At 50.3% G+C, this 55,553-nt stretch carries 45 protein-coding genes and 1 tRNA gene (1 of these 46 cut by a window edge); 36 read left to right on the top strand and 10 right to left on the bottom strand.

Annotated elements, in window-relative coordinates; translation table 11 throughout:
- Positions 1-170: 170 nt before the first annotated feature.
- Together BZG81_RS03575 and BZG81_RS03570 are read right to left on the bottom strand one after the other, a co-directional pair.
- A complete protein-coding gene (locus BZG81_RS03575) occupies positions 171-869 on the bottom strand; it encodes a DUF3379 family protein (RefSeq protein ID WP_077576262.1) in 699 nt (232 codons plus the stop codon).
- A complete protein-coding gene (locus BZG81_RS03570) occupies positions 856-1,371 on the bottom strand; it encodes a sigma-70 family RNA polymerase sigma factor (protein ID WP_077460328.1) in 516 nt (171 codons plus the stop codon). Before BZG81_RS03570 ends, BZG81_RS03575 begins: the two co-directional genes overlap by 14 nt.
- A 481-nt stretch (positions 1,372-1,852) precedes the next feature.
- Between BZG81_RS03570 and fadI the strand changes: the two genes are divergently transcribed.
- Positions 1,853-3,163, top strand: a complete 1,311-nt coding sequence (gene fadI / locus BZG81_RS03565; protein ID WP_077460329.1) for an acetyl-CoA C-acyltransferase FadI — start codon at positions 1,853-1,855, stop codon at positions 3,161-3,163.
- Positions 3,163-5,301 (top strand): fatty acid oxidation complex subunit alpha FadJ, encoded by a 2,139-nt coding sequence (gene fadJ / locus BZG81_RS03560; RefSeq protein WP_077676744.1) that lies wholly within the window; start codon positions 3,163-3,165, stop codon positions 5,299-5,301. The genes fadI and fadJ overlap by 1 nt, the downstream gene beginning before the upstream one ends.
- 85 nt (positions 5,302-5,386) lie before the next feature.
- On the opposite strand, the gene BZG81_RS03555 is transcribed toward fadJ, so the two are convergent.
- On the bottom strand, positions 5,387-8,164 hold the full coding sequence (locus BZG81_RS03555; RefSeq protein WP_198533621.1) for an insulinase family protein: 2,778 nt from the start codon (positions 8,162-8,164) through the stop codon (positions 5,387-5,389).
- A gap of 142 nt (positions 8,165-8,306) precedes the next feature.
- On the opposite strand from BZG81_RS03555, the gene sixA reads away from it, so the two are divergent.
- Positions 8,307-8,792 (top strand): phosphohistidine phosphatase SixA, encoded by a 486-nt coding sequence (gene sixA, locus BZG81_RS03550; protein WP_077676743.1) that lies wholly within the window; start codon positions 8,307-8,309, stop codon positions 8,790-8,792.
- Here sixA and smrB read toward each other — a convergent pair.
- Positions 8,789-9,319, bottom strand: a complete 531-nt coding sequence (gene smrB / locus BZG81_RS03545) for an endonuclease SmrB (protein WP_021023101.1) — start codon at positions 9,317-9,319, stop codon at positions 8,789-8,791. The two genes, sixA and smrB, sit on opposite strands and share 4 nt — an antisense overlap.
- Positions 9,320-9,440: 121 nt before the next feature.
- Here smrB and prmB point away from each other — a divergent pair, with 121 nt between their 5' ends.
- The 4 genes from prmB to BZG81_RS03525 all read left to right on the top strand — a co-directional run bounded on the left by prmB (position 9,441) and on the right by BZG81_RS03525 (position 12,528).
- Positions 9,441-10,373 carry a 50S ribosomal protein L3 N(5)-glutamine methyltransferase gene (gene prmB, locus BZG81_RS03540; protein WP_077576335.1) on the top strand — a complete coding sequence of 311 codons (933 nt, stop codon included), beginning with the start codon at positions 9,441-9,443 and terminating at the stop codon, positions 10,371-10,373.
- Positions 10,374-10,534: 161 nt separating this feature from the next.
- Positions 10,535-11,596 carry a chorismate synthase gene (gene aroC / locus BZG81_RS03535; RefSeq protein WP_021023103.1) on the top strand — a complete coding sequence of 354 codons (1,062 nt, stop codon included), beginning with the start codon at positions 10,535-10,537 and terminating at the stop codon, positions 11,594-11,596.
- A gap of 97 nt (positions 11,597-11,693) precedes the next feature.
- On the top strand, positions 11,694-12,239 hold the full coding sequence (locus tag BZG81_RS03530; RefSeq protein ID WP_077676742.1) for an elongation factor P hydroxylase: 546 nt from the start codon (positions 11,694-11,696) through the stop codon (positions 12,237-12,239).
- Positions 12,240-12,249: 10 nt separating this feature from the next.
- On the top strand, positions 12,250-12,528 hold the full coding sequence (locus tag BZG81_RS03525; RefSeq protein ID WP_021023105.1) for a YfcL family protein: 279 nt from the start codon (positions 12,250-12,252) through the stop codon (positions 12,526-12,528).
- Positions 12,529-12,673: 145 nt separating this feature from the next.
- Here BZG81_RS03525 and mnmC read toward each other — a convergent pair whose 3' ends face one another.
- The gene (mnmC, locus tag BZG81_RS03520) at positions 12,674-14,674 is read right to left on the bottom strand and encodes a bifunctional tRNA (5-methylaminomethyl-2-thiouridine)(34)-methyltransferase MnmD/FAD-dependent 5-carboxymethylaminomethyl-2-thiouridine(34) oxidoreductase MnmC (RefSeq protein ID WP_077676741.1); all 2,001 of its coding nucleotides are present in this window, start codon (positions 14,672-14,674) and stop codon (positions 12,674-12,676) included.
- Between the two features lie 119 nt (positions 14,675-14,793).
- On the opposite strand from mnmC, the gene fabB reads away from it, so the two are divergent.
- The 10 genes from fabB to purF all read left to right on the top strand — a co-directional run bounded on the left by fabB (position 14,794) and on the right by purF (position 28,844).
- Positions 14,794-16,008: a beta-ketoacyl-ACP synthase I gene (gene fabB / locus BZG81_RS03515; protein ID WP_021023107.1), complete on the top strand. Its 1,215-nt coding sequence runs from the start codon at positions 14,794-14,796 to the stop codon at positions 16,006-16,008.
- A gap of 168 nt (positions 16,009-16,176) precedes the next feature.
- Entirely contained in the window at positions 16,177-17,331 is a 1,155-nt protein-coding gene (locus BZG81_RS03510; RefSeq protein ID WP_077676740.1) for a 4-phosphoerythronate dehydrogenase, read from the top strand.
- Positions 17,328-18,341: an aspartate-semialdehyde dehydrogenase gene (locus tag BZG81_RS03505; protein ID WP_021023109.1), complete on the top strand. Its 1,014-nt coding sequence runs from the start codon at positions 17,328-17,330 to the stop codon at positions 18,339-18,341. Before BZG81_RS03510 ends, BZG81_RS03505 begins: the two co-directional genes overlap by 4 nt.
- 280 nt (positions 18,342-18,621) lie before the next feature.
- Positions 18,622-22,830 carry a FimV/HubP family polar landmark protein gene (locus BZG81_RS03500; protein ID WP_131826424.1) on the top strand — a complete coding sequence of 1,403 codons (4,209 nt, stop codon included), beginning with the start codon at positions 18,622-18,624 and terminating at the stop codon, positions 22,828-22,830.
- Between the two features lie 137 nt (positions 22,831-22,967).
- Positions 22,968-23,804 (top strand): tRNA pseudouridine(38-40) synthase TruA, encoded by an 837-nt coding sequence (truA, locus tag BZG81_RS03495; protein WP_077669323.1) that lies wholly within the window; start codon positions 22,968-22,970, stop codon positions 23,802-23,804.
- A 116-nt stretch (positions 23,805-23,920) separates the two neighbouring features.
- A complete protein-coding gene (gene accD / locus BZG81_RS03490; protein WP_077576274.1) occupies positions 23,921-24,853 on the top strand; it encodes an acetyl-CoA carboxylase, carboxyltransferase subunit beta in 933 nt (310 codons plus the stop codon).
- 65 nt (positions 24,854-24,918) lie between these two features.
- The gene (folC, locus tag BZG81_RS03485) at positions 24,919-26,169 is read left to right on the top strand and encodes a bifunctional tetrahydrofolate synthase/dihydrofolate synthase (RefSeq protein WP_077676738.1); all 1,251 of its coding nucleotides are present in this window, start codon (positions 24,919-24,921) and stop codon (positions 26,167-26,169) included.
- 12 nt (positions 26,170-26,181) lie between these two features.
- Positions 26,182-26,739 (top strand): SPOR domain-containing protein, encoded by a 558-nt coding sequence (locus BZG81_RS03480; protein ID WP_077669321.1) that lies wholly within the window; start codon positions 26,182-26,184, stop codon positions 26,737-26,739.
- A gap of 61 nt (positions 26,740-26,800) precedes the next feature.
- Positions 26,801-27,298, top strand: coding sequence for a CvpA family protein (locus BZG81_RS03475; protein ID WP_021022877.1), 498 nt, complete (start codon positions 26,801-26,803; stop codon positions 27,296-27,298).
- 31 nt (positions 27,299-27,329) lie between these two features.
- Positions 27,330-28,844, top strand: a complete 1,515-nt coding sequence (gene purF, locus BZG81_RS03470; RefSeq protein WP_077576276.1) for an amidophosphoribosyltransferase — start codon at positions 27,330-27,332, stop codon at positions 28,842-28,844.
- A gap of 55 nt (positions 28,845-28,899) precedes the next feature.
- Here the strand turns inward: purF and BZG81_RS03465 are convergent, their stop codons facing one another.
- On the bottom strand, positions 28,900-29,499 hold the full coding sequence (locus BZG81_RS03465) for a Yip1 family protein (RefSeq protein WP_077460340.1): 600 nt from the start codon (positions 29,497-29,499) through the stop codon (positions 28,900-28,902).
- Positions 29,500-30,007: 508 nt separating this feature from the next.
- Here BZG81_RS03465 and BZG81_RS03460 point away from each other — a divergent pair.
- From BZG81_RS03460 to BZG81_RS03450, 3 genes are all read left to right on the top strand, one after another.
- Positions 30,008-31,063: a response regulator gene (locus tag BZG81_RS03460; RefSeq protein ID WP_077576277.1), complete on the top strand. Its 1,056-nt coding sequence runs from the start codon at positions 30,008-30,010 to the stop codon at positions 31,061-31,063.
- A 160-nt stretch (positions 31,064-31,223) separates the two neighbouring features.
- Positions 31,224-31,724, top strand: coding sequence for a transcription/translation regulatory transformer protein RfaH (gene rfaH / locus BZG81_RS03455; RefSeq protein WP_077646337.1), 501 nt, complete (start codon positions 31,224-31,226; stop codon positions 31,722-31,724).
- Between the two features lie 291 nt (positions 31,725-32,015).
- Positions 32,016-33,260 (top strand): response regulator, encoded by a 1,245-nt coding sequence (locus tag BZG81_RS03450; protein ID WP_077676750.1) that lies wholly within the window; start codon positions 32,016-32,018, stop codon positions 33,258-33,260.
- A gap of 2 nt (positions 33,261-33,262) precedes the next feature.
- Here the strand turns inward: BZG81_RS03450 and folD are convergent, their stop codons facing one another.
- Entirely contained in the window at positions 33,263-34,123 is an 861-nt protein-coding gene (gene folD / locus BZG81_RS03445; RefSeq protein WP_077460343.1) for a bifunctional methylenetetrahydrofolate dehydrogenase/methenyltetrahydrofolate cyclohydrolase FolD, read from the bottom strand.
- A 299-nt stretch (positions 34,124-34,422) separates the two neighbouring features.
- Here folD and BZG81_RS03440 point away from each other — a divergent pair.
- The 10 genes from BZG81_RS03440 to BZG81_RS03395 all read left to right on the top strand — a co-directional run bounded on the left by BZG81_RS03440 (position 34,423) and on the right by BZG81_RS03395 (position 46,072).
- Positions 34,423-34,499, top strand: a tRNA-Arg gene (locus BZG81_RS03440).
- Positions 34,500-34,839: 340 nt separating this feature from the next.
- Positions 34,840-36,144, top strand: a complete 1,305-nt coding sequence (gene tig / locus BZG81_RS03435; RefSeq protein WP_077460344.1) for a trigger factor — start codon at positions 34,840-34,842, stop codon at positions 36,142-36,144.
- Positions 36,145-36,421: 277 nt separating this feature from the next.
- Positions 36,422-37,045: an ATP-dependent Clp endopeptidase proteolytic subunit ClpP gene (gene clpP, locus BZG81_RS03430; RefSeq protein ID WP_021022248.1), complete on the top strand. Its 624-nt coding sequence runs from the start codon at positions 36,422-36,424 to the stop codon at positions 37,043-37,045.
- A 144-nt stretch (positions 37,046-37,189) separates the two neighbouring features.
- On the top strand, positions 37,190-38,467 hold the full coding sequence (gene clpX, locus BZG81_RS03425) for an ATP-dependent protease ATP-binding subunit ClpX (protein WP_021022249.1): 1,278 nt from the start codon (positions 37,190-37,192) through the stop codon (positions 38,465-38,467).
- A 138-nt stretch (positions 38,468-38,605) separates the two neighbouring features.
- Positions 38,606-40,978 (top strand): endopeptidase La, encoded by a 2,373-nt coding sequence (gene lon / locus BZG81_RS03420; protein ID WP_077676737.1) that lies wholly within the window; start codon positions 38,606-38,608, stop codon positions 40,976-40,978.
- 186 nt (positions 40,979-41,164) lie between these two features.
- Entirely contained in the window at positions 41,165-41,440 is a 276-nt protein-coding gene (gene hupB / locus BZG81_RS03415; RefSeq protein WP_077460346.1) for a nucleoid-associated protein HU-beta, read from the top strand.
- 169 nt (positions 41,441-41,609) lie between these two features.
- Positions 41,610-43,493, top strand: coding sequence for a peptidylprolyl isomerase (gene ppiD / locus BZG81_RS03410; RefSeq protein WP_077676736.1), 1,884 nt, complete (start codon positions 41,610-41,612; stop codon positions 43,491-43,493).
- A 212-nt stretch (positions 43,494-43,705) separates the two neighbouring features.
- Positions 43,706-44,014 (top strand): ComEA family DNA-binding protein, encoded by a 309-nt coding sequence (locus BZG81_RS03405; protein ID WP_021022253.1) that lies wholly within the window; start codon positions 43,706-43,708, stop codon positions 44,012-44,014.
- A gap of 110 nt (positions 44,015-44,124) precedes the next feature.
- A complete protein-coding gene (yfbR, locus tag BZG81_RS03400; protein WP_021022254.1) occupies positions 44,125-44,727 on the top strand; it encodes a 5'-deoxynucleotidase in 603 nt (200 codons plus the stop codon).
- On the top strand, positions 44,717-46,072 hold the full coding sequence (locus BZG81_RS03395; protein ID WP_021022255.1) for an anti-phage deoxyguanosine triphosphatase: 1,356 nt from the start codon (positions 44,717-44,719) through the stop codon (positions 46,070-46,072). Before yfbR ends, BZG81_RS03395 begins: the two co-directional genes overlap by 11 nt.
- Here BZG81_RS03395 and BZG81_RS03390 read toward each other — a convergent pair.
- Complete coding sequence (locus tag BZG81_RS03390) at positions 46,062-46,691, bottom strand: tRNA-uridine aminocarboxypropyltransferase (protein WP_077676735.1); 630 nt, start codon at positions 46,689-46,691, stop codon at positions 46,062-46,064. The two genes, BZG81_RS03395 and BZG81_RS03390, sit on opposite strands and share 11 nt — an antisense overlap.
- A 76-nt stretch (positions 46,692-46,767) precedes the next feature.
- A complete protein-coding gene (locus tag BZG81_RS03385; protein ID WP_077676734.1) occupies positions 46,768-47,988 on the bottom strand; it encodes a pyridoxal phosphate-dependent aminotransferase in 1,221 nt (406 codons plus the stop codon).
- A 292-nt stretch (positions 47,989-48,280) separates the two neighbouring features.
- On the opposite strand from BZG81_RS03385, the gene BZG81_RS03380 reads away from it, so the two are divergent.
- The 6 genes from BZG81_RS03380 to BZG81_RS03355 are packed head-to-tail and all read left to right on the top strand — an operon-like array spanning position 48,281 to position 55,467.
- The gene (locus tag BZG81_RS03380) at positions 48,281-49,579 is read left to right on the top strand and encodes an isochorismate synthase (RefSeq protein WP_158011825.1); all 1,299 of its coding nucleotides are present in this window, start codon (positions 48,281-48,283) and stop codon (positions 49,577-49,579) included.
- Complete coding sequence (gene menD / locus BZG81_RS03375; protein WP_077676733.1) at positions 49,579-51,348, top strand: 2-succinyl-5-enolpyruvyl-6-hydroxy-3-cyclohexene-1-carboxylic-acid synthase; 1,770 nt, start codon at positions 49,579-49,581, stop codon at positions 51,346-51,348. Before BZG81_RS03380 ends, menD begins: the two co-directional genes overlap by 1 nt.
- On the top strand, positions 51,348-52,130 hold the full coding sequence (gene menH / locus BZG81_RS03370) for a 2-succinyl-6-hydroxy-2,4-cyclohexadiene-1-carboxylate synthase (protein WP_077669316.1): 783 nt from the start codon (positions 51,348-51,350) through the stop codon (positions 52,128-52,130). Before menD ends, menH begins: the two co-directional genes overlap by 1 nt.
- A 60-nt stretch (positions 52,131-52,190) precedes the next feature.
- Positions 52,191-53,057 (top strand): 1,4-dihydroxy-2-naphthoyl-CoA synthase, encoded by an 867-nt coding sequence (menB, locus tag BZG81_RS03365; protein WP_077576286.1) that lies wholly within the window; start codon positions 52,191-52,193, stop codon positions 53,055-53,057.
- Between the two features lie 8 nt (positions 53,058-53,065).
- On the top strand, positions 53,066-54,085 hold the full coding sequence (menC, locus tag BZG81_RS03360; protein WP_077676732.1) for an o-succinylbenzoate synthase: 1,020 nt from the start codon (positions 53,066-53,068) through the stop codon (positions 54,083-54,085).
- Positions 54,082-55,467: an AMP-binding protein gene (locus BZG81_RS03355; protein WP_077676731.1), complete on the top strand. Its 1,386-nt coding sequence runs from the start codon at positions 54,082-54,084 to the stop codon at positions 55,465-55,467. The genes menC and BZG81_RS03355 overlap by 4 nt, the downstream gene beginning before the upstream one ends.
- Here the strand turns inward: BZG81_RS03355 and BZG81_RS03350 are convergent.
- Positions 55,464-55,553, bottom strand: partial view of an MFS transporter gene (locus tag BZG81_RS03350; RefSeq protein ID WP_077676730.1) — the final stretch only. It continues 1,773 nt past the right edge of the window; the window shows 90 of its 1,863 coding nt (coding positions 1,774-1,863); the start codon falls outside the window, past its right edge; it ends in the stop codon at positions 55,464-55,466. The two genes, BZG81_RS03355 and BZG81_RS03350, sit on opposite strands and share 4 nt — an antisense overlap.

Raw genomic sequence — 55,553 nt, 5'->3', positions numbered from 1 at the left:
ATTCGCATCAGGTGAAAGGAAACTCAGCGAACAGCTGTAACGAAAGAGAGGGGAGTTAGCGGGTTGGCTAACGTCGATGATGGGAATCGTCGCTAAAAACAGGCACCTGGTTGTCCAGGAGCCTGTCTGTTAACAGCGTAAGCTGTCGCTGATTAATCCGCAGCTTGATACTAGATTGCAGTGGGCGTGAGTTGTTGCTGTAGCTGCTCAGCCAGTGGAGCGGCCTGGCCGCTGGTCTTGCCCACCACAATGACATTGGCCGATTGTACCGGCAGGCTGACCGAGTGCATTGTGCCATCGCTTTTCTCGGCTGGCGCTTGGCTGGCCGATGGCACCACAAACACCGTATAGGTCTGCCCGCTGGCTCGCATCACCATATGCAGTGCGTGTTGGCCACCAAAGCTGCAATGATTAATATAGGTGATCTCGCCTGGCAACTTACTGAAGGCTTTTCCAAAAGGTTGCAATTTGGCGTTCACTTGCTCAACCGTCGCGGCTTCGTTGATGCCCGCAATAAATGTCTGTTCATGATAGTAGTGATCCAGTGCAGTACGATTTAGATCCGGCGTCGTAATGCCCCAATTTAACTGGCCGAGTGTCAGTCCAAACACAAACGCAATGGATGCTGCCATAGCAAGGTACCCGCGAGTTCGGCGCTCGGGTTGCTCGGTATCGTTGGTTTGTGAAAATAGAATTTTATCGGCTAAGTCCTCAGGCACATCAACGCGAAGCGCTTGGTCTATTTTGCTATCGAGATTGGCGACATCCTCGGCATAGCGTTGATGACGAGGAGAGGCCGCCTTCGATGCCTGTAGCTCGGGATCAGACGGGTCGGCCAAAAGACGGCGTCGAAATTCAAGATCGTCCATACTGTTGCCCTCCTGCCGTTGGATTATCAAGCGCTTCTTTGAGTTGTGCACGGGCCCTAAATAAGCGTGTCATCACGGTGTTTTTATTTAAATCTAACAGTTGCGCAATTTCCTCACCGCTAAAGCCGACAATCACTTGGAGCACCAATGGTTCGCGATATTCCGGGGCGAGGGCGGCAATTTGTCGATGTAACCAGCGCTGCTCCATTGAAGCTTCTTGGCTGGGACGGGTTTTATCTTCCCATTCTCCGTCTTGTATATCGATATGATCGTGCTGTTTGCGCTCAAAACGTCGTGCGTTTTCTCGGCGCAAAATAGTGATCAACCAGGCTTTCGCTGCCTTCTCGTCGTGCAAACTGTCCAAGGATCGCCAGGCACGCAGGCACGTCTCTTGAACTAAGTCTTCGGCGATATGTGGATCTTTGGCCAACCAATAGGCATACCGGTAGAGATCACGGTGCCAAGCGCGTACCAATGCCTCGTAGCGGGCTTGTCGAGTCATGCAGGATGAACCTTTTTTATCGATGCGTCCGTCTATAGACCGAGTGATTTGTCATTTAATTTCAGCTTAGGTGAAAAATCGGCACAAGTTTGATCTGTTTCAATATTGAATCCCTGCAAATCGGTAAAGTTAACCCTGTCGTTATCGGCCATGTGTCGACACTCGTGAGGTTGAGTGAACGGCGTTTCCTTTTTGAATGATATGACTTTCTGTTCGGATCTGGGTGCGGGAAAAGCACTGCACACTTCCCAGATTATCGTTTTGCTTTCCAATCTTTTTTGGGGCTCACGCTAGCGTGTAGCCCCTTTTTTTATGCCGTAGTTTCTTTTCAATCTGCTGTTATTAAATCACTCTCGGTACAGGGTACACGGAACTGTGCGCTTGTTGGCAATCTTACCAATCAATTAAAACGGGTGTTTTAAGCTAGTAACAATTTGGTTACAATCCTGGTCAGACCTGTAGAACATCCTAAGGAGCAGTGATGACGTCTCAGCAACATCTTAAAACCGGCAATGGCGATCGTATTGCCATTGTGTCTGGGCTGCGTACGCCATTTGCGCGCCAATCAACCGCTTTCACTGATGTGCCAGCGGTTGATTTGGGCAAAATGGTGGTACAAGAACTGCTGAACCGCAGCAGTATTTCCCCAAAAGACATTGATCAAGTGGTGTTTGGGCAGGTAGTGCAAATGCCTGAAGCCCCCAACATTGCGCGAGAAATTGTATTGGGTACGGGGATGGACATTCACACCGATGCCTACAGTGTCACCCGTGCCTGTGCGACCAGCTTTCAAGCCGTCGCCAATGTGGCAGAAAGCATGATTGCAGGCAATATCCAAGTGGGAATTGCCGGGGGCGCGGATTCGTCATCGGTCTTGCCGATTGGCGTAAGCAAAAAGCTCGCCCGTACCTTGTTAGATTTAAGCAAAGCGAAAACCATGAGTCAGCGCTTAAAGCTGCTCAGTAAGCTATCGGTTAAAGATTTAGCCCCTGTACCACCGGCCGTCGCCGAATACTCAACCGGCCTCAGCATGGGGCAGACCGCTGAGCAAATGGCGAAGTCACATCAAATTTCACGGGGCGATCAAGACGCACTCGCACTTCGTTCTCATCAGCTTGCCAGTAAAGCGTGGGATGAAGGCTTGCTCAGTGATGAAGTCATGACGGCGTATCCTGAGCCATACAAAGCGTGGATTGGACAAGATAATAACTTGCGTCCCCATTCCACCCTGGAAGATTATGCCAAATTACGCCCTGCATTTGACCGTAAACATGGCTCTGTGACCGCGGCAAACAGTACGCCGCTCACTGATGGTGCGGCGGCAGTACTAATGATGCCAGAAAGCCGTGCTAAAGCGCTTGGACTCGAGGTCTTAGGCTATATACGCTCTTATGCGTTTTCGGCGATTGGTGTGCAAAAAGACATGCTGATGGGGCCTTCGTATGCGACCCCGATGGCGTTAGACCGTGCGGGGATCACGTTGGCGGATCTGACCTTGATTGATATGCACGAAGCGTTTGCCGCGCAAACCCTATCGAATGTGAAAATGTTTGCCTCTGACACCTTTGCCCGAGAGCACCTCAATCGTGATCGCGCTATCGGTGAAATTGATATGGACAAATTCAACGTGCTGGGCGGCTCGCTTGCTTACGGCCACCCCTTTGCTGCTACAGGCGCGCGCATGATCACTCAAACACTGCGTGAGCTGAAACGTCGTGGTGGAGGATTAGCGCTTAACACCGCGTGCGCGGCTGGTGGGCTAGGTGCTGCAATGATCTTGGAGGCAGAATAATGACAACCGATAATACGCAAGCCTTTACGTTAACGATTGCTGATAATCACATTGCTTGGCTGACCATTGATGTGCCTGGCGAGAGTATGAACACCTTGCAAGCGAGTTTTGTCGAGGGCGTTTCAGCGGTGCTGGATCAACTCGAGGGCAACCAGTCGATTAAAGGACTGGTGATTCACTCTGGCAAACCGGACAACTTTGTCGCAGGCGCTGACGTGCGCATGCTAGAGGCGTGTGAAAGTGCCGAACAAGCGAGTGAGATCGCGGGGCAAGGACAAGCCTTATTCTCACGTATTGAAAAACTGCCTTTTCATGTGGTGGCTGCGATTCATGGTCCTTGTTTAGGCGGTGGGTTAGAGTTAGCCCTTGCCTGTCACAGTCGGGTTGCTACTGATTGGGATAAAACGCGACTGGGCTTGCCGGAGGTGCAACTTGGTCTGCTTCCCGGATCGGGCGGTACGCAGCGTTTACCGCGCTTAATAGGCGTCCCCGATGCATTGGACATGATGCTAACCGGTAAGCAGCTTCGGGCGAAGAAAGCGAAAAAACTCGGCGTGATTGATGATTGTGTCCCGAATACGGTTCTGCTTGATGTCGCCGAAGCGTTGGCGCAAAAGTCCAAGCCGAAACGCAGCCGGACATGGCAAAGCTGGATGTTAAGCGGAAATTCGGTAGGGCGTAACCTCGTCTTTGATCAAGCGGGTAAAAAAGCGCGTGCCAAAACGCGGGGTAATTATCCGGCAGCGGATGCTATCTTAGCGGTGGTCAAAAAAGGCCTAGATAAAGGACTAAAAACAGGTTTCGCGGAAGAAGCTCGACAGTTTGGCGAGCTGGTGATGACGCCTGAATCAAAGTCATTACGCAGTCTCTTCTTTGCAACGACCGCGATGAAAAAAGAAAATGGCGCGGACGCTGAGCCAGGTCAGGTTGAACGAGTCGGTGTTCTCGGTGGTGGCTTGATGGGGGCGGGCATCGCCCATGTCTCCGTTGCCAAAGCCGGTTACCCCGTGCGAGTGAAAGATGTCAGTGAAGACGGCATTTTAAACGCGCTTCGCTACAGTTACGCGTTGCTCAACAAAAAGCGGAAGCGTAAACAAATCAGCAAGGCTGAGTTGCAAGCGACCATGATGCAACTGTCTGGTGACACACAAGCCACGACCTTGTCGAATGCTGACGTGGTGGTTGAAGCGGTGTTTGAAGATTTATCGCTAAAACACCGCATGGTGCAAGAGATGGAGTCGATAACAAGTAAAGACGCTATTTTTGCCACCAATACCTCTTCACTGCCTATCCACCAAATTGCCGAAGGCAGCCAGCGGCCAGAGAAGGTTGTTGGCTTGCATTACTTCAGCCCGGTGGAAAAAATGCCTTTAGTCGAGGTAATTCCGCACCAAGGGACCAGTGATAAGACGATATCTACCGTGGTCGAGCTTGCTCGCAAACAGGGGAAAACACCGATTGTGGTGGGTGATAGCGCTGGATTCTATGTGAACCGGATTCTTGCCCCGTACATGAACGAGGCGGCGCGTGTGTTATTGGCTGGCGAAACGATTGAACATATCGATAATGCATTGCTCGACTTTGGTTTCCCGGTCGGTCCTATTACGTTGCTTGACGAAGTGGGTATTGATATTGGGGCTAAAATTGCGCCAATTCTCACCCAGGAGCTGGGTAAGCGCTTTGAAGCGCCAGATGTCTTTGATGTGCTGTTAAATGATGACCGTAAAGGGCGTAAAACCGGTAAAGGCTTTTATCGCTACGATGCCAGTAAAAAAGGCAGCAAAGGTAAGCAGGTTGATAAAAAGATCTATAGCTTATTGAACATTAAACTCAATGCGAGTTTGTCGGGTCATGAAGTGGCCCAGCGTTGCGCGCTAATGATGCTGAATGAGGCGGCACGTTGCCTCGACGAGGGCGTCATTCGCTCGGCACGAGATGGCGATATTGGTGCGATCTTTGGCATTGGCTTCCCGCCATTTTTGGGCGGACCGTTCCGCTACATGGATCATATTGGTATCGAACGTGTGGTGAGCTTGCTCCAAGCGCATCAAAATCGTTACGGTGAACGGTTTGCGCCTTGTGAACGCCTGTTGGCAATGGCGAAAGAAGGCGATGTCTTCTATCCCGATACCGAATAAGCGCGTCGCTTAAAAAAGAGCGAGCGCCAAGCAAAAAAACAGGGCCACAAAGCGCGGCCCTGTTTTTTTATATTTTAACGGTAGGTTAGTCTTCACTGCGCCGACACTGTGCACGGAAAGCCTCAATATCGGTAATAGGGTGAGCGCCGTCTAAGGTGGCATCGTCTTGGTGGTCAATGCCACAGCTGTGCATCACAAGTCTATCGGCGGTTCTTGGTTTTAAGGTATTGACCACAAAGCGTACCATATCAGCGCGTGTGAGCTCAGCCATGGCGTCGGCCACTTGCTCGCGACGTTGATAGTGATAATCTTTGTTGCCAATACTGATCCAGTAACGTTGCGCACGCGCGCGTAAATTATTATCTGGCTCTCGCACCTGGGCGAGTAGGCTCTGTTTGCTGCTCTGCCAACGCGATTCGCTCATCTCCAAGAGCACCATAAAAAACGCATTCAAAAAATCGTCAATCGCCCCCATTAATAACTCAGGGCCTGCCAACGGCGATTGCACGTAAAAAATCAATCCAGGGTGACGATTGAGGGGTAAATTGTTCGCGCCAACCATATAACCAAGTTGTTGTTTAGTCCGTAATTCGTTAAAAAAAGCGGACGACATGAGATGGTTCGCGAGGGTATAGGTCGCCACCGCCTCCGGGTCGGTAGATGCGCTTTGATAATACACCAAGAGCGCGGACTCTGCGTGTCCAAGAGTGCGCTCATAACTGACGGTGCCAACACCGTCGAGCAAGGTCAGCGGTCGCACCGATTCTTGATAGGCTTGCCCTTCTACGCGTAGCGCATCTTTAACGGTGTTGGCCAGTGCTTGCGTATGGTTAAGGTGCCAATTGCCATAGACAAACATATCGACATGGAGGGTGGCGAGCATGGCCTCGACAAACTCAGGTAGATCGCGCAATGTCACCGTCTCTAATGCACTTAAAAGGGCATGATATGGTGGGTTATTGGGTTGCAATAAGCCGGTCATACTGTTGTACAGCTGACTGAGTGGTTTATTTTTCTCGGCATTTTCCCAGCTTCGTTTTAGCTGCGCTTTAATCGTTTCAAAGCGTTCGGGATTAAAACTGCGCTGAGAAAATCGCTGTAAAATCAGCTTGAGTAATAAAGGTTGCTTATCGTTAAAGCCACTGAGGGTTAAGGTCACGCCGCCTTGGTGCGCATACAAATTGTAATTCATGCCCGCAATTTCGGCCTGATACGCTTGCTCATTCAATGCTTCTAATAACATCTCAACGCTAAGCCGGGTCATGACAATATTTTTAACCGTCGCGACCGCATGTGGGCTATCAATGGCAATATAGACATGCCCTTTCGGCACGCGGAAGTGTGGCTCTTGGCCATGCCAGAGACGAAAGCCTGGCAACGTCTCGATTAAGTGCGGGGTGTCACTTTGGTCGGGCTCAACGGGGAGCGGGTGCAGTGCATCGGCAATATAGGGGTTTGGATCCGGTAGGGCGAGCGCTGGCGATATCGAGTCTGTTTTCCATTGTGCGATTTGCTTAGCAGAAAACCGTTTGATGGAATAAGGCGTTTGATACCATTCTGCTTGCTGATCATGGCTAAAGCCTTTTGCCACCAGCATCACTCGAACGTTATCGACGCTCATATGCTGCAACATGGTTTGAATTTGAGTGTGGTCGAAGCCGGCCATCATATAATCCCCATACAAGAGATCGGCCGGTGCGTAATGGTGCATATTCATGACCAACTGACTCACGGTATCAATAGGGCGAAGTGCGTCTTGATAGTGAAAAGCTAACTCTTGCACTTGCCGCTTTTCCTGATAGCGCCAAGCTTGGACACCGTTCTGTCGAATCAATGCGATCGCTTCAAAAACATGGGTGATGATATCGTCGATGTGGCTTAAGCCCAATTCGGTGAGCGCAAAGCCAAGTGTAAACTCGCGAAAGTCTCGCCCACTGATCCCGCCGCCTGCTGAGAGTGTGTTGATATAGCCTTTATTTTTTAATAATGACATCAGGCTACCCGGGCCTTCATAACCGAGCAGATGGGCAATGTAAGATAAAGGCTTGGTACGATATTGATCAGGGCTTTCTGGCACGGAGAAAGTGAGGGTGAGTTTGCGCACCTCTTTAAGCGGCGCAATGGTGACCCATTGATGGCGCTCGGCCTTGGTCACTAGCGGTGCGTCAACGGTAAGCACGGGATAATCATGATTAGCAATCGCGGCAAAATATTGCTGGGCCAGCGCCTCAAGGTCATCGAGCGATTGTGGTCCGGTGAGCGCAACCGTCATCAAATTCGCGCTGTAATTGGCGTGATAAAATGCGATCAAATCATCGCGCACTGATTGATCCGGACGGTCAGCCAATGTTTCTACACTACCGACGGAGAATTTGGCGAACGGATGCTGAGGATTAATGGTTTCTTTGTGAACTTGATAGATACGTCGCACATCATCATTGAGCTTCATGCGATATTCAGCGTCAACTGATTGACGTTCTTTATCCACGGCATCTGCGTCGAAACGCGGTGAAATAAAGAAAGCGCTGAAGCGATCTAAGGCGGGGGCGAACTGATTGGGACGAATATCGAAAAAGAAGGTGGTATTTTCTGTCCCCGTCCAGGCGTTGTTATGGCCACCATGTTGGCTGATAAATCGCTGAAAATCGCCAATCACTGGATAAGACTCAGTGCCTAAAAATAGCATGTGCTCGAGAAAGTGAGCGAGCCCTTGTCGGTCTACCGGATCATGAAAGTGCCCCACATTGACCGACAAGGCCGCGGCGCTGCGATGCGCCTGTGGATCGTTGATCAGTAAAACACGCAATGCATTAGGCAGCGTGATATAACGGTAGTGTTTGTTGTCGTTTGGGCTGACGTACACAAGCAACTCACTTTTAAAGTAAATAAGTTAAGGTTAAGTATGACTACCACTGACCAGAGTCGCAAACCACTTATTTGGTCTTTGGTGTTTTACCTTGGTAGCATGCAGCAAATCTCAGTATAGAAGTGTGGGTATTAACGCGATGAAATTGATCATAATGCGTCATGGCGAAGCACAAGCTTTCGCGGCCAGTGATAGTGAACGCGGATTGACCGCGCATGGCGAGCAACAAAGCCAACAAATGGCAACCTGGCTCCAGCAGCAGCTTAACGGGCAGGCCATTGATAAAGTACTCGTCAGTCCGTATTTACGCGCGCAACAGACATGGCAAGCATGTGCGCCTCTATTGCCTGCCGCTGGCGAAGTACTCACTGAAGAGGGTATTACGCCGTATGGAAACAGCGATCAGGTCCATACGTATCTAAGCGCGATGATAGAGGTAGATAATCCCGGTGTGATTTTTTTGATCTCACATTTACCGCTGGTTGGCTACTTGACCAATGAATGGGTAAAAGAGGGCCAACCGCCAATGTTTGCCACCTCGGCAATGGCGATCATTGACGTTGACACAGCGACGCAACAGGCGTCACTGGCTACCCTGATGTCGCCACGTCAGCTCGGACGCTAACGCTCAGGCACTTCGATTAATACCAAGAGGGCAGCATCGCCACCAAACTCGCGTGGCGCTTGATGAAACGCCATCACGCTGGGATGCTGGGCGAGCCAGAGGGGGATTTTTTCTTTGAGGATGCCTTTACCAATACCGTGCATCACGCTGGCACAGCCGGTCCCCTCTTTGACGCACTCGGCGAGCATCGCCCCGAGCTCTCGCTTTGCCTCGGTTTGGGTCATGCCATGTAAATCTAAATAGATATCGGGCACATAGACGCCACGACGAAGCCGTTTGACTTCGTACTTAGAGACGTCTTGCCGCGCATAGTGCATGGGCCCTGACTCCGTTAAAAGTGGCTCAAACTGATCGGAGAAATAAAAGGCATGGTCGCTACTTTGCCGCTCAAACTGGCGTTGTTTACGTGGTTTGCTCATCTGGCGTTGTGGCGGGTTTATGGTATCCTGCTCCAACTTTTTTGCGCCTTTGACGGCATCACGGAATAGTGCTAACTCCTCTTCCGTCATCGATGGTTTTTTGCTCATAAAAAAACTGTCTCCGAGGTAATAGGCTCATTGTACAATCAGCCAGCTCAAAATGCTGCTTATTGTACTGACCTAGCGTCAAAGGGCGACCCCAAATTGCATGAAGCCGATGGAGGCCAATGTGGATACGATTTTTACTGAAGAAGTGGTCAGTGAGTTACATACGCTGCAAGACATGCTGCGCTGGACAGTCAGTCGTTTCAATGCGGCAGGGTTATTTTACGGCCATGGCACTGACAATGCTTGGGATGAAGCGGTTCAGCTGGTACTCCCGACCTTATATCTTCCTATTGATGTCCCGTCTGAAACCCGTTTTTCTCGCCTAACAACCAGTGAAAAGCATCGTATTGTTGAGCGTGTGATTGCGCGTATTAACGATAAAACGCCGGTCGCGTATTTGACCAATAAGGCCTATTTCTGTGGTTTAGAGTTCTTTGTCGATGAACGGGTGTTGGTGCCTCGCTCTCCGATAGGTGAGCTCATCCAACAAGAGTTTGCCGGTATTTTGCCGCATGCACCGAATCGAATAATGGATCTGTGTACCGGCAGTGGCTGTATTGCGATTGCCTGTGCTTACGCCTTCCCCGATGCCGAGATAGACGCGGTTGATATTTCCACCGATGCGCTCGATGTTGCCGAAATCAATATTCAGGATCACGGCTTGGAAGAGCAAGTGATCCCAATCCGTTCCGATTTGCTTAAAGAAGTGCCACAAGACAAATACGATTTAATTGTGAGCAACCCGCCTTATGTCGATGCAGAAGACATGGACGACTTACCGGATGAGTTCCGTCATGAGCCTGAACTGGGCCTCGCCGCGGGGACGGATGGATTGAAGTTAGTGCGTCGAATGCTTGCCAATGCGCCGGATTATCTTAGCGAAGACGGTGTGTTGATCTGTGAAGTGGGCAACTCCATGGTGCATATGCAAGAGCAGTATGGTCATTTGCCCTTGCATTGGCTTGAATTCGAGCAGGGAGGCCATGGTGTCTTTATGATCACGCGTCGCGATTTAGTCACCTGTGCCGATGAATTTGCCCTTTATCGCGATTAATGCGTGCCTTTGCTCGTGTTACTTAGCCAGCCCTTGTGCTGGCTTTTTTCTATTTAGGAGGCGAGTCAGCGGATTTTTTTGCGTCTTTGGTTGCTTTATGGTTAATTGCTAACAAAGTATGCAAAAACACAACAATGCCCATCAGGCAAACAGAGGAAGGCATGGCAGGCAATACGATTGGACAAATTTTTCGCGTCACCACCTTTGGAGAAAGTCATGGCGTGGCGTTGGGCGCTATTATTGATGGCTGCCCACCGGGGTTAGCGCTGACGGAAGCAGACATGCAACAGGATCTGGATCGTCGCCGGCCGGGCACGTCTAAGTACACCACGCAGCGCCGTGAGCCCGATGCGGTCAAAATTCTCTCTGGTGTGTTTGAGGGCCAAACCACCGGCACATCGATTGGGTTGATGATTGAAAACACGGATCAACGCTCAAAAGATTATTCCAAAATCAAAGATGTGTTTCGTCCAGGCCATGCTGATTTCACCTATCACCATAAATATGGCGTCCGTGATTATCGTGGCGGCGGTCGTTCGTCGGCGCGTGAAACAGCCATGCGCGTGGCAGCCGGTGCGGTGGCTAAAAAGTACCTTGCGCAAGAGCACGGCATTCAAGTGCGCGCTTATCTGGCGCAAATGGGCGAGGTCACCATCGATACCGTAGATTGGGCGCAAGTTGAGCAAAACCCTTTCTTTTGCCCAGATGTGAATAAACTCGAGGAATTGGATGCGCTGATCCGTCAACTGAAAAAAGACGGAGATTCAATCGGTGCCAAGCTCACCGTGGTGGCAGAAAACCTTCCTGTCGGTCTTGGCGAGCCGGTGTTTGACCGTTTAGATGCCGATATTGCCCATGCGTTGATGGGGATTAACGCGGTGAAAGGGGTCGAAATCGGAGATGGGTTTGACGTGGTGAATCAGCGTGGCAGTGAGCATCGTGATGAAATCCACCCGGACGGGTTTGCCTCGAACCATGCGGGAGGCATTCTTGGCGGTATCTCTTCAGGGCAGCCACTGGTCGCGCACTTGGCATTAAAGCCCACCTCTAGCATCACAGTGCCGGGTAAGAGTATTGATGTTCATGGTGACGCTGCCGATGTGGTGACGCGAGGCCGTCATGATCCTTGTGTGGGGATCCGTGCGGTGCCGATTGCCGAAGCCATGGTGGCAATCGTACTGATGGACCATTTGCTCCGTCATCGTGGGCAAGTTGGCCGTTAAAAGCCGGCCCGCCAATTCACACACGCTTCATGTATCTTGTTATTTGTTGACGCTCCCCCCGTCATTTGTTGGCGGGGCATGTTTGTAAATTTCCCCTATGACTCATAACTATCACGATTTAATTCAACTGTTTAACCAAACCTTTCTCGCGACTTTTAACACCGAGCTGTTATTGGGCGGCGATGAGCCTATTTATCTGCCGTCGAATTCAAATCACCCGCATCACCGCGTGATCTTTGCGCGTGGTTTTTTTGCCTCAGCGCTACACGAAATCGCACACTGGACCATTGCCGGTGAGAAACGCCGTCAACTGGAAGATTATGGCTATTGGTATCACCCCGATGGCCGCGATGCTGACACGCAAGCCGCGTTTGAAGCGGTAGAAGTGAAGCCTCAAGCGATTGAGTGGATCCTTGCGGCAAGTTGTGGTTTTCGTTTTCAAGTCAGCTGCGACAACTTAAGTGGTGTAGAGCCCGATCGCCATGCCTTTGCGGGCAAAGTCCGTCAGCAAGTCATTGATTATTTATCTGACGTAGAGGCAAGCCCGGCTTTGCCCGTGCGCGCTAAGCAGTTTTCTGATACCTTGCGAGACTTTTACGGTGTCTCTGCTCTGGGGCCCGATGACTTTACGTTGCCCAGCTAAGGTTAATAAGATGAAAGTTCAAGATTATGAAGCACGCATTTTGGCATTAATCGATGAGATGGTAGACACTGCCTCAGACGATGAATTATTTGCGAGTGGCTATTTACGCGGCCACGTCTCGCTGGCGGCTGCGGATTGTGAGTTAGAGGGCATGGATGAAGTGGCGTCATTAAAAGCGCGCGTGGACACTAGCTTGTCGAAAAATGCGAGTGAACTCTCACCGGGCGATCAACGCTTGGTCGGGGCGCTTTGGGATCTGCTTCAGCAACAAGTCGAAAAATCGGCTTAATACTGCAATACCGCGCTTATTAATAACTGCGCTTTTCAACTCCTGTTCTGCGGTATCCAGTGATTATCAAGCCATCGCCTCGACGATGGCTTGGTTGTTTTTACCCACACTTGCTTGTTTTTACCGGTATATAACTAACCATTCGCTACACCGCTTTACCTTTTAGCAGTTTGCGGACCCACATGCGTCCCGGGTGCAGGGTATCGAGTACTGACTGTGGCAAAGGCAAGGGCTCATCACATAACTGAGCGACGAGGATTTCTGCGGCGAGAGGCGCGGAGGTAAGACCGCGAGAACCAAGCCCCAGAAGGCAATATAGCCCAGGGTAAACAGGGACGGAACCGGCTTTTTCCTTGTCTTTTTGCAGGGTTTGGTAGGCCCAAAGTAGTGCGTCGTAATTACACACATTGCCGATAAATGGCAGGTGGTCGCGACTGGCACAGCGCACACCAACGCGTCCTGTTTCGGCAACAGGTACATGATGCGCCCAATCAGTGTCAATACAGTCGGTTAAGCGCTGCTGGTTTTCAACCTGATCGGCCGATTGAAATTCAAGGTCGGCATTGTTGCGCGCATAGCTTGCGCCTAAGCAATGTTCGCCAGCCTGATTTGCCGGTGTTAAATAGCCCTCAAAACATAACACCGTGTTCAGTGCGCGGAGGTCAGCATTGGTGGGAACATGGCTCACTTGGCCGCGCACGGGGTAAACCGGAATGGGCGCCGTTTGGTCAAAGTTATCCGCTTGGTGCCCATTGGCGATAATCACGTTCTGGTGACACAGCTCACCGTTGGCGGTACTCAGGGTCCAACCATTATCCGTTTGTGTTAACGCATTGATGTGACAATCAAAATGCGCGCTTAGCTGTCCGCGGGTGATAGCGGCACCAATCACGCCTGCGGTAAACTGTTGCGGACTGAGCCAGCCGCCCAGCGGGTAAAACACACCGGCATGCCCAGTTTCTACCCCCACTTTTTCTGTCACTGCGTCTTGGCTTACGCGCATGACCAGTGCCTCAGGAAATGCGCCATGGAGCATTTTTTCGAGCTTAGAGGCGCTTTTCTTGTCATAGCCTAGTTGGGTAACACCACACCAGTCATGTTCAAAGGCAATGCCTTGTTCAGCCTGTTGGCGAATAAACTGCCGAGCAAATAAAAAAGCGGGCGCAAAAAACTGACTCAAGTTGTCGTTGTTGCCATTAAGGAGTGGATAAACCGCTCCTTGCTGATTTCCGGATGCGCCTGCCGCTGGCTGCGGGTCTTGGCAATAAAGCGTGACTTGCTTGCCTCGCTGAAGTAATGCGCTAATCAAGGCTGCACTGGCAATACCACCGCCAATAATGGCAATGTCATCCGCTGTTGCGGCGGATGTGCGCGCATACCAAGGTGGATGGCTGGCAGTGGCTTGGCGAGCAGGCAAAGCGCCCGCTAACATTTCTCGCTTGTGACCAAAGCCTTTTACCTTTTTCATGTCAAAGCCGGCGTCAATCAGTCCACGGCGGACAAAGCCGGCCGCGGTGAAAGTCGCGCAGGTACACTGCTCTCGCGCAAGTCTTGCCATGCCATTAAATAAATCCTGGTTCCACATTTCAGGGTTTTTGCTTGGGGCAAAACCATCTAAATACCAGGCATCAACAATCCCTTTCTGACCTGTTGGTACTTGTGGTAACCAATCTTTAATATCCCCAAACCACAAATCGAGTGTAATCTGACCATCAGCTAATACAATACGTTGACAACCCGCTAACGGTACGGGGTAATGGGCGCGAAGTTGTTCAGCATAGTTTGCAAGCTCTGGCCAAGCTTGATGGGCACGCGCGAGATCTTCTACGGTCAAAGGGTACTTTTCAAAACTGATAAAGTGGAGGTGCGTGACGGTGCTATCAAGGTTAGCATGGCGGAATTGGTCAAAGGCATGCCAGGTGGCGAGAAAGTTTAGCCCGGTCCCAAATCCGGTTTCTGCAATCACAAAGCGTGACTGAGTTGCCGTATGCCAACGTTCGGGTAACTGATTTTGCCCCAGGAACACGTAGCGCGTCTCAGCTAAGCCGTCGTGATTGGAAAAGTAGACGTCGTCGAACTGATCAGCAACAGGCGTACCTGTATCATTCCAGCTGATTTTTGCATGGTCGATTGAGGGAGTGCTCACAAATGCCTCATACACAGGAAAGAGAAGATGGAAATTGTACTGATAGAAAGGAAAGCTGACCACTTATCAGCTTTAAAAACGCTATCATCCACTGCGAAATTAACGTCTAGGAAAGAATCATGAAACGAGCTGTCATTACAGGCATGGGGATTGTTTCCAGTATTGGTAACAACGTCAAAGAAGTGCTGGAGTCGCTCAAAGCGGGGAAATCTGGCATTAACTTCTCTCAGCAGTTTGCAGATATGAAGCTGCGCAGCAACGTTTGGGGGGATCTCAAACTTAACCCAGCCGACCACATTGATCGTAAAAAAATGCGCTTTATGGGGGACGCGGCTGGCTTCGCCTATTTAGCCATGGAGCAGGCGATTGAAGACTCAGGCTTAGCCCCTGAGCAAGTTTCTAATCCGAGAACGGGCCTAGTTGCCGGTTCTGGGGGCGCATCATCGGTCAACCAAGTCACGGCGGTTGATACCTTACGCGAGAAAGGTGTAAAACGCGTCGGCCCTTATATGGTGCCACGTACTATGTCATCCACGGTCTCAGCGTGCTTGGCGACCCCGTTTCAAATTAAAGGGGTCAACTACACCATGAGCTCGGCCTGTGCGACATCGGCACACTGTATTGGCCATGCGCTTGAGCTGATTCAATTGGGTAAACAAGACGTCGTGTTTGCTGGTGGCGGCGAAGAGCTTGATTGGTCACTCACCATGATGTTTGACGCCATGGGCGCACTCTCAACCAAATACAATGATGATCCACAAAAAGCGTCACGTACCTATGATGCCGATCGCGATGGTTTCGTGATTTCTGGCGGCGGCGGTATGCTGGTGGTTGAAGAGCTTGAGCATGCGCTGGCGCGCGGTGCCACCATTTATGGTGAAATTGTCGGCTATGGGGCAACGTCTGACGGCTATGATATGGTCGCGCCATCCGGCGAAGGGGCGGTGCGCTGTATGAACATGGCGATGCAAGATGTTGATGGCGAGGTGGATTATATCAACACCCATGGYACGTCAACGCCAGTGGGTGATGTCAAAGAGCTTGGTGCCATCCAAGAAGTCTTTGGTGGTAAGAGCCCTGCTATTTCCGCGACCAAGTCGATGACAGGCCATGCACTCGGTGCTGCTGGGGCGCATGAAGCCATTTACTCGACGCTAATGCTGGCGCACGGCTTTGTCGCCCCGAGTATCAATGTTGATAACTTGGATCCGGCCGCTGATGGGCTAGATATTGTGACACAACCACGTGAGCAAGCACTCACTCGTGTTATGTCAAACAGCTTCGGATTTGGCGGAACGAACGCCACCTTGGTGATTGAAAAGTATCGCGGCTAATATCGCGCTTATTTTCAGGTTTTCAATGGACCCGGCCACGGCCGGGTTTTTTATTATTGGCCCGACGTGGGGGCATGCTTTTTGGCGGATGTTTTCTTGCAGGTAGGGCGATACAATGGGCGTTATTTTTCAGCGCTCGTACGCGACGTTAAAAACAGGATGCTGACCGTGAAAATAGTTGTAGATGAAAACATGCCCTACGCCCAGGCATTGTTTAGCCAATTAGGTGAAGTCGTTGCCTTACCTGGCCGGGCGATCGGTGCGGAAGATATCCAAGATGCCGACGCTTTGTTGGTGCGCAGTGTCACGCATGTTAACCACGCGTTGATTAAAGGTGCCAAGCAATTACGCTTTGTCGGCTCGGCTACCGCGGGAGAAGATCACCTTGATTTTGATGCACTGCAAGCACAAGGCGTATATGCCACGGCAGCGCCGGGCTGCAACAAAGTTGGGGTCGCGGAATATGTGATCAGTGCCTTATTGGTGTTGGCGCAACAGCAAGCATTTAAATTGACCGACCGAACCGTCGGTATTGTCGGTGTCGGTCACGTTGGGAGTTACTTAGCTGATCGTTTAGCTGCACTGGGCATTAAAACCTTGCTCTGCGATCCGCCGCGTCAGGCGCGTGAGAATCGCGCGGATATGGTGGATATTGATACGCTGATTGCACAATCGGATGTGGTGACCTTTCATACGCCTCTGACGTCGACTGGTGAGCACCCTACTCATCACTTGATGAATCACGCTCGTTTAAATGCACTCGTACCGGGAAGCATTTTGATTAATGCCGCACGCGGCCCGATTGTTGATAATCAAGCGCTTAAGACACGGCTGGCACGAGGCGATATGGATGCAGTTTTGGACGTGTATGAGCATGAGCCCGAGGTCGATCTTGCGTTGGTCGAACGGCTAACCTTTGCAACGCCACATATCGCTGGCTATGGATTGGAAGGAAAAGCGCGCGGTACCACCATGGTGTTTAATGCCTTATGCCAACATTTATCGTTACCACAGCGCGCTGACGCCGCCGATCTATTGCCGACAGCGCCCATTCCTTCTGTGCAACTAGCCGCGCCTTGGCAGCAGACTGATCTTATGGCGTTAACCCAACTTGTTTATGATATCCGTCGCGACGATAGTGATTTTCGCCGAGCGATGACACAAGCAGGGGAGAACAAACCGGCACAGCGTACAGCCTTTGACCAATTACGAAAAAATTACTGGGATCGACGTGAGTACAGTGCGATCACGGTAGCCGGACACGCTGATTTCGGGTTACAGTCGCTGGCTAAGCTGGGCTTTAGTATTGAGGAGCACGCATGACACAAGCATTTGATGTTGCGGTTTTGGGCGCAACAGGTGCGGTAGGCCGTACCATTATCGACATTTTAGAAGAGCGCGATTTTCCTATTGGCACTCTCCACCTGCTTGCCAGCGAGCGCAGTGCCGGTGAAACCATTACCTTCAAAGGCGAAAGTTTGCGTGTGCAAAACGTCGACACCTTTGATTGGACCCAAGTTCAAATTGGCTTGTTTTCGGCAGGCGCGCAAACCTCCGCACATTGGGCGCCTATTGCCGCAGAAGCAGGAGTGGTGGTGATCGATAATACCTCACAATTCCGCTATGATTTCGATGTGCCCTTGGTGGTACCGGAAGTTAATCCAGCCGCGATTGGTGATTTTCGTAACCGCAATATTATTGCAAATCCCAATTGCTCAACGATTCAGATGCTGGTCGCATTAAAACCCATTTACGATGCCGTGGGGATCGAACGTATTAACGTCTCTACCTATCAATCGGTGTCAGGATCTGGAAAGTCGGGTGTCGACGAACTCGCGGGCCAAACGGTGAAACTACTCAATAGCCAAGATGCCGAACCTTCGCTCTATAGCAAACAAATTGCTTTCAATTGCTTGCCTCAGATCGATCAATTTATGGATAACGGCTACACCAAAGAAGAAATGAAGATGGTGTGGGAAACGCAAAAGATTTTCGCTGATGAGATGATTGGGGTTAACCCTACTTGTGTGCGTGTGCCTGTTTTTTATGGCCATGCAGAAGCGGTGCATATCGAATGCCGTCAACCCATTGACGCAACAGAGGCGATGGCAATCCTTAGCCAGCACGAGCATATTGAAGTCTTTGAAGGCGAAGAGTATCCAACCCAAGTCAAAGAAGGGACGGGATCAGACAAGGTGCTTGTGGGACGGGTCCGTAACGACATTAGCCATCCAAATGGTTTAAACCTCTGGGTGGTTGCTGACAATGTGCGTAAGGGTGCCGCGACCAACACGGTTCAAATTGCTGAAGTCTTAGTGCGCGATTATCTTTAATCGACAGCGTGTGACGATGACAAGAGCGTGATGGTCCACGCATCACCATGTCAGTTTGATTGATACCCCATCCGTTGATGGGGTATTTTTTTAGGCATTAAATTTGCACAGATGACGATACGCGAAGTGTGGGCATGCTATCATCGAGGCAAAACTGAGGCAGAGCGCCCACAGTTTGATCGCACAACACACTTTTATATCATCAAACTACAGTTTTTCGCATGGCTTCCGATATAGTTAGATATTTAGTGAGGCCATTTCTGCCATAGGGAGTGCGGGTGTGTCCAACGCACAGCAAAGTGAACAGTCTTCTTCTCAAACGCGATTGACGATAATCTCGCACACAGTGAGGCGGCATCTTCTTGCCGTCGTGGGGTTATTGGCGATCAGTCTCGTCAGTGTGTCTACCTTACCGGTCGAGGCGGCCATTCGTATTCTGGGCCCGCAAGACGAAATGACGACTGAGTCGTCATCCGCACAACAACCGCCTACGGTGCAATCCGCGCAGCAATATGGCCCAACAGGTGCAAACGAAACCTTGTGGTCGATTGCGACGCAAATGCGTCCCAATACACAAGTCAGTGTTTACCAAACATTGGGCGCGATTTTCCGTCTCAATACCGACGCGTTTGCCAATAATAATATCCATCGCTTGCAGCCAGGTAGCACATTAGTGATGCCAACCTTGGAGCAAATCGAACGAGAAAGTACGCAAGATGTCGTAAATCGTCTTGAAATTGATGGCGCACGTAAGCAAGCACAAACGACGACACCATTGAGTGATCAAGTCACCCAGCCTGACGCTCAAGCATCAGAGCAAGTCGAACCCGAGCAAGCTGAACCAGAATCGCAACAAAGCGCCTCAGAAACAGAGCAGGCACAGGACGCTGACGCGAGTGAGCCTGAGACACCACAACCTGAAGTGGTAGAAACGTTGCAATCTCAGCTACAAAACTCAGATCAAGAAATGACCCGCTTGGTTGAGAGTAATCATGTGCTCAAAGTGCGCTTATCCGAAGTTCAGTACGAACTGAATGCGCTGAAAGAAAAAATGAGCAGTGATGACGAGTTGAATCAGGAAATACGTGCTTTCCTAGAACAACAACGTCAGCAGCAGGCGAAACAAGAGACGCAGCCTCCCTCTGCGGTCGACTCTTTATTGGATAATCCACTCCTGCTCGCCATGTTCGCGATCATTCCTGGCGCGTTAATTGCCGGTGGGGTTTTCTTCTTCTTGGCGCGTCGTAAGAAACAAAACGAAGAGCATGACGAGCCCGCCTCACTCGACCATGATGAGCTAGATGATATGCCGGTTATCATGGTGCCCGATCCTGAAGATGAGCAGGAAGGGGAGAGTCACCAAGATCAATCTGACGATGAGTTAGAGATCACTGAGGATGGTCGTAGTGATGAAGACGTGGCATTTGGTGATGACACGGTATTCGGTGATGACACGGACCTTGATGATCTCAATCTTGACGATGAACTGGACGACATGTCTGGTAACGAATCGAGCGTTGCGCCAACCAGTGACGATGCCATTGGACTCGAGGACATGGAGCGTGCGTTAGATGAATTGGCGGATACACCGCCTGCCGATACCGAAACGTCGACCGACAGCGAAAGTGAAACCGACGACGCAGCCCTCCCTGAAGAGGAAATGAGTGCAGACGAGGCGCTTGCAGCAGAGTGGGCGAAAGCGCTAGAAGAAGGTAACGACAGTGATGTAGATGACATTGATGCCTTACTCGCCGGGGAATCGGGTACTGAATCTACGTCGGAGGACCCCTCTGAGTCCACGCGTGAATCAGAAGCAGACGTAGAGAGTGATACTGAGGCGACATCGGATGATAACCCTGAATCAAGCGAAGCGTCGGAAGAGCAAGCACCGAATGATGCATTATTTGACTCAGCCCTTGCCGATGAGCCAGCGTTAGATCTCAGCCAAGAAATTGATTTATCAGATGATGACGACGAAGACAGCGTTTCGCTCGACAACACGACCGAGCTTCTTGATGAGCTTGTCGGTGATGATGATGACGATGATGATAGCTGGTTGAATGATCAAGATGATACGGAGACTGAGTTTGATGAAAGCAGTGATGCTTTACTGGATGAAGTATTAGACAACGATGATCCGCACCTTGAAGACTCTGACGCCTTGTTGGAGGAAGTGTTAGGTGACGACGACGAATCCGATCCACTTGCGGATGAAGATGATCCTGCACTGTGGGAAGAAGCTGAAGACAGCGATCCTAATGAAGCGGAACTCGAAAAACTGCTTTATGAATCAGAGGGTGAACCAGAGCCTGATCCTCGTAAGGCAGAACAGCCCGCAGAGCCCGAGACTGACGACGATGCACAGGGTGACACGGATGAAGCGCCAGCCGATGACACTGCAGAGCCCGAGGCCGAAGCTCAGGATGATACGGATGGAATGTCAGCCGAGGATACCGCGGAACCCGAGGCCGAGGCTCAGAACGATACAGATGAAGCACCCGTCGCCGACGAGTCGCCAGCAGACCAACAGCCGGAACAACCGGAACAAACGGCTGAGCCGGATGACACCGTCGAAGCTGACGCTCCGGACGATACAGATGAAGCACCCGTCGCCGACGAGTCGCTAGCAGACCAACAATCCGAACAAACGGCTGAATCGGATGACGCCGCTGAGGTTGAAGACACACCCGACGCTGAGCCTGAAGAGTCAGTCGATGACACTGCGGAATCCGAGACTGACGATGACGTACAGGATGACACGGACGAAGCGCCAGGCGAGGATACCGCTGAATCCGATGCAAAGGATGACGTGGACGAAGAGCCAATCGCGAATGATCAGCCAGTAGACGCTCAACCCGAAGAAACGGTTGAATCGGATGACGCCGCTGAGGTTGAAGACACACCCGACACTGCACCTGAAGAGTCAGTCGATGACACTGCAGAGCCCGAGACTGACGACGACGCACAGGATGACGTGGACGAAGAGCCAATCGCGAATGATCAGCCAGTAGACGCTCAACCCGAAGAAACGGTTGAATCGGATGACGCCGCTGAGGTTGAAGACACATCCGACACTGCACCTGAAGAGTCAGTCGATGACACTGCAGAGCCCGAGACTGACGACGACGCACAGGATGACGTGGACGAAGAGCCAGCCGATGACACTGCAGAGCCCGAGACTGAGGACGACGCCCAGGATGATACGGACGAAGCGCCAGCCGATGACACTGCAGAGCCCGATAYTGACGACGATGCACAGGACGACGCGGACGAAGCGCCAGCCGATGACACTGCAGAGCTCGATACTGACGACGATGCACAAGATGACGCGGACGAAGCGCCAGCCGATGACACTGCAGAGCTCGATACTGACGACGATGCACAAGATGACGCGGACGAAGCGCCAGCCGATGACACTGCAGAGCCCGATACTGACGACGATGCACAGGATGACGCGGATGAAGCGCCCGTCGCCAACGAGCAGCCTGATCAAGGCGAAAACCTCGATGATATTAAAGAGGAAGATTTACTCGATTTAACCAATCTGCCTGAATATGATGAAGAAGCCGCACTGGCAGATGCAGAACCGGTTGACGAAGAAGAACAAGCTGCACTTGATAGCGTGCCAGAGCCAGAGCCAGAGCCAGAGCCAGAGCCAGAGCCAGAGCCAGAGCCAGAGCCAGAGCCAGAGCCAGAGCCAGAGCCCACCTCAAAAGAGGAACGTGATTACACGTTTGATTCTCTGTCGTTAGACGATTTGGGTGAGTTTGATGAAAACGATGCGCTAGGGGCGGCACTCGATGAACAACGAGAGCTCGAGTCTTATCTCAATGAGCAGCAAGACAACGCGCCAACCTCTGAGGCGCCCGAGCGCGATACACTCAATATCAGTGATCTGGATGACGATGATCACCAGGTCGGTGGTCTGAATATGGAGGCCTTGCTATCGGAATCCGATGACGATGAGCCTCTCGATCTTTCCGCTTTATCCGACGAAGAAGCAGCGGTTTGGCAAGCCGATAATGAGCCAGAGCCAGAAGCCGAAAGTGAAGATTGGAGCCAACAACCCGCCATTGATCCGGCCTCGCTTGAAACCTTTGAACTGGAACAGGCCTTGGATGATGATCTGCTCGGTGAGGGTGATGCTGAAAGTGAGCTTATCGGCGAAGAGCAGGAAGATGACGACTACATTAGTATCGAAGAGCTTATGCGCGATGACGGCTCGACGCCAGATATTGATCCCGATAAGGCAGAGATGAACCTTGACGTAGGGTTGGATGAATTCCCTGATGTGTTAGAAGACATTAGTGCGATTGATGTTGATGGCGACACCGCCAGCACAGAGGCATCGACCAATCTCGACTTGGCGAAAGCTTACTTGGAAATGAATGATATGGATGGCGCGATTTCCTTATTAGAAAAAGTGATTCAGTCAGGCAATAAGGCCTTGCAGCAAGAGGCTCGGCAACTGCTTGAACAACTTAGGTAACACCACAATCAGGTAGCACAGGCTACCTGATTGCTTATTCGGCCTCAGAATAGACAGTCGATGTTAAGACCTGCAACAGGCCGGCTTTATGGGTATAATGCTGCGCCTTGTTGAGCAGTAACTAAAAAGGCACAGGCATGAGATTCGCGTTAGGCATTGAATATGACGGCGCCCAGTTTTACGGTTGGCAAAGGCAACGAGAAGTCACCAGTGTCCAAGAACACTTGGAAAAGGCCTTGTCGACCGTCGCTAATCACCCTGTGGCAGTACAATGTGCGGGGCGTACCGATTCGGGAGTCCACGGCACCGGACAGGTGGTGCATTTTGATAGCGATAGCCAACGGCCATTAAAAGCCTGGACGATGGGAGTGAATGCAAACTTGCTTGATGCGATTGCCGTACGTTGGGCCACGCCTGTTCCAGACGATTTTCATGCGCGATTCAGTGCGACAGCACGCCGCTATCGCTATGTGATATACAACCACTCTTTGCGCCCAGCGATACTGGGTAAAGGTGTCAGTCACTATCATAGCGAGTTGGATGAAACCTTAATGGCGCGAGCGGGTCAGTATTTACTAGGTGAGAATGATTTCTCGTCATTTCGTGCGGCACAATGTCAATCTCACTCGCCATGGCGGAATGTGATGCATTTATCTGTCACGCGTCAGGGGCGGTTTATCGTGATCGATATAAAAGCGAATGCCTTTGTGCATCACATGGTGCGCAATATCGCGGGCAGCCTCATGGCTGTCGGTCGTAAAGAACAGCCGCCAGAGTGGATCGCATGGCTACTGGCACAGAAAGATCGCACCTTGGCGGCCGCGACGGCCAAAGCGGAAGGTTTGTATTTGGTCGAGGTGGATTATCCGGATCAATATGGCTTACCACGCCCGCCGATAGGGCCTTTGTTTTTGCCCGATCAGGTGATGGAATCCGAGAGCATACTCGGCGCAAAGCGTACGGAGACAGAATAGGTAGTACCAGTTTTTTATCCCAAGTCTGGCAGACTTGTGATTTAATTCGGTCTAATTTGTTACGAATCCAAGATGGTTGTCTAATTGTGATAGCCATGACTAAGTAAAGGTTGTCCATGAGCTGGCTAGAGAAAATATTAACCAAAAGTAATATTGGTTCATCACGCAAGGCGTCGATCCCTGAAGGGGTTTGGACCAAGTGTACGTCGTGTGATCAAGTACTTTATCACGCTGATGTCGAACGTAATTTGGAAGTTTGTCCCAAGTGTGACCACCATATGCGTATGCCAGCACGCCGTCGTCTGGATGTTTTTTTGGATCCTGAAGGACGTGAAGAGATTGCCGGTGAACTGGAGCCTAAAGACGTATTAAAATTTCGTGATTCGAAAAAGTATAAAGATCGCCTGTCAGCCGCGCAAAAGTCCAGTGGGGAAAAAGATGCACTCGTGGTCATGAAAGGCAGTGTGCTAGACGTGCCCGTGATTGCTTGTGCGTTTGAATTTAAGTTCATGGGCGGTTCGATGGGCGCAGTCGTCGGCGCACGGTTTGTTAAAGCGGTCGAGCACGCGATCGAAAACCATTGTGGCCTGGTGTGTTTTTCGGCCAGTGGTGGGGCGCGCATGCAAGAAGCCTTGATGTCATTGATGCAAATGGCGAAAACCAGTGCGGCACTTGAGCGTTTATCGCGTCACAACTTGCCATTCATCTCGGTACTCACTGATCCAACTTACGGTGGAGTGACCGCGAGCTTTGCTATGCTCGGAGACATTAATGTCGCAGAACCAAAAGCGATTATCGGTTTTGCTGGCCGTCGCGTCATTGAGCAAACCGTACGCGAGAATCTGCCAGACGATTTCCAAACCAGTGAGTTCTTGCTTGAGCATGGTGCGATCGACATGATTGTTGATCGTCGTGAGATGCGCCAGCGTTTGGCGGGCCTATTGGCGAAGCTGGGTAACATTAAGTCGCCATTAGTCGTCGATGTTGAGCAAGATAAACCTCAACCTCCAGAAGAGCCTGAAGTGGCACCTTCCTCTCAAGAGCAATAATTGACCGTGTTCCATGGCGTTATCCTTGGTATCATTTGCCCATCATCGAGTAACTGACCAAGTCAATGTCTGAACTACAGCATCCAACAGCCACATCCTCAATGGATACGTGGCTGTCTTATCTAGAAAATATCCATACCAGTGCCATCGATCTTGGCCTTGAACGCGTCGCGGCAGTTGCGGAGCACGCCCAATTGACCAAGCCTGCGCCTAAAGTGATTACCGTTGCAGGGACCAATGGCAAGGGGACCACCTGCGCCTTATTAGAGGCAATATTACAGCACGCGGGTTACCGTACGGGGGTTTACAGCTCACCACATCTTATTCATTACAATGAGCGGGTCCGTATCAATGGCGACGTGCTGGCCGATAGTGAGCATACTCAAGCGTTTGAGGTAATTAATCAGGCACGTGGCCAAACCAGTCTGAGCTTTTTTGAATTTGGTACCTTAGCCGCGTTACAGCTATTTAAACAGCATGCGCTTGATGTCGTGATCCTCGAAGTGGGTCTCGGTGGCCGTTTAGATGCCACCAATGTGGTGGATCATGACGTATCAGTGATCACCAGTCTCGCGCTCGACCATTGTGATTGGCTGGGCAATGACATTAATCAGATTGGCTATGAAAAAGCAGGCATATTCCGGAAAGATAAACCGGCGATATGTGGTCAGCCTGCGCCACCTGCGAGTGTTGCCGCGCATGCTGATGCGATTGGCACGCAATTAAATCAGTTAGGTTATCAGTACCACTATGCCATGACAGGCGATACGTGGCGTTGGGCGGCCGGTGCTTTTGAACTGACAGAGCTACCTATTCCGGCTATTCCGCTACAAAATGCGGCAACGGCTTTAATGGCGCTGGGCGTCGCGGACCTCGACATTGCTGATACACACATTACCGAGGGATTAGCGTCTGTCGCGGTTACCGGTCGGATGCAAGTTATTGCTGACGCCCCTTATACGATGTTTGACGTCGCCCATAATCCGCATGCTGCCACTTACCTAGCAAAGAAACTCGCTGAGCAAAAAGCGAGATTGACAGGACGCGTGCATGCCGTGGTGGCGATGTTAGCAGACAAAGATATAGAGGGTACCTTAGCCTGTTTTGATGGCATTGTGGATTGCTGGTACCCCGCTTCTTTAGCCGTACCTCGTGGCGCGTCAGCCGATAAATTGCCGGTGGTGGCATCGATGCAATTCAGCTCACCGAGTGACGCCTATCAACATGCGTTGAGTCAGGCTGAACCTGAGCGAGACTGTGTGGTCGTATTTGGGTCGTTCCATACCGTTGGGCAGGTGATGGAAACGCTTAATTAAAACGGAGTCATTGTGGCCAGTAAGTTACAAAAAAGAGTGGTCGGCACCCTAGTATTAGTCTCTATCGGTGTGATAGTGCTACCTGATGTGCTCGATGGCAAAAAAGAGCATTACCAAGAAAACTATCAAAGCATCCCCCTGCGGGATGACTTTGATGGCACAGTGAGCCAAATGCCGGTTGAAGAACCCGAGGTGATTGAGGTGACAGCGCCCGATACCCAGGTAAACGATACGCGTTCAGCTGACACAAATGCGCAGGCTGAGACGGAAAAAAGTGACCCAACGCCCACGGCATCAAGTACAGCGTCAGTCAACGACGGAGACAGCGCATGGATGATCCGTTTGGGGACCTTCCGTAACCAAGAGAATGCCAGTCGCTTGGTTAAGCAATTACGTGACAAAGGATATCAAGCACATATCTTACCCAGAGACATTCAACCCGGTGACTTAGCGAAAGTGGTCGTCGGGCCACATGTTTCTAAAACCACACTCGAATCGCAACTGACTGATCTGCAATCGCTGACAGGATTGAAAGGACAGTTGCGCAAATTTGACCCACTTACCCAATAAGAAAACGTTTGCGTGAGCATTTTTTCTGTTAGAATGCGCACGTCTCGAGCAAGTGAATACGATGAATTGGATTGATTATCTTATTATTGGCGTCATTGGTTTTTCGGCGTTAGTGAGCGTGATTCGAGGCTTTGTAAAAGAAGCCTTGTCATTAGTGATTTGGTTTGGGGCATTTTTTATTGCCAGCCAATTCTACACGCAGCTAGCGGTGTATTTGACCAATATCCAAGATGCGGTTATCCGTAATGGTAGTGCCATCGCCTTGTTGTTTATTGCCACCTTATTGGTCGGCGCAGTAGTCAATTATGTGATTGCCCAGTTAGTAGAAAAAACGGGATTGTCTGGCACGGATAGAGTGCTTGGTATGGTGTTTGGCAGTGTGCGCGGCGTGTTAATCATCGCGGCGGTGCTTTTCTTTCTCGATGCCTTTACATCGGTCGCCAACAACCAAGCGTGGGGACAATCGCAACTTATTCCTAACTTTGCGGTAGTGATCGAATGGTTCTTCCACTATCTCGAGAACAGTTCCAGTTTCTTACCTGAGATCGCAGGATCTTAGGCTGATATTCGCGTAACAAGGAATCGCTGACATGTGTGGTATTGTTGGAATCGTTGGTAACACTCCGGTCAATCAGTCCATTTACGATGCACTGACTGTGCTTCAACATCGAGGACAAGATGCAGCCGGCATTGTCACTATCGATGACAATCGTTTCCGGCTTCGAAAAGCCAATGGGTTAGTCCAGGATGTGTTCCAACTGAAGCATATGCAGCGCTTGCAAGGCCAGGTTGGAATAGGGCATGTAAGGTATCCAACAGCGGGCAGCTCTAGTGCATCAGAAGCACAGCCTTTCTATGTCAACTCGCCGTATGGGATTACTCTCGCCCACAATGGTAACTTGACCAATGCTGAGGCGTTGCGCCAATCTTTATTTGAAAAAGATCGTCGTCACCTTAATACAACGTCTGACTCTGAAATTCTCCTCAATGTCCTTGCCCATCAACTGTCGACTGCGACTTCTCATCCTCTTACTGTTGATGATATGTTTACCGCGGTGAAAGCGGTCCATCGACAAGTCTCCGGCGCTTATGCCGTTGTGGCAATGGTGATTGGGCATGGCGTTATCGCTTTTCGTGATCCTAAAGGCATTCGCCCGCTTTGTTTAGGGAAGCGCGATACGCAAACAGGTACCGAGTATATGGTTGCGTCTGAAACCGTTGCATTGGATGCCGTGGGTTTCGATTTCGTGCGTGATGTCTCACCCGGAGAGGCGGTTTATATCACCTTAGAGGGACAACTTCATACCTGTCAGTGTGCGGACTCACCGAGTCTTAACCCTTGCATCTTTGAGTTCGTTTACTTTTCTCGTCCCGACTCATTTATCGATAAAGTGTCTGTTTATGGGGCCCGTATTCGTATGGGTCAAAAGCTTGGCGCTAAAATTCAGCGCGAGTGGGAAGACGTGGATATTGATGTCGTCATTCCTATCCCTGAGACATCTTGTGATATCGCGTTAGAAATTGCGCAAGTGCTAGGTAAACCCTACCGCCAAGGCTTTGTTAAAAATCGCTATGTAGGTCGTACGTTTATTATGCCGGGGCAGCAGATGCGTCGAAAATCCGTACGTCGTAAACTCAATGCCATCCGTTCAGAGTTTAAAGACAAGCGCGTACTCTTGGTCGATGATTCGATCGTGCGAGGCACAACCTCAGAGCAGATCATCGAGATGGCACGTGAAGCAGGCGCCAAAGAAGTTTATATGGCCTCCGCGGCCCCCGAAGTGCGCTTCCCCAATGTCTATGGCATTGATATGCCGAGCGCCAACGAGTTGATTGCTCATGGTCGCGAAGTGGATGAAATTGGCCAATTAATTGGTGCCGATGGCTTGGTTTATCAAGATCTGCCTGATCTCGTCGCCGCTGTTGGTGAGGCCAACCCAGCGATTGAGCGCTTCGAAACATCGGTGTTTAGTGGCGAATATGTCACCCAAGATGTGGATCAGGCGTACCTCGAGTATTTACAAAGCTTACGTAGTGATGATGCTAAAACTGTACGAGAGCAGCAACAAGAGCTTGCGAACTTAGAGATACATAACGAAGATTAAATAAATACGCCGCGAGATTATCGCGGCGTATTTGTCTTTTTAGCGAGAGAAGGTCTTAGTGTGTGAAAACAGGCCCCATGCCGACATTCCACAGAATCACGGAGGCGGCAAGGATAGCGACCAACAGGACTAAGCCGCAGGTGACGACGGAGCTTGCATAAATAAAACCGCGCTCTTCAGGGATCTCCATGAGTATCGGCACGCCGGTATACAGCAGATAAACGGAATAAGCGACACCGATCAAGCCGACAATCATGACAAACCATACCACCGGATAGAGCGTTGCAAGCCCGACCATAAAAATCGGCGTCGCCGTGTAAGCGGCCAGCTCAAGGCATTGCGTATAGTTAGGCGCAGAGCCAAATGTTCGACTCATCCACAAGGTTAGGTAGGCAAGGGCAGCAACCCCACCGAGTAACGCTAAATACATAGCACTGGCAATAAAAAGCGCGCTTTGTGGCGTCATGAAAATGGGCTCTCCCGCGCCGATTTGCCAGCCGATATTGACACTCGCGTAGTAGGCACACACAGGTGGGATCAACGCTAACAATAGCGCATGTCCGATGCTACTTGAAACGCCCTCGTGTCGTTCGCCAATTGTTTTCCATTCTTTTTTGGGATGGGTATATAACCCGACTAAGTGACCTAAAATCATAGTAACCCCGCTCGTTATTCCCTAAATATAAACAAAGGTGCAATGGTCGGCGCACGACAGCTGGGTAACGGCTAGCTCGGCTGTGCGAAGACAGATGCCCAAATCTTCTTTCCTTACCTAACGAATAGCTCTTGACATCATAATTGGCAAGTTTTGTGCGCTATAACAACCTTCCTCACGAGGCAAAGGGCGAAGTCGCTCGGAAATAAAGCGAGGAAAATATGCATTATGTGATGATTGTCATGTATTAATTATTGAACATCTCACTTTTAATACAGAGTGGCGTACTCTGGAGTGTTGCTGATTTTTAAGTGTTTTTTATCGTACTCCTTGTTGTACGTTAAGATGCATGTGAGTTTATATTGATAAAATTGTTATTTTAAACAGCTGTTTATTGTTCGCTATCAAATTAAATATCATAAGCAGGCACGGGGTGTCTGAGTTCAGCTACGATTAGTACAGAGCGATTTAAAACAGCCGCTGCTTTGCAGTCAGGGAGGAGAGCGTCGTGTTGCACAGTAAAGATATTTTAATTGTTGAAGATGATCCCGTCTTTAGTCGAATGATTGCCTCGTTTCTTGAAAGAGAAGGTGCGACGGTCCGTGAAGTAGAAAATGGGCTAGAAGGGCTACAAGCATTGAGGCAATCCATCCCTGATTTACTGATCAGCGATCTTTCCATGCCGGTCATGACGGGGCTTGAGTTCGTTGAGGAAGTGAGCCTCGAATACCCGATGCTGCCCATGATTGTGATTTCAGGTACCGGAGGCATGGCCGACGTTGCCCAGGCGCTTCGCTTTGGAGTAAAGGATTTTTTACTCAAGCCCATTGAAGACATCAAATCGGTTAAAAAAGCCATTGAAGCGGTGATTGATGATGCCAACGATGATGTGCATGCCAGTGATGACTTTAGTCAACAGTGGTTTAAAGTGAGTGAAGATGCGGACAAAGGCGCCTCAGAAAGCGAACTAAAATGGCACCTTGATGCGCTACGTCATAATCCTGGCAGTGCGCGAGAGTTGCTGATGGGGTTGATGCCTGATCCAGACTCACAACAAGGCGCGTGGCGTTTGTCATATCACTCGCTGCAATCGGCAGACGCCAACCCTATTGTGCTCGATTATGCTTGGCTGCTCGGCGGGAAAATGGCGTTCTATGTAGTTGACTCAGCGTCAGCTGAAGAAGATGGGACGGCAACGACTTTGATGATTCGGGCCTTTTTTAATGATTTTGTCCGCTCAAGTGATGTGAATGAACGCGGATTCCTGACGCTGGTAAAACGGATTGAAGATGCGATTCGTGCATCGGCTTATACATCACCGGTCCGTGCCATGTTTGGTGTCTTAAACATGGTTGATAGCCAACTTGATATTCTGCCAGCAGGTTTAAAAGCCACGATTGATAGTAGCGGAACCACGAAATTAGTTCGTAGTGAGCATTGGCTAGGTCGCGATGCCTTTAGCAGTGAATTCCAAACTGTGGATATGCAATCAGGCGATGCGCGTGTGTCTTTAAACGAAGTCGGCCTGAATAGCTTTAGCGTTGATATTCAAAAGATTGCCTAATATAGGCCATCAATGATTGTGGTGTCCCGTCATCTCCATATCACCAGTTCAAGCGATGCACGTCCCGCTCTGCTTGCTGGTGATGATTTACATCCGTATACTCACGTCGCTCTGGATGGGTTGTTACCTTACCTTCGATAGATATCAGGGACAGATCGGCATGAAACATTGGTATTTACTTTATTGTAAACGCACGGAACAACAACGTGCGGAACAAAACTTGAAGCGGCAAGGCGTGGACTGTTACTACCCGATAGTCACAGTCGAAAAGTTGCGTCGAGGCAAATACCGGCAAGTTGAAGAACCGCTCTTTCCGAATTACATCTTTGCTTGTTTTGATCCTGAATCGGTTCAATACACGTCTGTTCGCTCTACACGTGGCGTTGTTGATTTTGTTCGCCAAGGTGCGAAGCCGATCCACGTCGATATTCAATTAATTCAACACTTGATGATGATGGAAGACAGTGATGAGCAACGAGAATTACTGTATCAAGGCTTCAAGCCTGGTCAAAAAGTAACCGTTGAGAGTGGCCAATTTGCCGGTGCTGAAGCGATTTTTAAAGAAAAAGACGGCGAAAAACGCTGTATCCTTTTAATCAAAATACTCAACCAACAAACAGAATTACGGATCAATAACTCAGATATAAAAGCGTCATGCTAAGCGACTTACGCGTATTACGGCTATAATCAATAAATAGTTAGCGAAAACAAGAAAACACCTAGTGGACTTAGCTGAGAGAACTATCGAACTGGTGGAGAAAAAAAGACAATTTTTCTGATCTCTAGGCATAGAAGTAAGGGTTAGCGTTATATTTTTAGGATATCTGTCTCAGTGGTGAGACTTTTACGCAACTTTGAGCTTTTCGGTGATATCCCCGTTTATCCTACAGTGCTGTCCGACTCTGGTGTGTGTCAGTTGCGCAAAATTTACTTTAAACGTGGTGCTTTGATCATGGAACATAAAGTCTTGGTCGTGGAAGATAGCCGACCTTTTAGGCGGTTACTCGAAGCTGAGATCCGGAAGGCCGGCTACATTCCCTACATTGCCAGCTCAATTGCTCAAGCGGAGACGATTCTTAATCAAGATACTGACTTCCTGTGTGCCATCCTAGACTATTGTCTGCCGGATGGCCAAGATGGCGAAATCATTGATGTTTGTCTCTCCCTTGATATTAAGGTAATAGTACTCACCGCTATGATGGATGCTCGCACCCGTGAACGTGTGTTGGCAAAAACCGTGATCGACTATATTCCCAAAGACAGCCCATCTTGTGTTTCTTCGATCGCGCCTTTGTTAAGTCGATTGGAAAAGAATAATCAGCATCATGTGTTAGTAGTTGATGACTCCCTTACGGCTCGTCGTTATGTGCGTAGCTTGCTAGAGCGACAGTACTTAAATGTACTCGAAGCGCAAAACGGCCAAGAGGCGTTGGCGATGATTAGGCGTGATAATCGGATTTCATTAGTAATCACAGACTATACGATGCCTGAAATGGACGGTGTCAGTGTTGTCAAAGCATTACGTAAACTGAAAACCGATGGCCAGTTAGCAATTATAGGCTTATCTGGTGAAGAAGATGCAAGTTTGACCGCGCGGTTTTTAAAAGCAGGTGCGAACGACTTTTTGACCAAGCCATTCAATCAAGAAGAGTTTTATTGCCGCCTACACAGTACGCTCAACGCGCTGGACACTGAACGTCGTTTGTTCAACATGGCGAATATTGACTATCTAACGCAGGTATGGAATCGGCGGTATTTTTTCGAGCATCCCCATACACGATCTCAGAAAGGACCTCGCAACTTGGCCTTGATTGATGTAGACCACTTTAAAAAAATCAATGATCAGTTCGGCCATCACATTGGTGATATTGCATTAATCGAGTTAGCCAAAATGATGAAACGATATTTCCCTGAAGGCATAGTCGCACGTTTTGGCGGCGAGGAATTTTGTGTTCTCTATGGCAATGATGAGCAAGGGTTTGAGCGACGGCTTGAAGCGATGCGTGAAGAATTGGCTAATACGACATGGGAACCTTATGATAAGGCGTTTTCTATCACCATTAGTATTGGTATGGTGCATGCAGATGCTAGTATCGATACGCTTATACAGCGTGCCGATAGGTCGTTGTATCAGGCCAAAAAAGATGGGCGAAATCAATGTGTGAAAGCTAATCAAATTGACTTCGCCACCTTGTGATGCTAGCCAACGTCGTGATACTGCTCGCACGCCATGAGTGTGTTTTCAATCAAGGTGGCGACTGTCATAGGGCCGACCCCGCCAGGTACAGGGGTGATATGACTGGCTCTTTCATACGCGACATCGTACTCAATATCCCCGATTAATTTACCGTCATCCATGCGGTTGATGCCCACATCAATCACGATTGCCCCGGGTTTTATCCAATCGCCAGGGATGAACTTAGGTTTACCGACCGCAACCACGAGCACATCGGCTTGTCGAACATGCGTTTCTAAATCTTGGGTAAATCGATGGCAGGTGGTGGTGGTGCAGCCGGCGAGCAACAGCTCCAACGTCATCGGGCGACCGACAATATTGGATGCTCCCACAACCACAGCATGTTTACCACGTAGCGGTACATTATAACGATCGAGAAGAGTAATAATTCCTTTCGGCGTGCACGAGCGTAGTGTCGGCATACGTTGGCACAAGCGGCCCACATTAAAAGGATGAAAACCATCTACATCTTTATCTGGGCGGATTCGTTCCAATACGGACGTGGCATCAATCCCCGCCGGCAACGGCAGTTGAACGAGAATACCATCAATGCAGTCATCGTCATTCAAAGTGTCAATCAACGAGAGGAGCTCATGCTGTGAGCAAGAGGCTGGGAGGTCATAGGAGCGTGATACAAATCCGACTTCGTCACAGACTCGGCGTTTACTCCCCACGTAAACTTGTGATGCAGGGTCCGATCCGACCAAAATAACGGCTAAACCAGGTGCGCGGCGACCTGCCTCTGTGCGGGCGGCGACGCGTGCAGCGACCTCACGACGCACCGTTTGCGCGATCAGCTTTCCATCAATCAATTGTGCGGCCATAACTATCCTTTGGCTAAAGCAATATTCGTCAGTATTGTGACAAAAATCGTGGCTAAAAGCTATTGCGCAAACGTTTGCCTTGGCTTTGATAACGGAATATTCCAGATATCCTATTGAGAGAGAATATCGCGTCATTGTCTAGCCCTTCGCGTCATTAGGTTGGCAAAGTGGCCCAAAAAAAGCGATAGGCGGTGATTGACAATAAAATGGCGCGGTTTTGAGCAACTAGGTCAACATTTTAGGGAAAAGCGTTGACGGGACCTGACGTCGCTTTATAATCCACGCTGCATATCGTTATTGCGCCCTTAGCTCAGTTGGATAGAGCAACGGCCTTCTAAGCCGTGGGTCACAGGTTCGAATCCTGTAGGGCGCGCCATTTTTATGCGTCTCCCCGTATTTGCCTTGTCTGAGTGCTCTGAAAATAATCAATCGCGCATAAAACAGTAAAATCTGTGATCTTACGCGGTTGAATTGTGAGATATCACCCCAATTTCGATATTGAAACGCCATCGGTTGCCCCTTGTCTCGACTCAGTTGACGGGTGCCGCTATAATAGCGCGTCTTAATTTTCAGTCTCGGATGAGATAGCTCGATACGCCAATTGCGTGTATCCGGATTCGCAGGGGCTATGACGGACTCATAGCTCGGATGATGCCACCAGTCAAACTGGTAAACATCACTCAGTACCCCTGAGTAAATTTGAGGTTAAATTTATAATGCAAGTTACCGTTGAAACCACCGAAGGCCTTAAGCGCCAAATGACCATCACAGTGCCTGCTGCCAATATCGATGATGCAGTCACTAAAGAGCTACGCAATATCGCTAAGAATCGTCGTTTTGATGGTTTCCGTAAAGGTAAAGCGCCATTGAAAATGGTGTCACGTATGTACGGTGATACCGTGCGTCAAGACGTGCTGGGCGAAGTGATGCAGCGTCACTTTATTGAAGCGATGATCCAGGAAAAAGTGAACCCAGCGGGCGCACCAACCTTTACCCCTGTAGAGAACGAAGCAGGAAAAGATCTGGTATTTAAAGCTGACTTTGAAGTGTATCCAGAGGTTGAGCTACAAGGCCTAGACGCGATCAGCGTCGAAAAGCCAAAAGCCGACGTACAAGAAAGCGACGTTGAAGAAATGCTCACCACCTTGCGCAAGCAACAAGCGAGCTGGGTAGAAGCAGAAGGTGAAGCGAAAGATAACAGCCGTGTGACGCTGGACTTCGTCGGCACCATCGACGGTGAAGAATTTGAAGGCGGCAAAGCCGAAGGCTTCCAGCTAGAAATGGGTCAGGGTCGCATGATCCCAGGCTTTGAAGACGGTCTTGTCGGCAAAAAAGCGGGCGAAGAATTCACCATCGACGTGAACTTCCCTGAAGACTACCATGCTGAAAACTTGAAAGGCAAAGCGGCTCAGTTCGCGATTAAACTGCATCAAGTAGAAGAGCAAGAGCTACCCGAGCTAACAGAAGAATTCGTTCAGCGCTTCGGCATTGCAGATGGCAGTGTTGAAGGCCTGAAAGCGGAAGTACGCAAAAACATGGATCGCGAACTCAAGCAAGCGATCAAAAACAAGGTAAAAGAACAAGTACTGGACGGTCTGGTTGAGCAAAACCAAATCGACGTACCGTCAGCCTTGATTGACCAAGAAATTGGCACATTGCGTCAGCAAGCGGCACAACGTTTTGGTGGCAACATGGATAGCGCTTCTCAGCTACCGCGTGAGCTATTTGAAGAGCAAGCGAAGCGTCGTGTTAGCGTCGGCCTGCTGCTTGGCGAAGTGATCAAGTCTGAAGAGCTTAAAGCCGATGATGAGCGCGTTAAAGCACTGATCGAAGAAATGGCGTCTGCGTATGAAGACCCATCAGAAGTTGTCGCTTACTATGAAAAAGACGAGAAGCTGATGGAAAATATGCGTAACGTTGCGCTTGAAGAGCAAGCGATCGATGCGTTATTAGCAAAAGCAACCGTTACTGAAGCTGAAGTCGGTTTCAGTGATCTAATGAACGCTTCTCAGCAAGCGTAATTCGGATTAAAAAACGTCTGTGTTTTATTGACACTGCGTAAACGTATCTGCTTACAATGGCCCTAATGACTTGTCATTCGGGCCATTTTTTCCATCTATTGGTCGCAATGGTGATGAAACCAATCGACGTTAGAGAGCCTTGTTTTTAAGTAAAAACTCTCGATGGATCATCAAGCTGCATACACCGATATAAGATTTTAGTGACCTGTTACAGCATTTTGTGCTAAACCTTGGTTAAGGCAAGAGTGATAACAAATTCGATTAGGGATATTACGTTATGAGCCATCAAGATAGAAATGCCATGCCACCCATTACGGACGCCCTTGTCCCTATGGTGGTGGAACAAACCTCGCGCGGTGAGCGCTCTTACGATATTTACTCTCGCCTACTCAAAGAACGCATTATCTTCCTGACAGGGCAAGTGGAAGACCAAATGGCGAACTTGATTGTGGCGCAGATGCTGTTCTTGGAATCTGAGAACCCAGAAAAAGACATTTATCTGTATATTAACTCACCAGGCGGCGTGGTGACTGCGGGGATGGCGATTTATGACACCATGCAGTTTATTAAACCGGACGTGAGCACCTTATGTACAGGCCAAGCCTGTTCGATGGGCTCTTTCCTGCTTGCGGGTGGCGCCAAAGGTAAGCGTTATTGTTTACCAAACTCGCGCGTGATGATTCACCAGCCGCTAGGGGGCTTCCAAGGCCAGGCGTCTGATATTGAAATTCATGCGCAGGAAATGATCAAAACGAAGCACCGTCTCAACACTATATTGGCTGAACATACTGGCCAGCCGATGGAAGTGATCGAGCGCGATACTGACCGTGATAATTTCATGGCGGCGCAAGAAGCGGTGGACTATGGCTTAGTTGACGCCGTATTGAGTCAACGAGACTAAACCCAATTCGCCGCAGAGCGTTGAAATGAGACAAACTTCGCTCATTAGCCAAGGCTTGATGGTTGTTGGGTCGGAAAAAGTGGCCGATTTGTTGTAAACTCAACATAAGGCAACGACGGGCAAGTGCCCCAAAGAGGTTAGCGAATGACAGACAAGCGAAAAGACGGTGGAAGCGGAAAGCTGCTTTACTGCTCATTCTGTGGTAAGAGCCAACACGAAGTTCGCAAGTTAATTGCTGGGCCATCGGTCTACATTTGTGACGAATGTGTTGACCTATGTAATGACATTATCCGTGAAGAGATCAAAGAAGTGATGCCGAAGCGTGAAGGTGATTCTTTGCCTGCGCCAAGCGAAATTCGCGAGCATCTGGACGATTATGTCATTGGCCAAGAGCAAGCCAAAAAAGTGCTTTCGGTTGCGGTATACAACCACTACAAACGCTTGCGAAACGGCGATAAAAGCGCCGAGGGCGTGGAGCTAGGTAAGAGTAATATCCTGCTGATTGGCCCCACAGGGAGTGGTAAAACACTGCTGGCTGAAACCCTCGCCCGCTTCTTGGATGTGCCATTTACGATGGCTGATGCAACGACATTAACCGAAGCCGGTTATGTGGGTGAAGACGTCGAAAATATCATCCAAAAGCTGCTGCAAAAGTGTGACTACGACGTCGCTAAAGCAGAGCGCGGCATCGTGTATATCGATGAAATCGACAAGGTGTCACGTAAATCGGATAATCCATCGATTACCCGTGATGTTTCTGGCGAAGGCGTACAGCAAGCCCTGCTTAAACTGGTCGAGGGAACGGTTGCATCGATCCCGCCACAAGGTGGGCGTAAACATCCACAACAAGAGTTTCTCCAGGTTGATACCTCGAAAATTCTATTTATTTGTGGTGGTGCGTTTGCAGGACTAGACAAAGTGGTGGAGCAGCGTGTTGATACCGGCTCTGGCATTGGTTTTGGCGCGCAAGTAAAAGGCGCGACTGATCGGTCAGTCGACGAGTTCTTCGGCAAAGTAGAACCAGAAGATATGGTTAAATATGGCCTGATCCCTGAGTTCATCGGCCGTTTGCCAGTGACCGCTGTGCTTAGAGAGCTTGATGAAGACGCACTCGTACAGATTTTGCGTGAGCCAAAAAATGCCATCACCAAACAATACAGTGCGCTGCTTGAGCTGGATGGTGTCGAGCTTGAGTTCCGTGATGACGCCCTACGTGCGATCGCCAAAAAAGCGATGACCCGCAAAACAGGTGCACGAGGTTTGCGTTCGATTGTGGAATCTGTGCTGCTAGATACTATGTATGATCTGCCATCCATGAAAGGGGTGACCAAGGTCGTCATTGATGACTCAGTGATCCGAGGCGAATCCGCACCTCTATTGATGTATGAGCACACTGAGAATCAAGCCGCAGGCGGTGAATAACGCTTTCACTTGTTTTATCAGCGATAAAGAAAAAAGGGAGTTATCACTCCCTTTTTTATTTTCTGACGGTTGAGCCGTTGAAACCTGTCCAACAGACCCCATATACTCTTAATCAGATTGAACGGAAGAGAGAAGCATATGAACTTGGAGCGTTCCGAGCGCATTGACATTCCGGTGCTGCCACTTCGGGATGTGGTGGTTTATCCTCACATGGTGATCCCGCTCTTTGTGGGAAGGGAAAAGTCGATACGCTGCCTTGAAGCGGCGATGGACAACGATAAGCAGATTCTATTGGTGGCGCAAAAAGATGCGGCAACCGATGACCCAAGTATCTCAGATTTATATACCGTTGGTACGGTAGCAACCATCCTACAGCTTCTTAAACTTCCAGACGGAACGGTAAAAGTTCTGGTCGAAGGGATGCAGCGTGCAAGTATTGACCAGTTTAGTGAAGAAGATTTCTTCACCGCGCAAGCTGATTATCTAACCACGCCAAGTTTGGATGAGCGCGAGCAAGAAGTTCTGGTACGGACGGCGATCAGCCAGTTTGAAGGCTTTATTAAGCTCAATAAAAAGATTCCGCCGGAAGTACTGACGTCGCTAAATGGGATTGAAGAGGCGGCCCGTCTCGCCGATACCATTGCGGCCCATATGCCGCTTAAGCTTGAAGATAAGCAACAAGTTCTTGAGCTTGTAGATATTTCCGAGCGTCTAGAATATCTGATGACGATGATGGAATCTGAGATTGACTTGCTGCAAGTCGAAAAGAGGATCCGTGGTCGCGTCAAAAAACAGATGGAAAAAAGCCAGCGCGAGTATTATCTCAACGAGCAAATGAAGGCCATCCAGAAAGAACTGGGTGAGCTAGACGATGCGCCGGATGAGTTTGAAACGCTGAAGCAGAAAATCGAAGAATCAAAAATGCCGCAGGAAGCACGGGAAAAAACCGAGCAAGAACTGCAAAAGCTTAAAATGATGTCGCCGATGTCTGCCGAAGCCACAGTGGTGCGCAGTTATATTGACTGGATGATCAGCGTACCTTGGGCGAAACGCTCGAAAGTGAAGAAAGATTTAGCGCGCGCTGAAGAAGTATTGAATGCCGATCATTACGGCCTTGAGCGTGTCAAAGACCGGATTTTGGAGTATCTTGCGGTTCAAAATCGGATGAAAAAACTAAAAGGTCCGATTCTTTGTTTAGTCGGTCCTCCGGGGGTCGGTAAAACGTCTTTGGGGCAATCTATCGCTCGGGCGACGGGACGTAAATATACCCGTATGGCACTGGGCGGGGTTCGCGATGAAGCGGAAATCCGAGGTCACCGTCGTACCTACATCGGTTCGTTGCCCGGTAAATTGATCCAGAAAATGTCAAAAGTTGGCGTGCGTAACCCACTATTTTTGTTGGATGAGATCGATAAAGTCTCCTCTGACATGCGTGGCGATCCTTCCTCTGCGTTGTTAGAAGTGTTGGATCCCGAACAAAATAACGCCTTCAACGATCATTACTTAGAAGTGGACTATGACCTTTCTGATGTAATGTTTGTAGCAACATCGAACTCGATGAATATCCCTGGCCCATTGTTGGATCGGATGGAAGTGATTCGTCTATCGGGTTACACCGAAGATGAAAAATTGAATATTGCCAAGCGTCATTTAGTCGATAAACAAGTTTCACGGAATGGTTTGAAGCCGCACGAGATCACTATCGAAGACTCGGCGATTATCGGCATTATTCGTTACTACACTCGTGAAGCGGGCGTGCGTAATCTAGAGCGTGAAATTTCTAAGCTGTGCCGTAAAACGGTTAAAGAAATTTTGCTCGATAAAGACCTAACGCAAGTCACGGTAACCAATGACAATCTATCCGACTATTTGGGTGTGCGTCGCTTCGATTATGGTAAAGCCGATGAGCAAAATCGTATCGGTCAAGTTACCGGTCTCGCTTGGACCGAAGTGGGCGGTGATCTGTTAACGATTGAAACCGAGTCCATGCCTGGTAAAGGTAAACTGACACATACCGGCTCATTGGGTGATGTGATGCAAGAATCGGTGCAAGCGGCCATGACAGTGGTGCGTAGCCGAGCCGATAAGTTGGGGATTAATAGCGACTTCTATGAAAAGCGTGACATCCATGTGCACGTTCCAGAAGGTGCGACACCGAAAGACGGCCCCAGCGCGGGCATCGCGATGTGTACAGCTTTGGTCTCAAGCCTCACGGGTAACTCAGTGCGCTCCGACGTGGCGATGACTGGCGAAATCACGCTGCGTGGCGAAGTGCTTCCGATTGGTGGATTGAAAGAGAAGCTGCTAGCGGCACGGCGCGGTGGGATCAAAACGGTGGTGATTCCAAAAGAAAATGAGCGTGACTTGGAAGACATTCCAGCCAATGTGAAAGAAGAATTATCGATTCATCCAGTACGATGGATTGATGACGTGTTAACCATCGCATTAGTGAATAATCCGCTTGGGATTGAGCTGGTTGACGCTGAAAAGAGTGACATGCAGCAAAATTAAGCAACGTAAAACGCTGACAGACCGCAAAAGGCTTGTCAGCGTTTTTTTTGCTCGCTAACGTTGCTCTGGCGTACTGTCTGCATGGGGCAGGCAGTTGCTTACAACGTCTTGCGTCGACAAAGCGTCTGTTATTGAAACCGCAATGCGCATAGGATTTGCGGAGAAGTTATTTAAGGGGATGAAAAAGTGAATAAGTCGGAACTGATTGATCATATTGCAGAGAGTGCTGATATTTCTAAAGCCTCGGCGGGGCGAGCACTGGATGCGTTCGTAGACTCTGTCTCTGACACACTCAAGTCAGGTGATCAAGTCGCACTCGTCGGTTTTGGTACCTTCTCAGTGCGCGAACGTGCTGCACGTAAGGGACGCAACCCGCAAACCGGTGCTGAAATTGATATTGCCGCTGCAAAAGTACCGGGCTTTAAAGCCGGTAAAGCGTTAAAAGACGCGGTAAACGAGTAATTATCACGTGAGGTCGTGCCGAATTATTCGCGTTTGACAGGGTGTTGGAGCTGCAAAGCCACTAACAACCGCGTATAATTCGGTGCACAAGAGCGTAAAGGCGCATCAAAAGATGCGCCTTTTTAGTTGAAAAACAACCAGTCCAAACCAGTTGGAGTACCGGCCCGTTATGATGGAACGTATACGCGAAGGCACCAATAGTCTTCCGGTTAAGATCATTTTAAGCCTTATTATCTTTTCCTTTGCTTTTGCCGGTGTCGGTAGTTATCTGGCCGGTGGATCCACACCGCCTGCTGCAACCGTCGGTGATAAAGAAATTAGCCGAGCGGAACTGGATCGCGCGTATCAAAATGAGCGTGCACGTATGCAGCAACAAGCGGGCGAGCAATTCAATCAGCTTCTCGGTAACCCCGAATACGTAAAACGTTTTCGCCAAAATATTCTTGATCGTATGGTGAATGACTTGCTTTTAGAGCACGAAGCCAGTGAATTAGGATTACGCGTCAGTGACGCACAAGTGAAAGCGGCGATCCGTGCCATGCCTCAATTCCGTCAGGCGGGTCAGTTTAATAACGAGCGTTATCAAGCGGCATTGCGTCAAACCGGTATGAGTGCAGATGAATTTGCTAACTATATGCGCACGGATTTAATGCGCCAGCAGTTGGTCAATGGCTTACGAACAACTGCATTCGTATTACCTAGCGAACTGGAAAGCTTATACCGTCTCGAAGCACAGAGCCGTGAAGTGCGTACTTTAACCTTGCCAGTTGAGGACTTTGCCAACCAGGTGTCGTTAACGGATGAGGAGCTGGAAGCCTATTACCAAGCGAATCGTGATGATTATATTCAACCACGTATGGTGAAAGTCGCGTATGTGGAATTAACCGGTGAAGGGCTAGCCAGTGACATTCAAGTCACGGATGAAGATATTGCCACTTACTACCAAGACAACCAGTCTCAGTATGGCTCACAAGAGCGCCGTAAGGTTAGCCACATCTTAATTGAAGGAACAGGAGACGACGCCAAAGCTCGTGCTCAACAAGCGTTAGATCGCCTCAATCAAGGTGAAGCGTTTGCGACCTTGGTCAAGGAAGTTTCTGATGACACCTTTAGTGCCGAGCAAAACGGATCATTGGATTGGATTGAACCCGGTGTGATGGATCCTGCGTTTGAAAAAGCCGCTTACGCACTGGCGCAAAAAGGCGATATTAGTGGCTTAGTTAAATCTGATTTCGGCTATCATATCATTCGCTTAGATGATATTGACCCAGCCGATGTTACGCCATTGTCTGACGTAAAAGACGACATTCGTCTTGCTCTGCAACAAGAGCAAGCGGCGGATCGTTTCTATGCACAGTCAACGCAACTGGCTGAAGTGGCGTTTGAAGAGGCGAATGGCCTTGAGCCAGCCGCAGAGGCGGTGAATGCGAAGGTGCAGTTTACGGATTACTTTGCGCTCGATAATGCCCAAGGCTTAATGGCGCGCCCTCAAATCCAGCAAGCGCTTGATAGCTATGATGTGCGTGAAAATGGCCTTAACTCTGAGCTGATTGAGCTGTCAGGTGAGCACGCGATTGTGGTGCGTCTCGACGACGTGAAGCCTGAAAAGCAATTGAGTTTTGCTGAAGTAAAAGACCAGGTGCAGGCGACGCTCGCGGCAGAAAAAGGCCGCCAGCAGGCGCAAGAAAAAGCGGACCAATTGGTCGCGCAACTTGAGCAGACCGGTACGCTAGATCAGGGTGATTATGTGTTCAGTGATGCGCAAGTGATCAATCGTGTTTCTCAGCAGCAAGCGGTGTCGGAGCTCGCTTTCTCGTTGCCTCAGCCTAACGATACAGGCGCAAGTTATGGGGTAACGCAGAACCGTCAGGGCGATATTGTGGTGGTTGCGCTGGATAACGTGATTAACCCTGCGATGCCAGACATTAGCCCACAAAGCCAAATGGCCGATCGCGTTGCACGTGCGATGAGCAATATGTCTTTGTCTGCCACACTCGAAGCGCTGCGTGAGCAAGTGGATGTGACTTATGCAGAGGTTGACGCACAACAATAAGCGAGTGTAGTGAGCGTTTAAACGCGAGAAAGCGCTCAGCGTGAGCGCTTAACAGGATCGCAGAGAGTTAGACGTCTCTCGCATTGGTTTGTGTGAAAATAGAAAAACGACGCTAGGATTTTGTCCTGCGTCGTTTTTCTGTTTGCGGGGACATGAAAAGGCGCAAACAGTGATTTACCGTGTCGGCGATATTGATGACATGGAGATCAAAAATGAAACACCTACTATCCAGTATTCTATTTGTGTTGGCACTAGTGACTGCGCCCACTGTGCTAAGCGCCAGTCAAGATGCGTCTCAGTCCTCTGAACAGGTTGAGACGCGCTCGGTGGATATTAACACTGCCAGTGTACAAATCCTCTCAGAGCAGCTCCGCGGTATTGGCCCTGCCAAAGCGAAAGCCATCGTCGATTATCGCCAGAAACACGGAAAGTTCGCCTCACCAGACGATTTAGTCGAAGTAAAAGGCATTGGCGCATCGACATTGGAGAAAAACCGCGACCGGATTAACGTGTCGTCATAGTGATGGAGAGTTCAGCGCAAAGACGTCACCGTCTTTGCGCGAATAATCCTTGTGTCTGCCGGCCGGAATGCACACAATGAAATCTGGTTGTAGGAAAGTAGCAGGACGCAATGACTCACAAACAAAGTCACTTTTTTGCTCATCTTGCCCGGATGAAGCTGATTTACCGTTGGCCTTTGATGCGCAATGTTTCCGTCGAAAATATCTCTGAACACAGTTTACAAGTCGCGTTTGTCGCCCACGCCTTAGCGCTTATTCACAATAAACGTTTTGAAGGGCAGTACCAGCCAGAACGTATTGCGGTACTGGCGATGTTTCATGACTGTAGCGAAGTCATCACAGGCGATTTACCCACCCCGGTCAAATACTTTAATCCGTCGATTGCCGCTGAATATAAAAAAATCGAGAAAATGGCGGAGAAAAAGTTGATCGCCATGCTGCCGCCAGAGCTGCAGGATGAATACAGCGGGTTGATTGATTCAGACCATATTGATCCAGATGATTATTTGTTGGTGAAACAAGCGGATATTTTATGTGCTTACTTAAAGTGTTTGGAAGAAATCGCCGCCGGTAACCATGAATTTGAGCAAGCCAAGAAGCGACTTGAAGCATCACTAGAAAAGCGTCGTTCTCCAGCCACCGATTACTTTATGGCCACCTTCGTGGATAGCTTCACCTTATCGCTGGATGAGATCAGTGACGATGGATTTTGAACTACCAGATACCTGGCAAACACGCCAGATGAGCAATGAGAACAAGAAGCGCCGTCACGATAAGCGTACCGTTTATCAGCGTGACCGTGCGCGTATTTTACATTCAGCCGCATTTCGTCGCTTACAAGCCAAAACACAGGTGTTGGGGGCTGAGCATAGCGACTTTTATCGCACCCGTTTAACCCACTCGCTCGAGGTGTCACAAATTGGCACCGGCATTGTTGCGCAGCTTAAAGAAAGACAGCCTGAGTTTCGGCCACTTTTACCGTCCACTGGGCTGATGGAAAGCTTATGTCTTGCCCATGACATTGGCCACCCGCCATACGGGCACGGTGGTGAAGTGGCATTAAATTATATGATGCGAAACGACGGTGGCTTCGAAGGCAATGCCCAGACATTTCGGATCGTGACGCTGCTTGAACCTTATACCCAACATCATGGCATGAACTTGGCGCGTCGCACTTTGCTGGGCGTAATGAAATACCCCGCGTTTATCAGCGCCGCACACAATGGTTCACAGCCAACGCCTGTCAGCGATTTTCGTCATCTCAAAGCGCGTGATTGGCAACCTGCTAAAGGTATTTATGATCATGACAGTGTACGCCGAAACTGGGTACTTGAGCCGTTCAGTGCCGCCGATCGGGCGTTATTTTTGACGTTCAGAGACAACACGCCTGCTGACCAGCATCGCAAGACGCGTTATAAGTCGTTGGATTGCTCCATTATGGAGTTAGCGGATGACATCGCTTATGGTGTCCACGATCTGGAAGATGCAATTGTAATGGGATTGGTCACCCGTGAGCAGTGGCAAGAGGCCGTGGCAAGTTATATCGCTGAATGCGGCGATCCTTGGTTAGAAGCCAATATTGGTGAACTGAGCGAACAAATGTTCGGTCCTCCGTATGAGCGCAAAGATGCGATCGGGGCCTTGGTCAACACCTTATTAACCTCCGTCGAGGTGGCCCCGACGGTTCAAGATGGCACCTATCGCTTTACGTCTCCTTTGTTAGCCTGGAACGCCTATCTAACCGAGGTGATGGCTGGCGTGCTGGAGGTACTGAAGCGATTTGTCAGTGAATTTGTAGTGAAGCAGCCTGAGCTTCAGGTGGTTGAGTATAAAGGTCAGCAATTGGTGATGGAGTTGTTTGACGCCTTTGCCTCTGATCCCGAGCGCCTGTTGCCTAAAGACTATCGACAAGATTGGTTAACAGCACAAACCGCAGGGGAGTCGGGCATGCGCGTGATTGCCGATTACTTATCGTCGATGACAGACAGTTTTGCTCAGAAGCTACACAGCACCATGTTTACCGCCGCGAGCAACGGTCCTTTGTACGCTATTCGCTAGGACGGGGATGATTGGATGATGCCGGCATAAAGGCAAGCTGGCGTTCGATCATCGCCTCAAAGCTTGTGAGTAAGGGCTGATAATGTTCACGATCACCACTTAACTCACTCAGTGCAGCAAATCCGGCCTCTAGGGTCGAAAGGGCCCCTGGCTTACTACTTTTGCGGATGGTGTATTGGCTCGGTGGCATGGTGGTAATCTTGACTGTGGGTAAATCATGGAGATTCTTTGATAACTGATACAGTTTGTAAGCTTTTTTCCATGTTCCGTCGAGTAATATGATCCCCCATGGTATCTCGCGGTCGCTTTCTTTGGCTGATGCTAATGGCTTGGTCAGCGATGATAGAGCGATAGCATGCTCGCCCGGATATAACACTGCATAGCGGCGCTGGGACCGTGCGAGCCTTTCATTCAGCGCGCGGTGCTCGCTAAAATCTTCTCCTATCCAACGCTCACAATGCTCTAATGCTAACGCGAGTAAACAAGCACTGTTTTTCGGGTGCGAGACTTCATCGGGATGCTGCAAGATAATCACCGGGATTGTATTGGTGATTGGTGTAATGGCATCGCATACGCAAATGGCTTTCGCTTTATGGCAAGATGAGCAGTATCGAGACATGATGGTCACTGTTTAATAACGGAATCAAGCAGCGTTTTACCGCTGCTTGATAATAAACGCAAGGTCGATTAAGCCGTTAGGTGGCTTGGCTATAACCGCAGAGAAAACGCTCAAAACGACTGATTGCCATTTCCAAATCATCCACCCGCGGGAGCGTGACTAACCGGAAATGGTCCGGCTGTTGCCAGTTAAAGCCGGTGCCGTGCACCATGAGGACTTTTTCTTGCAACAAAAAGTCGAGCATCAGCTTTTCGTCGTTATGGATGCTGTAGCGCTTGGTGTCGATTTTAGGAAACAAATACAATGCTCCCTTGGGTTTTTTACAACTGACACCAGGGATCTGATTGATCAGCTCATAGGCTTTGTCGCGCTGCTCCAGTAATCGACCGCCCGGCAGGATCAATTCGTTAATGCTTTGATAGCCGCCGAGCGCAGTTTGAATCGCATGCTGCATCGGTACGTTGGCACACAGGCGCATCGACGCCAGCATTTCAAGCCCATCGATATAACCGCGCGCATGCTGTTTGGGCCCGGTCACGAGCATCCAACCGGCACGAAAACCACAGACTCGATACGCTTTAGACAAACCGTTAAAGGTCAAACAAAGCACATCGGGAGCCAGGGTAGCGATAGAATAATGCTGCGCCCCGTCATAGAGAATTTTATCGTAAATCTCGTCGGCAAAAATGATCAAATTATGCTGGCGGGCCAGCTCGACAATCTGCAACAAAAAGTCACGGCTATAGACGGCGCCGGTCGGGTTATTGGGGTTAATCAACACCAGTCCGCGAGTCTTTGGCGTAATTTTGCGCTTGATATCGTCTAAATCTGGATACCAATCAGACTCCTCATCACACAGATAGTGGACCGGATTACCGCCCGATAACGATGCTGCGGCTGTCCAAAGTGGATAATCCGGCGAGGGCACGAGTAGCTCATCACCATTATTCAGTAACGCTTGCATGGCCATGACGATCAGTTCGGAGGCGCCATTGCCCAGGTAGACATCTTCGACATCCAGATCCATCAAGCCGCGCTTTTGGTAGTGCTGTACAACGGCTTTTCGGGCTGAATAAAGGCCTTTCGAATCACAATATCCTTGCGAGGTCGGCAAATTCCGGATCACATCGACCAGGATTTCGTCTGGGGCATCAAAACCAAACGGCGCAGGATTGCCGATATTGAGCTTTAAAATCCGGTGGCCTTCCTCTTCTAGCCGTTTGGCTTCTTTCATCACTGGGCCGCGAATGTCATAACAGACATTATCCAGCTTGGCGGACATACCGATTGGTTGCATTACCCTTCCTGTCAATCAAAGGTGAAAATTGTTATTAGGCTTTTTAAGTAACTTACACTATTTCTCACCCTCTTCGAAAGATGGTTGATCGATTTGATAAGCATTGGTTGAATCGAGTGCTGTTTCGCTTGTGTCGGCAAAAAATCAGCCAATTTTAACCGAAGACTGATCTAGCGCATATTTGTCTTATGCCCTCACAGGTTAGACTGACAAGCAAGAATAACGTGCTACATAAATAGCAGCAGGTACAGACTTGCGAATAGGACTGCCGCCTAGGCGGTTGGAGGATGTCGTGACTACCTTGATTCAAGCGGCCAATCACTTGCAAAGCCAGTTGGCGATCAGTCAAGCGCCAACACAGTTGCAAACCGATTTTACTTGGCCAGGAGATTTATCACCGATTGCGTGGCTAGACGCCCAGCCTGTCTACCCGAAAAGCTATTGGCAGTCGCGTGATGGCCGGGAAGAGGTGCTAGTACTGGGCGCCTGTCGTCAGTTTACGCAAATTCAGCAGGCGCAGGCTAGCTTATTACCCGAGCAGCGAATCTGGGGATGCGTTGCGTTTGATGATGCACCAGGCAGTGGTGATTTCTTTCTTCCCGTGGTGGAGCTTATTCGTCGCGATAAGCAATGGCAGCTTTGTGTCAATCTCATCGCTGAAACTGATAGCCAAGCAATTCTCAGCCAAATTATCTGGCAAGGCCGACCCCTCGCGCCGATGGCTGGACGAATCCGTCAAGAAGTACATACCCCAAACCATCATCAATGGTGTCACTCGGTGACGCGTGCATTGTCAAACATGGCCCACACTGAGCTGAAAAAAGTGGTGCTTGCGCGGCAAACCCGTTTAACCTTGGACGGAGCGGTGAGCGGTGGACAGCTTCTTAGCCACAGCCAACAACATAACAGCGAGAGTTTCCATTTTCTGTTCGCAACGGGGCCGGACGATGCTTTTGTCGGATCGACCCCAGAGCGACTCTATCGACGTCGAGATTGTCGCGTGACCACAGAAGCGGTCGCGGGCACCGTACGTCGCGGCGCGAGCTTTAGTGAAGATCATCATCTCGGTGAGTGGTTGCTAAACGACAGTAAAAACGTTCATGAGAATCAGTTGGTCGTTGATGATATTTTTGCCGGCTTACGGCGTCATTCGTTAACGATTACCGTTGATCCTGAACCCCATTTGATTGTGCTTCGTCATCTTCAGCATTTGCGTCGTCGTATTAGTGCCATCGTTGGTCCTGGTGTCGATGACAGTGTGATCTTAGGCGCGCTTCAACCGACTGCTGCGGTGGCGGGACTTCCTCGTGATACGGCCCGTGCGTTTCTCGCCGAACAAGGGATCACACGCGGTCGTTACAGTGGAGCCGTGGGCTATATTTCACAACGTGAAAGCCAATTTTGTGTGGCGATCCGAAGCGCGCAATTGACCGATAATACGGTGGATTTATTTGCGGGGGCAGGAATTGTTCCCGGCTCTGATCCTGAGGCTGAGTGGCATGAGTTAGATAACAAACTGACGACCATGCGTCAGTGTCTCCCTTATCGTCATGCCCACGAGCACGACGACGCCATTGTTGGAGTGTGTTAATGTCGCTGACACTCACGCATATATGGGCCGAAACCCTTATCGACGAGTTATCGCGCTTGGGCGTCAAACATATTTGTATTGCCCCAGGATCGCGATCGACGCCGCTCACACTGGCCGCCGTGAAACAAAGTCAGCACCCTCAGCGTCCGGTGACCTTACATTGTCACTTTGATGAACGTGGTCTTGGTTATCTTGCCTTAGGCTTAGCCAAAGCCGGACAGGCACCGGTGGCAGTGATTGTCACTTCCGGAACCGCGGTGGCGAATTGTTTGCCTGCGGTAGTCGAGAGCGGGTTAACCGGTGAGCCATTAATTATTCTGTCTGCAGATCGTCCGTTTGAATTGGTCGATTGCGGGGCGAACCAAGCGATTGTGCAGCGCGATCTGTTTTCGTCCCATGTTACTGCCCAACTGGATTTACCTACGCCAGACGCGGGGATGCCACTGAGTGCTTTATTGACCAAGGTGGATCAGGTGCTTGCCCATCAAGCGGCACGTGGTGGCAGTGTGCATATTAATTGCCCGTTTCGAGAGCCATTCTATGGCGAACGAGATGCAGCGCTTGAGGCTGAGATCCGTGCGCCGATTGCTAACTGGTATCAAAGTCAACAAAGCTATACGCGCCATCATGGACGGTTTTCTACGCCGATAGAGCGAGATAGCCTCCCGCCCAGTTTGCCATCCGATCGCCCCGTAAAAACGGTGATTGTGGCGGGTGCGCTGCCGCACGGATTATCAGCATCGGTTAACCGCTTAGCCACAGCGCTGAATGCGGTGGTATTAGCCGACCCGCAATCGGGCATCACGAGCACAGCACCTGGCTACGATCTTTGGTTAAACCATCCCAACTTGCAGGCGCAGTTGTCTCAGGCGCAATGGGTGATCCAGCTCGGCGGGCGTTTAGTGTCAAAACGCTTGGGACAATGGTTGGCGCAAACCTCTGCGCAATATTGGTTGGTGACGGATAATGCGCAGCCACTTGATCCTCATCATCGAGCGGTTGAACAGTGTGTTGTCGACAAGCGCCACTGGTCGTTATGGCTTGATGCACTGACTGACCAGGTGAGTGCGGCGTGCTCAACGTCTGAAGGGCTCACTTCGTCGGCGGACTCGCCCCTTGTTTGGCAACAAACATTGACGAATGAGGCGAGAGCACAGATGGAGAAAGCGACTGACAGGCTCTCTCCCTCATTGCTGTCAGAGCACCGCTTATTCCAACAATTACCCACGATGCTTCCCGAGCACGTCGATATTTTTATCGGCAACAGCCTAGCGATTCGTTTGGCGGATATTTGGTCGCAACTTGGCGCCTATCCGGTGTTTGCCAATCGCGGTGCGTCAGGCATTGACGGGCTATTTGCCTGCGCTGCAGGCGTTCAGCGATGCCGACGTCAGCCGATGCTGGTGGTGCTTGGCGACACGAGCGCGCTTTACGATCTTAATAGTCTTGCACTATGGCGTGAGACGGCTGCCCCGGCAGCCATGCTTATCCTCAATAACAATGGCGGCGGCATTTTTGATTCCTTGCCAGTCGATCCGCAGCTTTGTGACGCCTATTATCGCATGCCGCACGGTCTGCGGTTTGAGCAGGTTGCCGCGCAGTTTTCCCTGAACTATCAACAACCAACCTGCGAATCTGATCTCGCGGCTGCGCTCGTCCAAGCGTTTAATACACCAGGGACTGATGTGATTGAAGTGGTGACGCCCGCGGGTGAAGCGGGGAAAATCTTAACAGAGCAACTTGCCAATATGGCAGCGCAGGAGGGGTGATGCTGGGGTATCAGCAGGGGGGCAAGGTGGACGGTCCCAAGGTGGTTTTTTTGCACGGTTTGCTGGGGAGTCAACAAGATTGGCAAGGTGTTACCTCGCGCTTAAAAGCCTGTCACTGGCTCTGTCTTGATTTACCCGGCCATGGTGACAGTGTTGATTGTCCAAGCGTTGATTTTGCCACTACTGTCGACGCGGTGCGCCAGACCTGTGACCAGGTGTGGGGGAATCTGCCAGCGTATTTAGTGGGGTATTCGCTTGGTGCACGCATCGCGATGCATTTAGCCACCGCGTATCCAGCTCGTTGGCAGGGCGTATTCCTCGAAGCGGGACACCCTGGTTTACTGCATCGCCATGAACGTCATCAACGGTTGGCCCACGATCAAGCCTGGGCTCAGCGCTTTACGCATGAGCCGCTCTCGATGGTATTAAACGATTGGTATCAGCAATCGGTGTTTCAATCCCTTGATGCGACGCAGCGCGCCAAACTGATGACAGTGCGTGGTGACAACCATGGGCCCGCGATTGCCGCTATGCTCGATGCCACATCGCTCGGTCGGCAAGCTGATCTGCGTCCCGCATTAGGTGATGCGTTGCGACAAGGGTTGTCGATTGACTACCTTTGTGGGGAGCAAGATCCTAAGTTTATCTCGTTGGCCCACTCGCTCCAGCGCACAACCGGGATCCCCTTCACTTTGATAAAAGGGGCGGGACATAATTGTCATTGGGCCAATCCGTCGTCGTTTGTGCAGGTGCTATCAGATAACGACCGGTTATCAGCGTAACGATTTTTATCTTCCAATTTTCGGGGCCTTGTACCCCATCAACCAATTAAGGGGAAAGCCATGGCTGTAACGCCGGGAATGACCGAACAAGAACTGTATGCACCCATTGACTGGATGCCGACTGAGCTAACGTTTAGCGATATTTTGTATCACAAATCCGCCGATGGTATTGCGCGTATCACCATTAACCGCCCTCAGGTTCGTAATGCGTTTCGTCCGCAAACCGTTAAAGAAATGATGCAAGCGCTCGCTGATGCGCGCTATGACAGCCGAGTAGGCGTGATCATTCTGACCGGTTTAGGCGAAAAAGCATTTTGCTCTGGGGGCGATCAATCGGTACGTGGTGATTATGGCGGCTATCAAGACGACGAAGGCACTCATCACCTGAATGTGCTCGACTTCCAGCGTCAGATCCGCACCTGTCCCAAACCTGTGATTGCCGCGGTTGCCGGTTATGCTGTCGGTGGTGGTCATGTTCTGCATATGATGTGTGATCTAACCATTGCGGCCGATAACGCCCAATTTGGTCAAACAGGCCCCAAAGTAGGCAGTTTCGACGGCGGCTGGGGTGCCTCTTATATGGCGCGGATTGTGGGGCAGAAAAAAGCGCGTGAAATCTGGTTCCTTTGCCGTTTTTACAATGCGCAAGAAGCGTTGGACATGGGACTGGTCAACACAGTGGTGCCCTTGGACGAGCTCGAGCGAGAGACCGTACGCTGGTGTCGCGAGGTGCTGCAGCATAGCCCAATGGCATTGCGGTGTTTAAAAGCGGCACTCAATGCCGATTGCGATGGTCAAGCCGGACTTCAAGAATTAGCCGGCAACGCCACCATGATGTTTTACATGACCGACGAAGGGCAAGAAGGGCGAAATGCCTTTAACGAGAAACGTCGGCCAGAGTTTGATCGTTTCCCACGCAATCCATAGAGGTCTTTATGAGACAGGCACGGATATATCAATACACCTTGCCGGTCACTGCCGGTCTATTTTTACGTGACCAGCGTTTAACCCAGCGTGAAGGCTTGGTGGTGGAATTAAGCGAAGGCGCACAACGCGGGTGGGGCGAAATTGCCCCTTTGCCTGGATTTAGTCAGGAAACCTTCGCCGAAGCACGGCACGCTCTGATTGCCGCGACTGCTGTTTGGTGTGATCACCGTAATATCGCCATGCCCCAATTGCCACCTTCGGTTGCATGGGGGTTAAGCATTGCCCAAGCGGAGTTGGATCAACGCTTGCCGACCCCGTCCTCGTTTCAGACGGTGCCCGTGTGTACCGGGGATCCGGACGCGCTATTCGCCGCACTGGGACATGTGTCGGGTGGCCCGCACTCGGGTGGCCCGCACTCGGATGATCCATCCGATGAAGCCAAAGTTAAAGTGGGTGAGTATGAAGTGGCGCGTGATCGCTTAATGGTGACCACGTTGCTCGATGCCATTCCTCACCTTAAGTTGCGTCTTGATGCCAATCGTCGTTGGCGGCCTGAACAACTTGCGGCCTTTTGGTGTGGTCTGAGTCAGGCGCATCAAGCGCGAATAAGCTGGATTGAAGAGCCCTGTCGTGATCCTTATCAGTCTCTTGCTCAAGCAGAGGCATTAGGGGTGCCATTAGCATGGGATGAAACCTTGCGAGATAGCGACGACACAGGGTTAAAAGAAAGTGATCATGTAAGGACTTGGGTGATCAAACCAACAATGATGGGTGATTTCGCGCAGGTGAGTCAATCCGTTACACGCGCACACGCACTCGGTAAAATAGCCGTCATTAGCTCATCACTTGAAACCAGCTTGGGACTGACGCAATTATCGCGCGTTGCCAGCTCGCTCACCCCGAATGTTGTGCCTGGGCTCGATACCTTGGGCGTGTTTGAACAACAGCTGGATCGAACCTGGCCTGGCGCCAATCAGCCTTTGATTCCACTCGATGACCAGCCGTTAATTTGGGTCAATACCTTGTGACGTCGCCATGCTTTGCTTTTAACACCTGGCCGTGGCGTTACTGGGCGGCTGACGCGCCTGATGCCATCGCGATAGATAGCGAGACCCCCCTCACATGGCAGGCGTTGCGTGCTTTAGTCGATGCCCAGCAGCGGACGTTCAATGATGCGCCAGTGGTGGTATTAAATAGCCACGATGCCCTGCAGTCTTTGGTGGTCACCTTGTTGGCTGCTTGGCAAGCCGGTAAACAAACCTTGGTATTAAATCAGGCATTAAGTGCGGATGTACAAACGGCAGTGCTCGATAATCTAGGTCCTTTTCAATGGGCCCACGCTCACCAATCGGTGCCTGACGCGCAATCGGCACGCAATATGGCGCCTTGGCATATCGACATGCCGTTAACCCTTACCTTGACGTCAGGATCGACTGGCGCGCCCAAAGCGGTGGTACACGGCGGGCGTCAGCATCTTGCCAGTGCTGCCGGTCTGACAAAGCGGTTACCGTTTACAGGCGTCCGTGCCTCTCAAACGCCGGATCGTTGGTTGCTTTCTTTACCGCTTTATCACGTCTCTGGTCTTGCCATTGTGTGGCGTTGGTTGTTAGCCGGGGGGGAGCTTGGCATTTATCCGTGTCGAGGGGAGCACTTAGTCAATGCGTTAAAACGGGTGACCCATGCATCACTGGTCCCAACCCAGCTCTATCGCGTCTTGCCCGCATTGAAGGACGAGGCCGAACCACGGCGTTTGGCCCATGTATTATTAGGCGGTGCGGCGATCCCTACCGCTTTAACCCAAGACGCCGAAGCGATGGGCATTGCCTGCTGGTGCGGCTATGGTATGACGGAAACGGCATCAACCGTGACGTTAAAGCGTGCCGATGGTCAAGATGATGTCGGCGCGCCGCTGCCTTATCGTGATGTGCAGATACGTGACGATGGTGAGATTATCCATCGTGGTGAGACGTTAGCTTTGGGATATTGGCAAGCGGGCCAGCTACACCCCTTAGATGCCGAGCAAGGCCTTGCGTCGCGGGATCTCGGTCGTTGGCAGACCCAGCAGGCGGTGTCGGTACTACGCGTTGTCGGACGTCTAGATAATCAATTTATTTGCGGCGGCGAGAATGTTCAACCTGAAGCGATCGAAGCGCATTTACAGCGTTTGAAAGGCGTGACGCAAGCGATGGTTGTCCCGATTGTCGATCGCGAATTCGGTCATCGCCCACTAGCCATTGTGCAGAGCGCGAGCCCTTTTTCGCCCCGAGTGTTGGCCGAGCATTGTGCCTCACTGGCGCCGTATCAGCGCCCGGCACATTACCTTTGTTGGCCTGAGACGCAACAAGACGGCCAAATCAAACCGTCCCGTCACGCTTTGGCCCAATGGGCGCAAGCTTATATGAAGAGTTAAGCGTTATCTTCTTGGAGGCGAATCACTTCGTCACGCAAATAGTCAGCATTTGCTTGCTCAGGTTCAACCGCTGGCCCGGCGGCAAC

Origin of the sequence: Salinivibrio sp. MA607 (assembly GCF_001996245.1) — a bacterium.
GTDB classification, from domain to species: Bacteria; Pseudomonadota; Gammaproteobacteria; order Enterobacterales; family Vibrionaceae; genus Salinivibrio; species Salinivibrio costicola.
This window is presented reverse-complemented; position numbering and strand designations above follow the sequence as displayed.

Coding starts and splice junctions, on each gene's coding strand:
- BZG81_RS03475 (WP_021022877.1), top strand. CDS start 26,801: ATGAATTGGATTGATTATCTTATTATTGGCGTCATTGGTTTTTCGGCG.
- yfbR (WP_021022254.1), top strand. CDS start 44,125: ATGACTCACAAACAAAGTCACTTTTTTGCTCATCTTGCCCGGATGAAG.
- aroC (WP_021023103.1), top strand. CDS start 10,535: ATGGCAGGCAATACGATTGGACAAATTTTTCGCGTCACCACCTTTGGA.
- BZG81_RS03505 (WP_021023109.1), top strand. CDS start 17,328: ATGACACAAGCATTTGATGTTGCGGTTTTGGGCGCAACAGGTGCGGTA.
- menB (WP_077576286.1), top strand. CDS start 52,191: ATGGCTGTAACGCCGGGAATGACCGAACAAGAACTGTATGCACCCATT.
- rfaH (WP_077646337.1), top strand. CDS start 31,224: ATGAAACATTGGTATTTACTTTATTGTAAACGCACGGAACAACAACGT.
- menD (WP_077676733.1), top strand. CDS start 49,579: ATGTCGCTGACACTCACGCATATATGGGCCGAAACCCTTATCGACGAG.
- lon (WP_077676737.1), top strand. CDS start 38,606: ATGAACTTGGAGCGTTCCGAGCGCATTGACATTCCGGTGCTGCCACTT.
- purF (WP_077576276.1), top strand. CDS start 27,330: ATGTGTGGTATTGTTGGAATCGTTGGTAACACTCCGGTCAATCAGTCC.
- BZG81_RS03525 (WP_021023105.1), top strand. CDS start 12,250: ATGAAAGTTCAAGATTATGAAGCACGCATTTTGGCATTAATCGATGAG.
- BZG81_RS03405 (WP_021022253.1), top strand. CDS start 43,706: ATGAAACACCTACTATCCAGTATTCTATTTGTGTTGGCACTAGTGACT.
- BZG81_RS03465 (WP_077460340.1), bottom strand. CDS start 29,499: ATGATTTTAGGTCACTTAGTCGGGTTATATACCCATCCCAAAAAAGAA.
- BZG81_RS03575 (WP_077576262.1), bottom strand. CDS start 869: ATGGACGATCTTGAATTTCGACGCCGTCTTTTGGCCGACCCGTCTGAT.
- BZG81_RS03390 (WP_077676735.1), bottom strand. CDS start 46,691: ATGTCTCGATACTGCTCATCTTGCCATAAAGCGAAAGCCATTTGCGTA.
- truA (WP_077669323.1), top strand. CDS start 22,968: ATGAGATTCGCGTTAGGCATTGAATATGACGGCGCCCAGTTTTACGGT.
- BZG81_RS03395 (WP_021022255.1), top strand. CDS start 44,717: ATGGATTTTGAACTACCAGATACCTGGCAAACACGCCAGATGAGCAAT.
- fadI (WP_077460329.1), top strand. CDS start 1,853: ATGACGTCTCAGCAACATCTTAAAACCGGCAATGGCGATCGTATTGCC.
- tig (WP_077460344.1), top strand. CDS start 34,840: ATGCAAGTTACCGTTGAAACCACCGAAGGCCTTAAGCGCCAAATGACC.
- BZG81_RS03385 (WP_077676734.1), bottom strand. CDS start 47,988: ATGCAACCAATCGGTATGTCCGCCAAGCTGGATAATGTCTGTTATGAC.
- menC (WP_077676732.1), top strand. CDS start 53,066: ATGAGACAGGCACGGATATATCAATACACCTTGCCGGTCACTGCCGGT.
- ppiD (WP_077676736.1), top strand. CDS start 41,610: ATGATGGAACGTATACGCGAAGGCACCAATAGTCTTCCGGTTAAGATC.
- sixA (WP_077676743.1), top strand. CDS start 8,307: ATGAAATTGATCATAATGCGTCATGGCGAAGCACAAGCTTTCGCGGCC.
- clpX (WP_021022249.1), top strand. CDS start 37,190: ATGACAGACAAGCGAAAAGACGGTGGAAGCGGAAAGCTGCTTTACTGC.
- BZG81_RS03530 (WP_077676742.1), top strand. CDS start 11,694: ATGACTCATAACTATCACGATTTAATTCAACTGTTTAACCAAACCTTT.
- fadJ (WP_077676744.1), top strand. CDS start 3,163: ATGACAACCGATAATACGCAAGCCTTTACGTTAACGATTGCTGATAAT.
- folD (WP_077460343.1), bottom strand. CDS start 34,123: ATGGCCGCACAATTGATTGATGGAAAGCTGATCGCGCAAACGGTGCGT.
- BZG81_RS03570 (WP_077460328.1), bottom strand. CDS start 1,371: ATGACTCGACAAGCCCGCTACGAGGCATTGGTACGCGCTTGGCACCGT.
- smrB (WP_021023101.1), bottom strand. CDS start 9,319: ATGAGCAAAAAACCATCGATGACGGAAGAGGAGTTAGCACTATTCCGT.
- clpP (WP_021022248.1), top strand. CDS start 36,422: ATGAGCCATCAAGATAGAAATGCCATGCCACCCATTACGGACGCCCTT.
- folC (WP_077676738.1), top strand. CDS start 24,919: ATGTCTGAACTACAGCATCCAACAGCCACATCCTCAATGGATACGTGG.
- BZG81_RS03450 (WP_077676750.1), top strand. CDS start 32,016: ATGGAACATAAAGTCTTGGTCGTGGAAGATAGCCGACCTTTTAGGCGG.
- menH (WP_077669316.1), top strand. CDS start 51,348: ATGCTGGGGTATCAGCAGGGGGGCAAGGTGGACGGTCCCAAGGTGGTT.
- accD (WP_077576274.1), top strand. CDS start 23,921: ATGAGCTGGCTAGAGAAAATATTAACCAAAAGTAATATTGGTTCATCA.